The organism is Lactococcus taiwanensis (genome assembly GCF_014905395.1).
Lineage (GTDB): Bacteria > Bacillota > Bacilli > Lactobacillales > Streptococcaceae > Lactococcus > Lactococcus taiwanensis.
In genome coordinates this window covers 403,701-461,371 of sequence record NZ_BNDT01000001.1, presented here as the reverse complement: position 1 = coordinate 461,371, position 57,671 = coordinate 403,701, and the positions used below count along the sequence as shown (strand labels likewise).

Sequence of the window (57,671 nt, the reverse complement as noted above, 5' to 3'; positions counted from 1 at the left end):
GACCATCGTATGCGTTTTTCCAGTTCCCGCACTTGCTCTTACAATTAAATTTCCCACAGCATCAACAATTTCTTTCTGAGTTCCTGTTAATTCCATTCTACCAAATCCTTTAGACAAGCAAAATTATAATCATCGTATACTTTTCGGCAATCTTCATCAGTCAATTTCTCAACAAGCTCAACCATGTGATTATTTTTAGCCGCTTGTAGATAAGTAACCGGATTTTTTCTATCGAGATACTCAACAAGATTTTCATGGAGAACCTCATCTAGGTCATTTTCTAAATCAACTTTTGATAAATAAACATGAGAGTTCTTCCTTATGTCATTTAGTAGTGGAAGATTTTGTTTAAGATTATAAAGCTGCCTTCGATACCCGACAGATTTGTCAATAAATTCTTCCTTAGTGTCAGGAAGAGGAGTAATTGTCCAGTCTATACCAAGCGTTCCATTAACTAGATTATTAACTCTGGAAAATCCAAGGGCATGGTGACCGCTGTTTGCTCGCCATTGGATATCATTATCAGTTTTAATGACACAATGAATCCCCAACATTTTCAACATAGGTCGATAGTTTTTGAACCCTATGCCATTAACTGAAAGGATATACATTCCGTTAACTTCATAATATGGTTTGATTACTGAAAGAACTTTATCAAATAAAAGCTGTTCAGAGGGTCCTTCTACTAACAAAACCCTATTCGCAAAAATTGCTTCCGCAAGTAAGCGGTTAAGCATTTTCTTATTATCTTGAAAGTCAGAAGGTACATTATAAAAAGCACTCTTGCTTGTCACTCTCCTCTCGGCAAAAATTCGCACCAAAGTGACTTTGTTCATTTCATACAAAATATAAGGAGAATGAGTAGAAACAAATAAATACGGATACCCTTCAGAATTACCAAACAGAATCTGAGATAACTCTATCTGTAAAGATTTATGAAGATTATTTTCAGGTTCCTCTACAAGAAATAAATTTATTTTTTTATCTGCTTCTTGCTCCGCTAAAAGTGTAAATAAAGAGTACACAACAAGCTTCTTTCTGCCTTCGCCTGCCGTTGGATAAATGTTATCATCGTCTTTTTTCTTCATGTAAGGGACAATATTAGAATAGAGACCCTTTACTGCAATTTCAGATTTAATTGAAATTGAGATGTTTTCATCATTGAATTTTTGGTAAGCAGGGGTTATCTTCGATTCAAAATCTGAAACTCCAGAAAGGCTTGAAATCTTTTCGTTCAGTTCATCTACAATAGAATTTATAGAGTCATTGATAGCCTTGTCGTCCTCTGTATCACTTTGGATAAACTTCTTGATGTTTCGTTTAAAAAGAACATCCATATCAACATAAGAATCTATATAAAAAACATTAAATACGTCATCAATATCAAAACGGGTTCCTCTAGGTTTGATTTCCTGAAGATTTTCTTTATCTCCACCCCAAAACAATTCAGCAACTCCGACCATTTCAGAATTATCATATTCCGCTAGTAACCGTATGTATATCAAGTCTTGCCCAGATAAAATTGATCCCCTAAGCCTCGCACGCAATTTAGAACTGTCCTCATTATTATCACTGATATCAACGGTAACCAAAATCTCAATTGGGGTTTCCGTTTTCTTCTCAAAATAGTCTGAGTCTATGAAGTCATTCCTACGAGTATCTCTGTCAAAAACAAATCTTAAAGCTGTCAGAAGGTTTGTTTTTCCGACATCGTTGAGTCCGAAAAATACATTTTTATTTGATAGGTCAATGCTTATATCTTCAAAACTTCTGAAGTTTTTAACCTGTAGCGATTTAAATTCCATAATTTTATTTCTTCCTTTTATCTTACTAAAACGTGTTTAAAAAACTCCCCTGCCTTTTAAGAAACAATCCCAAGCTCATGAGTTCATCACTTTATCAATAATCTTTAATACCGAATCAACCACTTCATTAAAAGACAAATCTTTAGCATAGTTATATTCACGCTGATACTTTTCCCATAACGATGCTGAACTTGAGAATTCTTGAGTTGTTCTACTATAGCAAGATAATTATCCAGCTGAAAATACGACTCTCGCTTGGTCATTGTATTATTCAAAGCAGTAGTTAATATAGTGAAATTGATTTCATTCCATCTTAGTTTTGAAATCATATAGACTTCATAGAAATCACGCGTTCTTGTTGAGGTAACACCACGCGCTAATACAGTTTCAGCTTTCAGCCATGATTGTTTCAATCGGATATGGCAACAAAGATAGTTTGTCATCGGTAAAAAGACGATTGATACTGAACTCAATTTCCCTCGGTGTGATAGCTTCTCCGGTCGTTACATCAATCAATACTAGTTCAAGGATTCTCTCAAAATCAGCATATAATTTGAGTTAAAATCCCAGATAATCATCTGTTTCTCGGATTTCACTAACATTATAAAAGGATCGGTGTATCCTTCATCCATCACGTAAATCCCACGCTGAACAGGGAAAAGAATTTTTTCATTCACCATATTAATCAAAACTGCTCTTGGAATTTTTGCTTCTGTAACTTGCTTTGTCAATACAATACCATTATTCTTTTTTGAAATCTCTAAAATTTTCTCTTTATTGGTCATATAATTACCAACTTTCGTGCTAAAACAACACCTATATTTTAGCTCGAAAGTTATATATCAAAATAACTTTGTATTACTGCTATCAATATCGACATTGACAATTAATAGACAATTCTTTAAGAACATGACTCTTATATCACTATGAAGAAATTTTTTCAAAATAAATATATTTTGGCTTGTTGATCCAAAGTTCTTTAAATATAAAGGTCATATTCGTATTTTTATCAGCTACTTTTTCATAGAATTTTAGCTTTCCATACACTGCAAGATTATATTTTCCACTTTGTAAATTTTTCAATTTGTTATAAACTGAAAATTTTTTTGGAGTAATCAGTAAATCAAAAATATATTTATAGTCTCCCTTAATGTTTATATTATTAAGGTTTTTTACTCTAATCTTTAAAATTCCTTTATCCTGGATAATCTCCATAAATATTTTTCCAAAATAATACTTATACTCCTCTTCTGTAAATATATCCAAGGAACCATTACGCCAACCGATTTTCTGCTGTGATATTTTCCTAGTTTTTCCTTGTTTTGTTGATTGAAAAATCGCTACAATTGCTGTTACTACCGTAATTCCTGCAAAAACCATATTTCCAACCGTACTATATCCTAATTTTGTCATTAATCTTTGTTAGCTAGTCTATTAATATAATTATATCACTCTGCTTTCTCATTTACCTTTTTCATCAAATATCACAATTCTAACTTCAAAATAAAAAGTGTTAGTCCTCACTTTTTATTACAGTAAGCTATAGCACTTTTTGATTATTATTCTAACGCTCATTTGGTGAATTTTTAGTTTTAATTTTGATTTATTGGGAACTGTTCCCACCATTATTCTTAGAAAAACTCATCTTCTTTGTAATAACAAAATAACATGGGATTATAATTATTGTTTAACATTTGTGTTATAGAGTATTTTATCGAAATTTATAAGCTAATATTTTTCATAAAAAAGACCATAAGTCGATTATTCATATGCTACATCAAATTTATTATCTTAGCCTCTATTATTCATTTTCGAACTAATTCTATTGATAATTACAAAATATTCTCTCTTAGCAAATATCCTGTAACAGATCCATTTTCTATCAAGAAATTTAGCAGTACAAGAATGCTTGACTTGATTTCAGGAGTTTTCTTTAATTTATCTCGATACTTAAATATAAATTTTTTGCAAAATTCTTCAAGAAGATAAATCGTTCCTTTCTCCAAATTCTCTGATATTAAACAATCACTTTTCAAAATTGAAGAAATCCAATAAACTCCTTCCAACAAATAAACCTGACCTACGCTATTTAAAATACGTAAAAAAGAAAATAAAATAGCAGGTGTTAAATCAAATTCTCGTATTACGTTTTTAAAGAATCCTTTCCCTCTCATGCCAAATCCTGACCAACTACTCGCATCTTTATTCCAAAATATTTCTGCAAAAAGGTAACTATGAACTACTTTAGGAAGGAAATAGTCATTTTTATACTGATTGTTCAAATTCAATATCTTTTCATAAAACATTTCCCAAACATTCCAAAACGTATCTCCTGATTGAAGTCTATCTTCCACATAGATAAAATTTTGTAATAAATCAGCAGTAATTTCATTTGAAGAAATTCGTTTCAAAAAAGGGTCTAGTAAATCTGACAATTTTTCCTCTGGTAACATTAATACCGTTTCTGGATATCTCTGTTTAAAATACAGTTTGTCAAAATAAAAATTAGTTGTCGAATATTCCCCGTTATTATAAAGTTTATCAAGAAAAACTTCTTGAACATCTCTTATAAGCTCATAAATAGGTTGAGATAAAAATTTGGAGTTTATCATTCTATAAATTGTTGATAAATATTCCAGATTATCACTTTCCAACACAAATTTATTTGGTATATCAATCTGATTCACTATCACTTTATCGATAAATTCCTCTTGAGATTCCACAAAACTTTTTAATTGTTCAAATTGATTAATTTGTACACTTTCAAAATCATATAGATTATTTTGGGAAGGCATTTTTTCTGTATTTAATTTAGGTTTTAGTATGATATAGCTTGTAAGAATAGAGTCAGCAGTTTCTTTATCAAGCCTCCATAAGGATTCTCTTATAGCATCTGCTGCTAACCCAGACATACGAACATCATTTCTTATAGCTTTAGAATACAATAGTCCAACTATCAATACCATTTTAGCTTCATTACTAAATTTTTGCACATCCTTTATAATAATTGGAAGTGCTCTAATTGCAACTTCAACACCTTCTCCAAAATAAGCAGTTCTGTTATCATTAAAAGGAATTAATGAGTGCTCTAAAATAACTCTTGCACAGAATTCTCTGTTTTCTTGTGTCAGCTCATTGATATAATTCTCCATAAGCGCAACACTAACATTTGCCGGCATAGATTTAAAGATTAAATGTCGTCCTTCATCCATTTCTTCAATATCCTCAAGAAACTCTTGGATTCTTTGAACTGCTAAATTGGGATTATTATCAAATTCACTAGCTTCTCTATCAGAATATTTACCATCAATTAAGTTTTTAGCCCAATTGCTTAATAGCAAATATTTGTTCACCTGAGCATTAGTTTTTTCTAAATATAAATTATAAGCTTCACTATACTCTTTTAAATCTGGTTCCAACTCAGGGTTGAAATTAATTAGAAATCCCTGATGATGTTGTTCAACTTCTGGAGACATCTTTCTTCGATCCATCCTAGATAAAGACATCCGCCAATCTCTATCATCAATTCCTGGACGGACTGATAGTTCTTCATAAAAGGTATCAAATATGCCAAAAATTTTCTTTTGTCTTCTATCAGCCTCTTCTTCTGACACATTTTCTGCTCTGAAAAATTGATATGTCAATGCTTGAAATTCTAAATCATTTTTTCGATGCTCTAACGCATTGTTAGCTTTTCTGTACTCATCGTGTATCTGACTTGTCACAAATTCCATAGGAAATTCATGATTTGTTAAGTCAAAAATTTTTCTTTCATGATCTAAAAGGAAAAATTCTTTTGTTCGAAACAATATTTCAGCAACATTGAATAACTCAACTGGATGAGCTAAAACTACACTAGTTACTACAGCCGAAATAGCAACAGATTTTGACATTTTTAGAATTTCTATTAGATTGTTTTCAAAAATTTCTAAATTAGTTTCTTCATAAGTGTCCAATAAATATTTTTCCAAGGCCATCAAAATTGATGAAAAAACATATGGTACGTTGGAGTTTCCTCTAAACGCATTCCATAGTGTTGAGCTTGAAATTTGAGTGTACGATTTTCCTCTGATTAGTACCTCTATTTTCTTTTTATCATTAGTATTTGCTATTTCAAAATAAAACTCAGAACTTGTATTTATAAAATCAATTATAAAATGCATGGTATCACTAAAATCATATGCTAATAACCAATAAATTGGTGTTTGATATGCACTTGCTGGAAAATAATTATGTTGTGTTGTTGAATTGATTCCAAACTCATTTTTCTCTGAATCAAATGGCATGAGGAACTCGTCAGAAACTTGCTTAGAATCATCTGACCAAACTATTTTCAAAAATGCTAAAATTTTCTTAGGAACTGCCGCATATACTGGAATAGAATCCATCGGTGTATTTACAATTTTATATATCAAATCATAGTAAGGGGTCTCTGATTTACTCCACTTATTTTTGACAATATCAGCCAAAATATCAGATATTTCTTTTCTTATTTCGACACTACCATCCAAAATTATCTGTGTGAGTTCAGCTTTTATGTCTGAAAGTTTGTAATCGCTCTTCATTGAGATAAATAATTCTTGGTAATTTCGTAACGCAAAACTTGCACATTTCCTTGTTATATCACCCCTTTTATTTTTAGTTGTCCAATCTTTAAGAACAGGAACAATAAGTTTTAAATCCTCTAGCTCAAACTCTTTTTGATGCTTATCAATAAAACTGATAACTGATTTCCACCCATGACCCATGGGTACCGTAAAAAGATACTGTGCTGAAACAGAATTTACTTTCTCTTTAAATCTTTCTGCAGTTTTAAAGTCAATCTCCTTACAGGCAATCCTTATTAAAAATAAAACTCTTTTAAATAAAGAAAAATCATTTTTGCTTAACAGTCTGGCCATAGACTTAAAAAATAAATCTGAAGAATCTGACAACAAAATAGATACTAGAATCTCATCTTTCCAAAACTGAGGTATTTTTTCATCATAAATCGCATCATCTATAAAATTTCCTAAAGAATTTTCTGAATCTATTTCAATTGTCATCCATTTTCTAAAACTTCTTCTCATAGATAATGACTCACCAATATTCACAAAAAATTCTGGATAACTTTTCTTGTTTGAAAATTCATTAGAAATAATTTTTTCAAGTCCCCATTCTTCGTAGATATCATGAGTAATAAAATATTTATCAGCTTCACTTCCAAGAATACCATCATCCAATAGTCCTGTAATGGATTCATCTACATGGTCTATCTTCACAAAAAATTGTCCAGAGTCTGCTCTTTTCTTTGCAATTTCAATAAAAACTTTTTCTCGATTTGGCTTCCCTTTTTTGACAACTTTATCCCATAATCTTGTCTTAAATTTTTTCAAATTAAGCCCATTATCTGAATCATGCAACTTCAAATATTCGTTTAAATAGAATGGATTCCTGATAAGACCCAAAACTTTCTCATCTCTGGGTAAGTTAAAATTATGCATCTCAGATAAGCTTAATAATTCTTGTTTGGTTGAAGTAGGTATATTAATTTGAACAGGATTCACATTGTGTTGTTCAATGAAATGAATGATTAAATCATTTACATAACTACTACGTATTGTAAAAATAATTGTCCAACCATTCTTCTTCATGAGTGAAATAAATTCTTTGAATGGTTCAGGATTCTTTATATCCAACAACTTTTCCGCCGAATCAATTACTACTAATTTCTCACTTTCAATCTCATGAGCCTTTATAAAACCATACATATCATAATCTTTAAAAAGTGAATTAATATTTGGAATTTCAAATTCGGAAGCTTTAAAAATATAAAATGGTTGCTCATCATTAGTTTCTTCATATATCTCTTTAATGATAGCAGTCTTACCGCTTCCACCTTCACCAGAAAGAACTATCATTTTTTGATTATTCACTTCATCAATTAACTTTTCCTTCACTTTATTTCTATCAAATCGAATAATTTGTTCATCAAAAATAATCGATGAAGCAATTTCTTCAAGAATCGACTGCGAATGAAACTCAAGGTCATTAATCAAATCAAATGCACTCTTTTCAAAACTAAAAAAATATTTTGCAATTTCTTGATTATTGATAGCCACTTCTGGTGAATCAAAATAACTTGCTGTACGCCATTCAAGTTGGATACCAAGTTCCTTCGCTTTTTCTTCAATTTCAATCTTTGCTGCAGTATCACTTTTTCCTTTACTAGGGCTTTGCCCCCACTCTTCATTTGTATAAAAGATTAAGTGATTTAATTTGGGATATTTTTCACTACACGTATCTAAGGTGTCTAGCATTTCTCTCTTGTTTGAAGACAAAGTCGTTTCATAAAATTTTGCTTGCCATCCAATAACATTTTGATTTTCTATTATAGGATCCGTTTCAATTCCTGCTTGATTTTTGTATCTAAATATACCTTTTTCTTTTTTATATTCTATACAAAATAATATGTAACAAAGCCATTCAAAATTTTCTCTATAATTTTCAAATTTCGCTTTAAATATATTCCAATCTGATTTAATCATATACTTCCTCAGCTTTCTTTAAATAAATTATACCATTTTTAAGAATTAGAAAATAACTTTATTGAGAATATCAACAATTTGAAAAAACATCTTTTCTACAGTCTTGAAATCTTCCAATAATAAATGATTATTGGAAGATTTTTGCTCGAATCATTAACTTAACAATGGGGCGAGTATACGCAACATACAAAAATTATTGGGATTCTAGGATTACTACAATAGAAATTTATGTTGAAGTGTTAATCTAAAAAGAAAAGACTTTGCCAAATTTTTGGCAAAGTCTTTAAATTAATCTTCTAAAAATTGAGATCCAATCATGATTTTTTTCAGATCCTCTTCTTCATTTTTTCTCATATCCTTAGTCACTTGCTGATAGATTTCAAGTGTCGTTTTAGAATCTTTGTGTCCCACTCGGTCCATGATTTCTTTCAACTGCCAGCCGCGTTCCGCAAGCATTGAGATATGCGTATAGCGAAAAACGTGGGAAGTGATGTGCTTAGTAAACTTTGGATAGCGTTCTTTGATCATATCATCAATGCTTCCTCCCTTACGAGAAGTTTTATTATTGAAAAATCCCGTAAATAAATTAGGTGTAATCGGTGTTCCCATATTATTTTGGAAAAGATAATTCGTAAAGATAAAGCCTCTAAGGGGATACCAGTAACTTGAATCTTTATCAAGCATCATGATTTTAACATATTCTTGTCGCTCTTTATTTTTTTCTATCCGTCTTTTGATAATTTCCATACAGATTGGGTTTAACACAACTGTTCTCTTAGAACTTAAAGTTTTTGTCCCACCTGTCTGAAATTCTTCTTTTTTTAGGCCTTGTGAAATCAAATTTTTTCGAACATAAACACAATTATTTTCAAAATCAACATCATCTACAGTTAAAGCTCCTAATTCACCAATTCTTAACCCTGTATGTAATAGGAAGACTGCAGAGTCAAAATAAAATTCAACTCTTGAATTCTCACGAGTGGTTATCTCATAAAGCACCTCAAGCATCCAGTCAATTTCTTCCCCCTCTAAAAATTTGAATCGCTTTTTTTCATAAGTCATCTCAAGACGCTCTTTAGGCACTTTCAAATTCAGATATTGCATAGGTGAGGCTTCTAAAATTTCATTAATCACTCCAAATCCAAAAATTTGTTTTAAAATATTCCTAACCTTAGAAAGCGTACTTGAGGAGAGTGGCTCCCCAGTCTGAACTGCCTTCTCACCTCTTGTGAATTCATTCCACCTCTCTTGGATATACAAAGGGGAAATTAGGGTAAGTAAGATATCATCTGAAATCATCCGTGGAATAACTGTAGCCATAATGGAACGAACGGTCCTAGTTGACTGAGGCTTGACAGTTAATGACCAGCTATCAAACCATTTTTCTTTCAATTGTCCAAAATTTTGCACCCCACCAGTCTTGATGATGATCTCTTTTTTGATAACTGTATCAACTTTAGACACCAACAATCGTATTGCAGTCTTTTCATTTGAAATTTTGTAGGTTTCCCAATTCACGGAAACTTTTCTTTTTTTCCCAGTAATTGGATCCATAAAATGCGCATATGACTTGTATGGTTTTTTATCCTCACCATACTCATTTGTAAACTTTAAATCTTTAAAATTCACTTCAAATTCCATATATTATCCCTAGCTCTAACTCAATTGAATGTTTTCTATCAAATGGCATTTGCCTGCTTTCCTGTTGGAAATAAAATTGTCATAAAAAATCCTATTTTAATACTGACTCAGCGTTTTATTGTATTTCCAAGTTTTCACAGTATCCTTTCCAGCATTATGAAGGATTTCGGTTGCTGTAACTGTCACATTTTTACCCGCATTACTTCGTGAAACTGTCATTCCCAATTTAACAAAATCTGTTCCTGTTTTTTGTAAACTTGCTAGTAGATTTTTATCGTTAGTTAAAGTTGCTTGTGCTTTTGTCACACTTGTTTGAGCGGTATTCAAATCTTTGGTGTATTCCGCAAGCAACGCATTGTCTTGATCCATTGGAAGATTGTTTTGCTTTTCTTGCGCCAAATAAGTATTTTCTTGATTAACTAAGGTTTGATACTGGGTAACTTGTCCATGAGCAGAATCTAATGCCGCTTGGTCTGCATTGATGGTTTGATTATATTGATTTACCTTTGCTTGCCAAGCTTGACGTGCTTGCCAGTTTTGGTAATCGGCGTTTTTCGCATCTTGTGAAAGTTGTGTGTTCAAATTATAAATCACGTTATTATAGGCTGCATAGGTATTGTTATTTTGATAACCTGTTTGAAAATGTTGGTTGCCGTCCAGATAATCAAACTGTACCTCATTGACATCTTTTTGGGCAGAATAGACACTTACGCTCTGTGTGTAATTGACATTATAGACTGGCGCAGTAGAATACCAGCCAATCCCTTTCGTACCTTCAGATTTCCAACCTGACTTAAGCAAATTATTTCGCTCCGAAACACTTGAGGTAAACAGATGCTTTCCTGTTTTCTTATTGATGAGCCGATAAACTGGGATATTCCCACTCCAGTAGGCGACGATACCATCTTTACGCCAGTGGAATTTCTTGACTGCTTGCGTAATTTCAGAAGTATTCGGTGTATCTACAATATCACCATTCTTAGGATTATAAAGTTCATAAACGGGAGTGTTACTCTTATCAGCCGAAGCAAATCCAATCCCTTCAGTCGTCCACCCTTGAGTTAATAGCTTTTGTTGGTAGCTGGCCGAACCCGTCCAAATATGATTATCCGTTTTACGATTATAGAGGCGATAAACATTCTGGTCTGCTTTTACAAAGCCTGAAGTTGCTAAAACCGCAGTGACAGTTACAGCTGTGGTCGCAAATTTAATAAGCACTAATTTTTTCATTATTTTTATCCTTTCTTAACAATTACAAAAAATATTTTTTTAGCTGCTGAAGCTGTTGTTCAGACATTTCAAGAGAATCTTGCGTTTTTGAGACTTCTGCTTTTTCACTTTTTATCTTATCTCGCGCTTTTTGCCAATTCGCCATATTAACATACTCAAAGGTCACATTGGGAAGAGGCGTGGTCTTTGGAGCTGTTGTAGCTTTAAGCATAGTTTGATAAGCTTTGCTATCTTGATAATCAAAGGAAATTGCGGCCCCATTGGTGGTATCTACACCGATATGATTGCCAGAATAAAGCAGATAAGCCCTTGCCCCATAATTACCTGCTGTATTTGGAATGAACCCTTCCTGTCCCGATTGATCATAGAGGTTCATAACAATTTGATAAGCGGTTTCTTGATCGGATAAATTGCTTCCCGCAATTGGGTTTGAAGATGCTAAGCTATAGCCTGCGACCAAGTACTTACCATTGAATGTAGCTTTTTGATTGGTCGCAATCTTATGCGCAAAGTCTTGTTCTGGAGATGTGGCTTGCCAAGATACTTTGCTAGTTATCCCATTATCTTTTCTTAATTCAGTTAGATAAGACGTGACCCATTGGGCTACTTTGGCATTATCAGCTTTGTAATTAGCTTGAATTGGTAAGACTACTTTTTGAGATTTTACAAAGTGAGTGCTTGGAAATTGTCCCTTTAGGTTACTTGTTTTTGAGTTTTCATAAACGGTCAATGCATTTTGCATGATTGCCAACTCACTTTTTTCTTTCTTCAATTTTGATTCTGTTTGTCTTACCGCATGATAAGCTTTTGTGAGAAGACGTTCATGTATCCCAATAACCCCTACCCCAACAAGTGCAACACTAGCGATGGTGATTAATATTTTATTTCGTGTGTTCATTATGATTCTTCTTTCTTATTTCAATACGTTTTATAATTTTTAACGATTCTTTATCATTTTGAGAAATCAAAAACTTGTTTTGCTTCAACAAATTTTCCATTTCTTATAAAATTTATAAATTTTTGTTCGTCCATTTATCACTTCTTACTTGTATTCTACCCATGTATCAGAGTTTTTCTCTTGTCCTCACACTTTCATCCTGATATTTATTTGTTGTTAATTTTTTCTATCGTATACTCCCATCTTCCACCTCACCTTGTAAATCCAGAATGTGTCATGGTTGCCGATTCCTGCGCCTAGTACTAGTACCATCACAGCACTTGCAATCAAAAATTTGTTTTTCTTGTTTATCAAAATTTTTATCCTTTCGGTTCATTTATAAAGCTATCAGGATGAATAAATAAACATTTTATTACCCCTTTATTATCTAATTTACAAAAAATATTATTTGTAACTTTTAATAACCTTTTGTTTCCCTTGTCATTCACCCCTAATTGGATTATTCCTTTTTTTCCATCATAACTTATGTTTAACGGTGCAAAATATTTCTTCATCTGAGGTGAAATATCAAATAGTGACCAAACATCACCTACGTTAATTTCTGTATTTCTAGGAAGTTGTAACACAATATTTTCTTGCACAATATTTTCTAAAACAATCTTTTCTTTGTTTTCCTCAAGAATCGGCAAATATCCTGATACACCTATCAATTCCATATTTTTAAAATCGTACTCTAATTCTAACGTACCTAATAGCAGGGAAAATGTTGGATTATTATCACTATAAATTTTATTTTCATAGTATAAGCCGTATGTACTAAAATCATAAATCATTTTTTCTTTCATTGATATTCCTCTTTTTTATTTCACTGACTTAAATACAAAATGCCAGACTGTATTAGTTTTAGGATCAATAATGAGTTCGTATATACCTTTGCTACCGTTGAAAGTTCCCGTTACGGTCCAAGATAATGCACCCGTTCCTCTAATATCGGCAACCGGTGCAGAACTATCAATGATCTCATTTATTAATAATTTAGAGTCTTGGTATGGTCTATCTAAATGATTTTGAACTGTTTTAGACCAGTTCAAATTATCTATATCTATTCCATATGAACCTGCAGTACTCTCCGCAACTTCAGTCGCTCCATCTTCTTCCGCCATTTTTTCAATCTCAGATTTGATTGCGTCCTTCGCACCATTTTCTGCTCCAATCGCTACTACATCTAACGCATCAGAGCCACCCGCTGTTTCTGGAGTGAACACGATTGCTGCTACAGTTTGAGCGGCCTGAACACCTGTAATGACACCTGATCCTGTTTCAAGTAAAAATTTTTCTAAACCATGATTAGATTGCTTTTCATTGACTCCAGTGCCACTTAGGTAATACCAACGACCACCGATTTGTACTAAAGAGAACGAACTACCTGAGAAGAAACTTCCCGACTGTAAGCCTTTTGTACCAGCTAATCTCCAAAAATTTCGGGCTGCGGGGACATAAATTGTATGATGTTGCGGAGGTGCTAGGCTATAAGAATGGTTAGAACCACTTCCAGAGTTATTTGACGCGTTGGAAGAGGAATGAGAAGGTGTTGCTTTTGAAGGACTAGATGCCACTGGTACTAACTTCATGACCGTATTGCCCCACTGGTCAATCGTATATCCTCGAATATATTCCTTCCCACCAACAATGATATTTCCACTGCTTGAAAGTAACTGTAGTTGAAGGTTCTCTGCTGTAGTATGGAGTTGTGTAGCTAAACGTTCAAACTGTGCATCTTCTTTTTGAACCGAGCTTAATTTGATACTGTAAGTTTCGCCTGATGGTTTTGTATAAGGATGATGAGCCGTTTCTTCATAAGTCCCGTGTGGGCCAGTGTACTGATAGACCACATCATGACTTTCGTTGTACGCTCCAAAGTAGCCTTGTTGATGGATATTGAATTCTGCGTAATAGGTATATCCATAACCGTCTGTAACATAAGTTGGTAGCGTGTAATTGAAGACTTGCCCATACTTCCCGCTGAGTGACCGTGAGGTAATATAATCTCCTGCACTATCAAAGGTTATAAGTAATGGTTGAGCGTTTGTAATGATAATTCACATCATAGGATTGATGCGCTTGCGTGTATTGTCCTGAAATATGACTGGTTCCACCCACCAACGTTGGTGTTTTAGAGGTCGGCACTTTCATCGAGAACTTGTCGCCAATGAAACCTGTCACAGAAAAGCGAGATTTGATGACTCCATCCACTTTGAGATTAACTGTTAACGTGGATTTGATATGCTTGTAAAGGACAAAAATCGTTTGATTTTGACTATTTAAACGTGTTGCGAAATGTTGATATTTACCGTTCTTTAGCTGAAGCGTACGGAATTTTGGCATTTGGACTGTTTTCGTATCGCCCTCAAGGCCTGTAAAGACTTGATGGTTGACCTGATTCCCACGGTCGTCCACACCATAAACGGTTAATTTGGCTTTCAAGTGGGTGTATTTGACAATGACCGTTTGCTTTTGAGTGCTATATTTACCTGAAAGGATCCGTTGTTTCGGATTAGAGATTTTCAGATATTTCACATACGGTGCCACAACATTATAAGACGAATCCACATCACCAGAAATGGTTTGCGGTTGTGCCACCTGTTTGCCATTTTCATCTTCAAAAATGAAATGTTCTGAACCTTGTGTGTGTTGATATCGAATCGTAAGGGCACTATTCGGTTGCGTGAAATGCAAATTTATATTTTGCACTTGACCTGGCGCTAAATCATAGTCCTTAATCAGTGGGGCTTTATAGAGACTGCTTCTCCCATAAGCACCCGCCAAAGTGAGGGGAAAGCGGAGCGAGTGCCCGGCGATATCTTCAAAATTAACCGTGATTTTCTCTTGATTTGGGAGATAATTGACATTGACCGTTTGGAAAGGCAAAAGCTGAGTAAATAAAGCATCAGAACCCGTCAAATTTTGTGCGGTATAATTTGGAATAAACGGGGCACGAATGATTTGCTTATCGCCAATATTATCTGAGATATTCAAAGTAGGTAAGAGCTGTTGCTGGTTACTTTGATCAATGTAATTGACCGAGACTGCTCCCTGTTCTTTCAGATAAATGATGTCAATGTTTTGGTCGTTCTCTGTGAAAGTTCCTGTGGCTGGTGCGCTTGGAAATTTGTAGGTTTGAATATGAGGTAAAGCTTGAGAATAAGTGTCGCCCACATAGCCTGTCAAGGTCGCTAAGGTTTGGAGCGGTGTTTTATTGCCATGGCTGTCTTCACCAATGGCTTTAAGCGTTACCGTGCTTTTCTTATCATAATAGAGATTAATGCTTTGATTTTCAGCTTGATAAGTGCCTGTCAATGAATCAGAGTTCTTTGTATTGAGGCGATAATCTGAAATTTCTGACGCTGTGACCGTATATGGTTGCCCTTCAAAGCCAGAGAGGGTGCGTGCACTTTGAAGCGGTTGTTTAGTTTGGCTGTCAAGAAAATTGACAGTTACTGAACTTTCCTTGTCATAATAGAGGTTAATGTTCGTATTAGCTGTTTGATATGTCCCAGACAGTTTGCTCTTATCAGTCAAGCTTTCATTGAATTGATAGCCCGGCAAAAGTGGCGCAGAAAAGGCATAAGGTGAGTAAATCATCCCTGTATTAATTTGAGGATTCTGAATGACTTGCTTAGTAAATGCATTGAAAAAGTTTAAAGTTGCCGTAGATTGAGGATAAATTAAAGGCACATTTTTAACAGACCCATAAGAACCAAAAATCCCGTAGCCTACTCCTGAAACATTGGAAGACCCGTCTGATGTTGTATTAAAATTTGACATCATGGTATCGCCATAAAACTCATAAAGCAATCCCCCTAAAGGAAAGTCCGAAAAACCATTCGTTAAAGTACTATCTGAGGCAAACAATCCTGAAGGAGTTTCTGTCAAATTTGGCCCATGCGCTAAAACAGTCCCGTTGAGTGATATTTGTTGGTTACCATCAATATCACCGATTACGGGAAACATGAAAAGCTTAACAGGTTGATGTGTGGTAGAATCTTGAAATTGAAAAGCCATTTGCAAGCTCGCTAAAGCAGTTTCTCCAATATCGAGCGAACCATCTGATGTATTGCCATTAATGGTCAACTCCGACTTTCCAGCCGTTGTGCCAGTGACTTTTTGAAGGCTCACTAATACATCCAAACTTTCCCCTGTTTGTGTTTTCCCTACTTGGGTAACAAGAACAGCCGGCTGAACACTTTCTCCTTCATTCACATCAAATGTTTTGGACTTAGCATTGTCAAGGATTGGCGTCCCTGATTGAACAATAAACTGACTATTCGGGCTAATCTGAAGAGCACCATCTAGAAGTTGTTTTTTCACTTGATCTGGTGTCAGAGAAGCATCAACCAAGAGTTTGGCTTTCAAATTGCCATTGGAAACATCCGCAATGGAGTTAATAGTCCCGCTGACTTGGTATTGAAGACCGTCAGAAAGGGTCGCTTGGTGGTTGACCACCATACTTGCGTAAGCAGAAGGAATACCAAAAAGCGACGATAGCATTACAAAAAATACAAATAAGAATTTTTTATTGCTCATAAAATAAATTTCCTTTAAGTTTTATAGTTTCAATTATTATACTCCCCTCATTACAAAAAGTCTAGTGAAAATTGCAAAAATTTAATTTTAGTCTTTCGTGATTAAAAATAAAGTAAAAATCCAACCAACAGTTGGATTTTCTTTGCACTAAATATTCTGAAACTCATTTACTTTACTTTACTTTTTTTATTATCTCTATGATTAACATGACAGATAAGAAGGCTATTTTATAGATTATATATGATACGTTGTTTTAAGAAAATTTTGGAACAAAAAAGTGTGAGTATCTAAGAATGCTCACACTTTCACGTTTATATCCTTCAAAGTTTATCATCAATAATTTTCACATACAATATCTGCGTCTGTTTTATTTCACAAAAAAAGCCCCTGAACGCTTAGGTGTTCAAGGGCTTCTTCTTTTATTTTTGTTATTTCACAAATTGCTTGATTGTAATCAATAAAATTCTTCAGGTAATAATTTTTCAGCAAGTTTGATATTATCTGTGTAATCTAAAGGTACGTCAATTAATACAGGACCTGTGCTATCAGGAATGGATTTCAGGATTTCAGCCAATTCTTCTTTAGAATGCGCACGATACCCTTTAGCACCCATAGATTCGGCATATTTAACAAAATCAACATAACCGAAATCAACCGCTGCTGAACGTCCATATTTCATTTCTTCTTGGAATTTAACCATATCATAATGGCCATCGTTCCAAATGATATGAACAATTGGAAGATCCAAGCGGACCGCAGTTTCTAATTCTTGTCCTGTAAAAAGGAAACCTCCATCACCTGAGTGTGAGTACACCTTTTTGCCAGGACGTAATAAAGCGGCTGTAATTGCCCAAGGAAGAGCAACTCCGAGTGTTTGCATGCCGTTTGAGAAGAGAAGGTGACGTGGTTCATAAGATTTGAAATAACGCGCCATCCAAATATAGAGTGAACCTACGTCGACAGTTACTGTTTCATCGTCTTTCACAATATCTTGGAATACACTTACAAGATCTAATGGATGCATGCGACCTTCAGCAGTATTTTCAGTATCAAATTCGTGTTGCTCAGCTACTTCATGAAGTCCGTCAAGGTACTCTTTCGTACCTGCAGGGACTTTATACCCTCTTACAGCCGGTAACAGATTATCAAGCGTTGCTGCAATATCACCGATAAGCTCACGTTCTGGTTGGTAGTAAGTATCAATTTCAGCAATGGCATTATCAATAACAATGATTCGGCTATCAATTTCTGCATTCCAGTTACGTGCTTCGTACTCAATAGGGTCATAACCTACTGCAATTACTAAATCTGAACGTTTTAGTAACATATCCCCTGGTTGGTTACGGAAAAGGCCAATACGGCCGTAGAAGGTATGCTCAAGGTCGTGTGAAATAACTCCAGCGCCTTGGAAGGTCTCAACTACGGGAATATTAACGTGTGTCAATAAGTTACGCAATGAGGCAGCTACTTTAGCATCTGAGGCACCAGCACCAACTAGAATCACAGGTAAAACTGCATTTTTAATCGCTTGGGCTAGATAATTAATATCATCGATTGAGGCATTCCCCATTTTCGGATCAGAAAGTGGCTTAATTGCCTTGACTGATACTTCTGAATCTGTAACATCTTGAGGGATTGACAAGAAAGTTGCTCCAGGACGACCTGTTTTCGCAATTCGATAAGCGTTAGCAATACTTTCAGATAGTGTGGTAGGATCTAGTACTTCCGCAGAATATTTAGTTGCTGCTTGCATCATGGCCGCATTATCCATGGATTGATGGGCACGCTTAAGACGATCACTACGTTTAACTTGACCACCAATTGCTAAAATCGCATCACCTTCAGAGGTAGCCGTCAAAAGCGGAGTGGCAAGATTTGATACACCAGGTCCACTTGTTACCACAACCACACCAGGTTCTCCTGTGAGACGTCCTACAGCCTGTGCCATAAATGCTGCACCTTGCTCGTGACGTGTCACCACCATTTGTGGTCCCTCTTCGTTTTCTAATAAATCAAAAATCCGGTCAATCTTTGCACCTGGAATTCCAAAAACATATTTTACTTTATGATTGATTAAGCTATCAACCACCAAATTTGCGCCAAATTTTTTATCTGACATAGTTTAATTACCTCATCTGTTCTAAGCCGTAATCAACGAAATTTTCGGATTACTTCAAAATAATTTTATCAGAACTCAACCTCATTTACAATTATTACGATTTATGATGTTATGAAGTATTTTTCATAAAAAATTTTTGACGTTGGCATGTGATAAGTTAAACTTAATATTTAAAAAACTACTGACAGACCTGTCAGTAGTTTTTTATTCTTCGAGCAGTAAAGCACGCATTGCTTCATCATCAGGCACGAGGACTAAATACTGTTGAATTAAGTCTTTAGCCTTATCTAGTCGACCGATTTCTCGTAAAAAATCAATATAATCTGATAAGAATTCTGGATTTTCCGTCAGTGAACTTTCCATGAGTTCTTCATAGAGTGCCTCAGCTTCAGAATCATTTTCTAAAGCCTTATGTGCTTCAGCAAAAATCCATTTAGCTAAGAGGTGTTCCTCTTCGAGTAAAGGTTGCAAGTTCACGATTGCTTCGTAATCTTCTTCATTGAAATACATGTTGGCTAAGAGAAAGACGGTTTCATCATGTAATTCTGGCAAATTCAGGGCATCCATCAGATAGCGTTCTGCTGCTTGCGTGTCTTTTAACTTATAGCTTATCTTTGAAGCAAAGTGTAAAAGCGATACAGCATTTGGATTCTTTCTTAAACCTTGTTTAGCGATCTCTAGTGCAGCTTCAAATTCCTGATTAGCTTCCAAGGTTTGGGCATAAGCTAATTCATAATTTAAAAAGTCGACATCCATTTTTTCTAAACGTTTGAAACTTGCGATAGCTCTGGTTTCATTATGAATTTCGCTATAAAGTAAAGCAATTTCAAATAAGGTTTCTGCTTTTTTATCAAATTCAAGTGATTTCTCTAAAAAGGAAATAGCATTCTCAAAGTTTCCTAGCTGAGCATAACTATCCCCAATCCGTTGATAAATAGAAACTTTTGTATCATGGAGGATCTTGCGCTCTGATAACTTAGCATATTCTGCTATGGCTTTCGTATAATCACCTTGCTCATAGTAAGATTCAGCCAGTGCAAATGTTATAAGCGGAGAGTCTGATAACTCACGTGCTTCTTCTAACTTTGAAATTGCTGTTTCAAAGTCGCCATCTAACTGGTATAAATCAGCAATTTTTACCAATGCCGCTACATAGTTTTCATCATCTTCAGGGATCTGATAGAGATAGCCCAGAGCTTCCTCCAAATTTCCATTATCCTCTGCAATCTCTGACAGGTTGATCAGATAGTCAGTAGATTCGGGATGTTCTGCCATGATTTTATCATATACCGTCTGGCTCTCATCGATAAAACCCATCATTTGCAAATATTCGGCTAAATCAGCCAGCATTTCTTCATTATCATTTTTTAATGCTTTGGCCAATGAATTTTTCATTCCGATTAAATCGCCTTGGTGTAAAAAATCAATTGTATCTTCTGAATAAGACATTTTTCTCCTTTATTATTTATTCTATTTTTTGTTTACCTTCATCCCGATAAAGTACAGAAATTTCTCTATACCATTCGTAAAAATGTACCACAACGACTTTAACTGTTGCATAGAATGGAATACCAAGTAACACACCCCAGATTCCAAAAATTTGCCCTGCTGTTAATAAAACAAACAAGATTGTGATGGGATGTATGGATAGTTGTTTCCCGAGCACGAGTGGAGAAATAAATCTTCCTTCGAGAGTTTGCTCAATCACAATAACGATCAGAACTTTAACTAACATGAAGGGGCCACCAATTGCAAGCCCTACAATAATCATAGGAATTGCTGCTAAAAATGAGCCGAGGAAAGGAACAAGATTCAGAAAACCAGCAGTAATTGCCAAGGCAGCAGCATAACGCATTCCAATAATTGGTAGACCAATCATAAACATTACAGCAACAGCTATCGCGACTAAAACTTGCCCACGCACATAGTTAGAGAGTTGGCTATTAATCTCATGAAGGACTTTTGAAGTATCCTTACGCCAACTATTTGGTAAGAGTCCCGTCACAAATCCATTCAGGTTTTTACCATCACGCAAAAGGTAAAAGAGTACAAATGGGAAAACAATCAAAGAAATTAAAACACTTGTTGTTTTACTGATTAGATTTGTCAAGCTAGAGACGGCACTGACTGAGAAAGACTTCGACCAACCAATCAGTTGGTCTCCAATAGAATTGGCAAATTGATCCACTTGAGGACGGAACTGCTCAAAATGAGGATTACTCGCAATGGCATTAACTTGATCTTGCGCTACATCAACATAATGTGGCATCGCTGCTGTAAATTTCTCAACTCCACTGATGATATTTGGGATGGCAACAACAAGTCCCCAAACAATGAGCGCAATGATTATAACGAATAAAAAAATAATCGTTGCAATTCGTGGGACACGCCGCTTTTCAAGCATATCGACAATTGGATTGAGCAAATAATAGAAAATAGCTGCCAAAACCACAGGTAATGAGATTACTGTAATAAAATCTCCGACAGGTTTAAAGACAAAGCCTACTTTATTAAGTAAGTAAATATTAAGTAAAAAAAGAAGGATAATGGCTAAGCCAGCAACTATTTTATTGTTGATGAACCACTTGAAAAACCAAGAGGCTTTGAAAGTTCGATGTTGTTCTTGTTCCATATTAATTCCTAGTTCTTATTTTTTTAATTATCAGAATGAACATTATAACTATACTCTAAACGCTTCATTCTTCCTTAGCTTTTGGGGTAATTTCATAATATTGGATTTGAAAGAAAATTTTTTTACGTAGCAACTGCCAGCCTTGTTTTTCAAATTTTTGTCGTAATTCCCTTGAAGTGTAAACTTTTACATCTCCTTCAGTTGAAAAACGATTAAGCCGCCAGTTATATAACCGCGTTATCACTGGGAGATGAATCTCTGCGATGACGAGCTTTCCACCAGAAGCAAGCACACGACGCGCTTCCTCTAAAAAGCGGTCAGGGTCTGGAAAATGATGGAAACTTGCCGAGCAGGTGATGACATCGTAGGAGGCATCTTCAAAAGGAAGGGATTGAGCATTTCCTTGAATGAACTTATGGTCGGGGTGTTTGATCCGAGCTATTTTTACCATATTAGAAGAAATGTCCAAACCAGTACCTTCGAGTGCTTGCTTATGATTGAGCATTTCCAGTAATCTCCCGTTTGCACAACCAACATCAAGTAGGCGACTATTTTGAGGATATTCAAGTTGTTTTAAGATAAATTTTTTAAAAAAACTCGCTAAAAACCCATCAAAACTATCATCAAAGTGGTCCGCAAGGCGATCATAAAAAGCTTCAGATTCTCTTTCATAGTTGTGAGCACGCCTAACCATATTAGCTCTCCTCAACAGGTCGATTATAGGTTGAAATCAATGCTTCGGCACACTTCAGGCCATCAATAGCAGCTGACACGATACCACCAGCAAATCCTGCTCCTTCACCTGAAGGATAGACTCCTTTGGTAGAAATAGATTGGAAACTTTCCTCATCCCTATTAATACGAACCGGAGAAGACGACCGAGATTCCACTCCAGTCATTACAGCATCCGAAAGTGCAAAGCCGTGCAGTTTCTTATCCAAACCAATGATGGCTTCACGCATCGATTGTGTGATGTACTCAGGGAAAAGTTCGTCAAGGTTAGAAGGTGTAACACCTAAGGCATAGCTTGGCGTGACCGTCCCCATTGTCGTTGAAGCTTTGCGGTCAAGAAAATCCCCCACACGTTGAGCAGGAGCCTGATAGTTAGAACCTCCAAGCTCGTATGCTTTACGTTCAAGCATTCTTTGAAATTCGACCCCTGCAAGCGGATGTTCTGTTGGAAAATCCTCTGGAAAAACTTGGACAAGTAGGCCAGAGTTAGCATTCTCTTGATTTCTGGCGTGTTCGGACATTCCATTGGTTACCAAACGTCCCTCCTCAGAGGCAGCAGGTACAACAAGTCCACCAGGGCACATACAAAATGTGTAGACCCCACGCCCTGATGAAGCTTTGTAAGTCAAACGATACTCAGCTGCACCTAACCTAGGGTGACCAGCGAATTCTTTATACTGAGCTTTATCAATTAAACGCTGTGGATGTTCAATACGGACCCCAACTGCAAATGGTTTTGCGGTTATATTGATTCCCTTGTCGTACAGCTCATTAAATGTATCTCGAGCAGAGTGGCCGATGGCCAAAACCGCCTGTGTTGCCTTGAAAATTCGCCCATCTACAAGTTTAACGCCCGTGAGTGCATCCTTCTCAATCATGAATTGGTCAACCTGAGAATCAAAGTAGACCTCACCACCTAGCGCAATAATTTGTTTACGAATATTTTTTACAATATCTCGAAGAAGGTCTGTCCCCACATGAGGATGGGCTTTATATAAAATATCTTCTGGTGCACCAGCTTGCACAAACTCTTCGAGCACTTTGCGCCCTCTTAAGTCCCGTACACGACTAGTGAGTTTACCATCAGAGAAGGTCCCTGCACCACCTTCACCAAATTGGACATTGGATTTAGGATTGAGTTGACCTTTAGACCAAAATTCATCAATTGATTTTACACGTTCATCTACTGCTTGTCCCCGTTCTAATACAATGGGACGATATCCATTTTGAGCAAGGAGTAAGGCGGCAAACATCCCTGCAGGACCGAAGCCAATCACAAGTGGACGATGATTTAAAGGTTTTTGACCAATAGGAGGATTTTTATAATCTAATTTGGGCGCAAGCGCAACATTTTTGAGTTTTTTTCCAAGGATTTTACCTTCGTGTTTGACTGTAGCATCTACAGTATAGATAAAATTGATCTCGCCCCGCTGCCGAGCGTCTATTGATTCTTTATAAATCCGATAGTCTATTAAATCGGATTCTTGGATTTTGAGTTTTTTTAAGAGAAGACTTTTAATTTTATCGACAGGTTCATCAATGGAAAGTTTGAGTTGTGTAATACGAATCATGATGTTCTTTCTAAACAGTAAGGCGAAGTTAATTCCTTATAAAACTTGCGACAAGTTCTATATGGTGGGTTTGTGGGAAAAGATCAACAGGTTGAACCTTATCCAGTGTATAATTTTCAGCTTCAAAGCGAAGGACATCTCGTGCGAAAGTTGCTGGATTACAAGATACATAAACAATAGTTCTAGGATTTGTCGCTGTTGCAGCTTTAATAAATTGCTCATCTAGGCCTTTACGAGGGGGATCGACGAAAATCACATCTGGTTTGATTCCTTTTTGGAGCCATTGAGGCATGATTGCTTCTGCGGTTCCCACTTCATAATGGGCGTTCTCAATATGGTTGAGTTTTGCATTATGTTGTGCATCTTCTACTGCTTGAGGGATTACTTCCATTCCATAGACTTGTGCGACCTGATCTGCCAAGCCTAATCCAATTGTTCCAATCCCTGAATAAGCATCCACAATAATATCCTCTTGAGAAAGGTTGGCAAAATCATAGGCTGTCTGGTAAAGGCGCTCAGCTTGAGCTGTGTTGACTTGATAAAAAGCAGGAGCTGAGATTTGGAAAGTTTTACCTAACATCGTGTCTTGAATATAGTTTTTTCCATAAAGAACTTTGAAGGTTTTACCAAGAATAAAAGAACCTGTGCCCTTATTTATATTGAGTTGAATAGATTTGATGTTTGGGAAGTTTTCTTTCAGCTGTTGAAGTACTGTATCTACGCCTTGGGGAAGCTGTGCACTCGTCGCCACTAACGTTACCATCATTTCACCAGTATGATAACCTCTACGTACTACGATATGACGTAACCAGCCTCGCCTTGTTTGCTCATCATAAGCTTTTACATGAACTGTTCTCAAAGCATTTCGAAGAGAAAGAATGACGGCATCTATTTCTGGATGCTGGATATAAAAATCTTCTACAGAAACGAGTTGATGGGAATGTTTACGGTAAAAACCTGTCGTGAGTTGTCCCTCTACCATTTGCACAGGAACCTGTGCTTTATTGCGATAACGTAATGTTTCAGTAGCTCCGAGGACGGGTAAGACAGGATAATTGGACTTATGGGCTGTTTTATACAAAAGTTCTACGACTTGCTGGTGCTTAAATTTAAGCTGTTCGGGGTAGATCAAATGACCAAAATCCGCAATACCTGTACGGAGATAATCTAAATTGAGCGATGTCACCCGTGAAGGACTCTGCTTTAAAAATTCATCTACTCGTCCAAAACCATAGGATTTACCTACTTTTAAAACCCGCATCTTGATTTGCTCGCCAGGAAGTGCATTATCAACAAAAAAAGGAAACTGATCAATTTTGACCACCCCTTGTCCTTCATGGGTGAGGTCTATCACTTCCGCTTCAAATGTGTCATTTTTCTTGAAATTTGTCATGACCATATTATACCATAAATACTGTCCTAAATAGGATCAGCACTGACTTAAATCACTGACAGCTCTGTCAGTAAATTTTCTAAGCAAAAAAGGAGCTGACCGCTTGGTCAGTCCTCTTATTTATCATGAACGAACACGCCAAGGTAAAAAAGTTCGGATGTCGTCATTATTATAACCGACTAAAAGGCGACGATCATCAAAAGTAATAGGAGAGCGTAATAATTGCTGATTTTGTAAGATAAACTGGATCATCTCATTTGTAGAAATTTGATCCAAATCACAGGCATTGCGCAGTTCAGAATAAAGTTTCGGGGCCTTAGATTCAGAAACAATGATTTCCTCAAAACCTTCATTGGATAATGCCAAAACCCGCATTAAATCTTCTTTAGATAAAGAGGTTTTCGAAATTGTTTGATAGGGAATTTCGCGAGCTTTAAACCAGTCTACAACACGTTCAGCAGACTGATTTGAATTTGATTTTTGGTAAATTTTAATCATTTTCAGACTCCTTTCGCTCTTAAAGTTTATTATAACGTAAAATCAAAACAGAAAACTCAGACTTTCGATGTATTTTTTAGGCTTCGTCACTTACAACACCAGAAAAAGTTTTGCTTGCTCATGGACACTCCTATAAAAAAAGAGTATCCCTAATTTTTGATACTCTTTCTTCTTTACAGTTGGGGGGTATTTTTATGAATTCAAAACTTCAAGATGAAGTCACTCGAAATAATGGCGATAATCTCCATAACCTGCTGCTTCTAATTCTGCTACGGGGATAAAGCGCAAGGCAGCCGAATTGATACAGTATCTTAACCCTCCTTTATCCAAAGGTCCGTCAGTGAAGACGTGTCCAAGGTGACTATCAGCTTGGCTAGAACGTACTTCTGTGCGTTCCATGAGGAAACTACGATCTCGTTTTTCTTTGATAGCTTGGCGTTCGATAGGTTGAGTAAAAGCAGGCCAGCCACAGCCTGATTGGTATTTATCAAGGCTGGTGAATAAAGGTTCGCCGCTGACGACATCGACATATAATCCTGGCTCAAAGAAATCATCAAATTCATTAGTAAAAGGTGCTTCCGTCCCATTTTCTTGTGTTACTTTGTAAGCGATTGGACTTAATTTTTCTTTGAGATTTTCTTTCTCTTTCATATTAACCAACTTTCTATTTTCTTAACGAATCCTGCAATTACTTTCATTATAGAACATGTTCAGTGGATCTCACAACTATTTCGTTTACGAATCCATCAATTTTTATTAAATTAACTGAAAATACCTTTATAATCTTAATTTTGAATAAGTGGTATCTTTTTTTATGGCTTTCTCATTTTTTTGTGTATACTAGAAATAGTTACAAAAAATATAGCATAAGTTAAGCTGATCGCTTACAGTAAAGGAGATAATCGATGAAGGTCATTTTACAAGCTTTTGAGTGGTATTTACCAGCAGACGGAAAACATTGGAAAAGATTAGCTCAAACGATACCTGATTTTAAGAAACTGGGTCTATCAGGAATATGGCTTCCACCAGCTTCTAAAGCTGCTTCAGGTATGGAAGACGTCGGCTATGGAACTTATGATTTGTTCGATTTGGGTGAGTTTGATCAAAAAGGATCTATTGCGACGAAATATGGAACAAAAGAGGATTATCTTGAGCTGATTAAACAACTCCATGAAAATGGTATCGAAGCTTATGCAGATATTGTTTTTAATCACATGATGGGAGCTGATGATACCGAAGTGATTGAAGCGGATGTCAAGGCAGAAGACGATCGCCTCAATGAAGTGGAATCTGACAAAACAGTTGAAGTATGGACCAAGTTTACATTCCCAGGACGAAAAGGAAAGTATGATGATTATATCTGGACCTCTCATAATTTTACAGGCGTAGATTATGATGAACGAACAGAGGAAAATGAAATACTGGAATTTGAAGGTCATGAGTGGGATGATAACGTCGACGATGAGAATAATAACTTTGACTTTTTGATGGGAGCAGACCTTGATTTTAGTGTCCCAGAAACGGTAGCCCAACTTGAAAAATGGGGAAAATGGTTTGTGGATACGACGCAGATTGATGGCTTCCGACTTGATGCGATTAAGCATATTGACTTTGAATATTTCAAAACCTGGCTTGATAAACGCCAAGAACAAATGGAGAAAGAGCCTTTTGTTGTTGGAGAGTATTGGTCAGACGACATCGAAAAGTTAGAATACTATCTTAGCCAATCTGGCGGTCAAATCCAACTTTTTGATGTGCCCCTTCACTTTAATTTGGATCAAGCTGCTTCTACTAACGGCGACTTTGATATGCGAGGGATTTATGCCAATACAATGATTGAGCGTCATCCAGAACTAGCGGTATCTTTTGTAGACAATCATGATACGCAAGAAGGTCAAGCGCTCGAATCATGGATTCAACCTTGGTTTAAGGAACAAGCTTATGGATTAATTTTACTCCGTAAAAGAGGAACTCCTTGTGTATTTTGGGGAGATTTATATGGTATTCCAGAGCAAAATGTTGAACCTGTCGGTATCAACCTGCGCCGTATGCTTGCTTTATGCGGTCATGCAGACTTTGTAAGTGAGTATGATTATTTTGATGACGCGGATCGAATTGGGTGGACAAATGAAATCGAAATTGAGGGTGAAAAAACTGGACTAGCCACACTCTTAACCAACCGCAAAGGCGGAACAAAATACATGATCGTTAATGAATCTCAAGCTGGAAAAGTGTATGTGGATCTCTTGGGCAGACACGCTATCCCTATAACCCTTGACGAAAAAGGTGGCGCAGAATTTCACGTGGATGATGCGAGCATCTCTGTCTGGATAGACCAAGACTTGCTCTCAAAAATTAATCCTCTGGCTGAGCTTGAAGGAGAATAAAAAGTTACTGACAGCTCTGTTGATTCAGGGTATACGGGCGAGCTTAGCCATTCTTCATCAGCGGTTAAATGTCCTGGATTTAAATGCCAACCATAGGTCTTTTTAGGCAAGACAGCCTCTATGGCTTGATACAGTTCTTGACCTTTCATTCCTATTTTGATGCTTTCCAACCAGGTTTTAACCGCCTTAAAGTAAGGAATCGCGATGCGTTCCAGATAATCTTGTTCGCCTTTTGGAAGTTCTTCTTGTCTTGCTACGGCATAGCCTGAACGACTTTGCAGCCCACCTTTATAGCCTGTGGTTAAAGCTAAGCGTTCCCCTAATTGTATTTGTTTATGCGTGGGATAGAGATTTGCTTTCACAAAGCGTTCTCCACTAGCTAAAATGGTCACAACATTATGAGACTGTCCCAAAGCAGATAAGCTTGTAGCCAGCTCCATCTCAGTTTTGCCTATTTCGATTCGGTTCATTGTTTCCAACATACAATTTCCAGCTAAAGCAGCCCCGAACTCATAATGCGCAAATTCATTAGCATTGTTTGTCGTGCGCACACCCTCTTCACCAATAAAAAGTGCTGTGGCATTCGAAAATGTAACGCTTGGAAACATTTTGAATAAAGTCTCTACGATAAAATAGGGAAGATCAAATAAGCTCCTATTATCTTCTGTTTGACTCGTAAAGTTTTTCCAGCCCACTAAGCCAACTTTTCCATGGGAGGGTAAATCACATGCAAGGAAAGCTTCTTTAAGGTTCTTCTCAGGATCCATCGGTTGATTAGGCAAAGAAAAATGCGGGAGATGAACAGCTTTGGCAGGAAGTCGTGCCTTGTCTGCTTTATTTAAATTTTCATTTCCTAAAACAAGATGACTTTCCCCTGAAACTTTGATAACAAGTAATGCCTCTTCAAAACGAGGTAAGAAGCCTGTCAAATATTCAAAATTTGAACCATGCTCTAAATCAGCATAAATAATCAAAGCCTCATAAGAGGACTTCTTCATTTTTGAAAGAAGTTTTGCTTTTCGTTCTTGCATTGTCTCATCACTTAAGTTGATAGGAATAAGGTTTTCTTCAATTCGGGGGATTTTTGATTTTTTTAGTTGAATCATTAATTCTCTCCTTATGAGCACTTTGATTTATTATACCAAACTCTTTCCTTTTTTCTTAAAAAAATCCTCTCGTTCAAAAATAAAAAAGCAGAAGATTAACTCTGCTTTTTGAATATCATTTTTATTTGTTCATCTTAAATTCAAGATAAAGATCGTTATAAACCCCTGTCCAATATGGGGTAAGGTTTTTATAGGCTTCATCATCTTGAATGAGGGTCTGATCGGGATAGAAGGCTTTGTTTTCACGTAAACTCTTTGGGAGCAAGGCCTTGGCTTTTAAGTTTGGTGTCGCATAACCAATCCATTCAGCATTTTGTGCGGCATTGGCTGGTTGTTGCATGAAGTTAATAAAAGCATAAGCAGCCTTCACATTTTTAGCCCCTTTAGGAATGGCGAGATTATCATACCATATGTTGGTTCGTTCAGGAATAACATAATGAAGATTTTTATTTTCTGCCGTCATTTCAGCCGCTTGGCCACTATAGACCACCGCTAGGGGAGTTTCATTATTAATCATATAATTCATAATCTCATCCCCAAGGATTGCTTTGACATTAGGGGTGAGCTCGAGTAAATCATTGTAAGCTGTCTCTAATTCTTCTCGATTAGTGGTGTTGAGAGAGTAACCATGTTTACTCAAAACCATTGCCATGACATCACGCACACTATCTGTCAATAAGATGGAATTTTTATAAGTGGGAGACCAGAGATCTTGCCAAGTTTTGGGAGGATTTTTAACCGTTTTATCGTTGTAAACAATCCCTAAAGTCCCCCAAAAGTAAGGGATAGAGTATTGATTTCCTTTATCAAAAGCAGGATTAAGCAATTTTGGATCATCATCTTCTAAGCCTTTAATTTTAGAATGATCGAGCTTTTGAAGGAGATGTTCTTGGGCCATTTTTTCTATCATATAATCAGAAGGAACAACGATATCATAAGATGTTCCGCCCTGTTTGACTTTAGAGTACATGGCTTCATTTGAGTCAAAAGTCATATAGTTAACTTTATAACCCGTTTCTTTTTCAAATTTTGTGATGAGCTCTGGATCAATGTACTCACCCCAGTTGAAAATAGTCAAGCTATTATTTGCTGTTTTGACACCATCTGCTGCCTTCATTTGATGAGAGAGTAAACCTAAGGAAGCGGTAATTGCTAAGAGTGCCACAAAGAAATAGATTAGTTTTTTCAAATTGCTCCTTTCTTATTTTTAAAAATAAACTTTTTACTACTGAGTCTAGGTTATTAGAGCGAGCTACGTCAAATTGGAAGATTTTCCAACTGTATCGGAATCTTTCATAATATAATAATACCCTAAAACAAGGACGATTGAAAAGAGAAATACAAGCGCCGATAAAGCATTAATTTCTAAAGAAATCCCCGCACGAGCTCGAGAATAGATTTCTACTGAAAGTGTTGTGAAATCATTCCCTGTTACAAAGAAGGTCACTGCAAAATCATCTAAGGAATAGGTGAAGGCCATAAAGAATCCTGCAATAATTCCGGGTGTGAGATAAGGTAAAATGATTTCCCGCATGATCTGTGCTGGAGTGGCTCCTAAATCGTTAGCGGCATCAACCAAAGCTCCATCCATTTCTTGATAAAGGGGCATGACCATAAGCACTACAATTGGTATGGAAAAGGCAATGTGACTTAACAATACGGATAAAAAGCCCAGCTGCATCCCAATCATCGTAAAAAGAATCAAAAACGAAGCTCCAATCACCACGTCGGGAGAGACCATGAGGACATTATTTAATCCCAGTAACGTATCTTTTTTACGCCCTTTGACTTTTACCAGATAAATGGCTCCGACTGTCCCAATAATCGTTGCAACTAAAGAACTTAAAAAAGCGAGAAAGAAAGTTTGAACAACAATCAAAATAAGGCGTTGGTCAGCAAAAAGAGTTTTAAAATTTTCCAAGGTAAATCCAGTGAATTTACTCATATCTCCTCCTGCATTGAAGGAATAAAAGATTAAGTAAAAAATCGGAGCATACAATAGAATGAGGACAACCGCAAGGTAGGCTTTACCTAACTTAGAACTTTTTGTTTGCATTGCTAGTTTCTCCTTTCTTTAGTGAGACGCATGACCACGAGCATGGCAACAACCAAGACAACAGCAATGGTGGAGCCCATTCCCCAGTTTTGGGTAGTGAGGAAATGTTCTTCCACAGCAGTCCCTAATGTAATGACCTTATTTCCTCCAATCAAACGTGTCAGCATGAAGAGCGACAAGCTCGGAATAAAAACAGCTTGAACGCCTGCGCGAACACCGTTTAAAGATAAAGGCCAAATCACTTTACTGAAGGTTTGAAAACGAGAAGCCCCTAAATCACTACTCGCATGTACTAAGTTGGCGTCTAAATCGTTAAGTGCGTTAAAAATTGGCAGAACCATAAAAGGAATCGAAATATAGCTGGCCACTAAGATGAAACTCATATCGGTAAAGAGAATTTGAGTTCGTCCCAAGCCTAAAAAATTGAGAAAATTATTGACAGAGCCATATTTTCCGAAAATCCCAATAAAAGCATAGGCTTTTAATAATAAGTTTACCCAAGTAGGTAAAATAATCAGCATCAGCCAAAACTGTTTCATCTTAAGCTTGGTCAAAACAAAGGCTACGGGGTAAGAAATAAGTAAGGTGACAACCGTAATAATCAATGCATAGAGAACCGAATTCCAAGTCATCATGAGGTAGGTGCCACTTGAAAAATACTGGATATAATTGTCAAGGGTAAAATGACCATTGAGGTCAAATAGCGATTTCCAAAAGAGCATGACCAAGGGGATTACAACAAAAAATAAAATCCAAAGAAAATAGGGAACAGAATAAATACGTTTGGTCACTTTTCTGCCTCACTTTCTAAAAGGGCATCAGCCTCTTGCTTATGAAGAATTTCGTTGACTGTCTCAGCTAATTCGGTCAATTCCATTGTATTTTCAAGGGCTTCTTTGACTGCTTCTTGAATAGCCGCCTCTTCTTCAGCATTTTCTTCTTCTACTGCCTTAGCCAAACCAATGGTTTGTTCTTCTTCTTCAACATATTCTTCAATACGAGCATCAAATTCTTCTTCGGTTTCATTGAGACGCATGATATGAATGGCTTCTGGATCAAAATCAAGACCAACTTTTTCACCTACAATGGCTTTATGTGTTGAATGGATAAGCCATTCGTTTTTAAATTCATCATAGGCTACAATTTCATAATGCACACCACGGAAAAGTTGTGTGTCTACAATAACATTGAATTTTCCTTCGTCAGGCATGGTGAACCAAATGTCTTCGGGACGAATGACGACTTCAATGGGTTCATTTTTGCGCATCCCCCCATCTACCGCCTCAAATTGTTGACCGTTAAATTCTACGAGGTAGTCTTGAATCATTCGACCATTCAAAATGTTTGATTCCCCAATAAAATCGGCGACAAAGTGGTTGATAGGTTCATCGTAAATGTCTGTTGGGGTACCTGATTGGACAATTTCCCCCTCATTCATAATAAATATCCAATCAGACATCGCTAATGCTTCTTCTTGATCATGTGTGACAAAAATGAAAGTAATTCCTAAACGTTGTTGAAGTTCACGCAGTTCATACTGCATGTCTTTACGCAATTTCATATCCAAAGCCGATAGCGATTCATCAAGCAATAAGACTTTTGGCCGATCAATAATGGCACGAGCAATGGCGACCCGCTGCTTTTGTCCACCCGAAAGTTTTGCAATAGAACGTTTTTCATAGCCAGCAAGTTGAACCATCTTCAAGCTCTCTGAAACGCGTTTTTCAATCTCTTTCTTATCAACCCCTTTGATTTTGAGGGCAAATGCGACATTGTCAAAAACATTCATATTTGGAAAAAGCGCATAAGATTGGAAGATGGTGTGAACATCTCGCTTATTGGCTGGTAAGTCATTGATTCTTTTATTATCCAGAATTACGTCTCCAGTAGTGGCATCCAAAAGTCCAGCGATAATATTTAAGATTGTTGATTTACCAGAACCTGAAGCTCCTAAGAGCGTATAGAACTTTCCTTCTTCTAACTCAAATGAAATGTCTTTAAGTACAGTGGTATCAGTATCTGCGTATGTTTTGCTGACATTTTTGAATTCAATAATCGTTTTTGCCATTTCTTTGTCATCCTTTTCTAGCATGTTATAGATGATGGGCATAACATGATATTTCTCTTTTACGATACAAAAAACCAAGCAAACGCTTGGTCTCATCATCAATCTTAGCCTCTGTTTCAAATAGTAGCAAACAGAAAAATCTAGTGCAGAGTCTATACAGCAGAAGAACTTTTAATACTCTTATTGATGCGCCAAAGCGTGTTTTTCTTGGGTGGGGTGGTTCAAAAAAGAATCCCCATAACTCATCATTGACGAGCTAATCAATAAGGCAACGAAAGTCGCCAATTTCGGCTTTTGACCCGGCTGTCCGTCTGGCCTTGGCTCGATAATACCGTTAGTAAATAGCTAAACGTTACTGACAGATTGGTCAGTAACTTATCGAGCGGTCAAATCTTCTGCGTACAACAGAACTTTATTAATTATAGCTTAAATTGTTGGGATTTTCAAGCTGAAAATTTAAAAAAGACAGGATAAGCCTGTCTTTATTTTTCACCAATAATACGGACTTCGGGCTCTAAAGTGAGTCCAGCATTTTCTTTGACACGTTGGATTACATGGGCGATGAGGGCTTCATAATCCGTGGCTGTCCCATGATCAACATTGACCATGAAACCAGCGTGTTTTTTACTGACTTCCACACCACCAATTCGTGTGCCTTGTAATTGTGCTTCTTGGATAAGTTGTCCTGCAAAATGTCCTTCAGGTCGTTTAAAAACGGAGCCACAACTTGGATATTCAAGTGGTTGTTTGCTCTCCCGGAGAAAATTGAGACGGTTCATTTCATTTTGAATTTGCTCAGGATCTCCAGGCGTAAGTTCAAATTTTGCGGAGATGACAACAAGATTTTCATCACGAATCACTGAATGTCTATAGCCAAATCTCATTTCGTCCGCTGTGAGAACGAAAAGTTCCCCACTTTCATTCATCACTTTACAGCTCACTAAAACTTGTGAAATCTCGCCACCATAAGCGCCTGCGTTCATGAAAACAGCCCCTCCAATAGAGCCAGGAATACCACAGGCAAACTCAAACCCCGTCAATGCATGTTCTTGTGCGATTTGGGTTACTGCTTTGAGTTTTGCACCTGCTTGAGCTTCAATGGTATAGCCTGCAACATTTACCTGATCGAGTTTTTCAAGTAAAATCACAAGACCGCGGATCCCTCCGTCTCGGACAATAAGATTTGAGGCATTGCCGAGCACCGTGACAGGTGTGTTTGTTGCTTGTGCAAGTACTGACAGCTCTGTCAGTGCTTCTGTTGTTTCAGGAAAGGCTAAAATATCTGCAGGGCCACCAACTTTAGTATAAGTATAATGAGAAAGTGGCTCATTATACTTAACAATCAGATGAGAAATATTTTCAAGTTCATTTTGTTTTAACATAGGTTAATTATACCACACTCTATCAATTGGATTCAATCTGATCTGAATGCTGGGTAGCAGGTATGCAAATTAGCCACATCTTTACTTCATTGATTGCTCTAAGAAGTTTAAAATAGTATTAATTAAAAGTAAGAAAAAATGTAGTTATACAAAAAGAGAATTACCTAGTTTTTATCCATTTTATGAACAAATAAGCTATTTTTGTATTATAAAGAGCACATTTTTTGAAATAAAAAACTTATTATGTTAGATTATTATTAAACATATTGGTTAAATCACTCATAAATATCAAACGGACTAAAATCATAAGGGGACTGTTTTTTTATAAAGGTAGCATTGACAGATAATGGCTTTCTTCTCATTCTTATCTGTCCTTTTATTAACTAGTATTGTTCACTAATGGTTAGGGAAAATGAAAATTATTTAAGAAATAATTAAAATTTTTATAAACAGATCAATTCATTTTTATAATTTTGAAACCTAAAAACTCAAAAGGAGCATCATGATTAAACTTTTTATTACTTCTTCTTGTGCCTCTTGTAGAAAAGCTCGGCGTTGGTTACAAGAAAACGGACTACCATTTAATGAAATAAACATAAAAACTAGCCTTACCAAACAAGATTTAATTGATATCCTTACCCATACAGATAAAGGCACTGAGGATATCATTTCAACCCACTGTGAGCTTTATAAGCAGCTCAATCTTGATTTCACGACCATGAAGTTTAGTGAATTTATAAAAACAATTGAAACTTACCCCCTCTTGATAAAGCGGCCCATAATTATGGATGAAAGTAACATTCAGATAGGCTTTAATGAAGAAGACATAAGAGTCTTCCTTCCTCAAGAGCTAAGAACAATCCAGCGTCTGGAAATACTGGAAGAACGATGGTTTAAAGAAGTGTCCAATAGTCTCTGAGTCGTCCTAATGCAGACTAAGATGCCTTTTACTAGTGAGATTTATTTATCAGCTAACATCTGCTTAACAAAATCAGGCATTTCGCCTCTGACAGCTCCGTCAGTAGATTTTTTTATTGATTGAGCGACTTGATTTTCATATTCAGAAGTCGTTTTTTCATGACCATCTAATCTTTTTTCTCCCACCAAATTTTGAATGGCTGTAATATCCTGCGAAACTTCTAAACAGCCCAGATATTCTCCTGTTTCTTCATCACGCATTGCAAAATATCGAATATAAATTTTCTTATTAAAACGATGTAAATCAATCCAAAAATCAGCTTGATCGCGTGATCCAGATTTAAAATCTTCTAGTATTTTTTCTACTACCGCCATTGATTTTGGCGGGTGGCAATCAATAACACGTCGACCAATTACAGACTTAGCTCGTGGAAAAATTCGTTCTCCTCCCGAGAAAAAGCGAACGATATCTTCTTTATCAACAAAACTTAGATCAACTGGTAAAATATTGAACAAAGCTGTCAACTCATTGAGGTGCAACATGCCAGTCGGCAAAACAACTACTCCCTCACTTGTAACTTTTTCCCAATCATATTGCCGCTTAACGCTTTTAGGTTTACTTGGTTCTAAACCTGATTCTTTGCCAATAGCCTCAGTCATTGCTTTAGCAGATTCGATCGCCGCCAATCTTTGAGGTTCACGCTCTTTTTCCTTTTCAATTGCCGTTTTAGAAGCTTTCCACTTTAAAGGTTCAGCAATAAATGCATAGCCAATCTCTTTAGAATCCTCCTCTATTTGTTCCCAATCTTTTAAAGAAAAGATATCTAAGCACATTGGAATCATAATTGCTTCTTCTTTAAAAATCATTTCTTCAATTTCTGTCAGTAAATTTTCTAGCATTTCACGCATGGGATTTAAAGCTGCTTTATCTGTTTTTAAATAAACAATCATTTCTTTAATCATCTCACGAACACTATCATCTACACCCCACATAACTTTTGGTGGCGCTGTGATTCCATATTTTTCCATAAAAGAAAAAATTAAAGTTTCTTTTCTAGCATAATGTTTGTCAATATTATACAAATCAATAACCGCTACAAGTAAACGTTCTTTATAAGACCACTCTCCTTTTTCAATCTTTGAAAAAACCCACCGAATTTCATCATTTAATAGCGATGTAATCACTTGATTTTCAAGTTTCATTGTATGAATAGGATGTCCTGGAGTATTTTCTTCTAAAGAGGATTTATGAATATCTGTAATAGCCCCTTTAAAGACAGCTGCATGAACGTTGCATAATTTTTGAATTTCAGAGGGATTGAGCCCCCCTTGGATCAATGCCTTTTCAGCACCAGTTATTTCTGAAACATCTACACCGTCAAATTCTTCATTAAAAATTTTTTTGGCGTTCTCAAACGTCCCTCCTTCGTGTAAGAGTGTCAATATTTCAACAATTCTTTTTTGGCGCTCAATCGTGGTTGATTTTTTCATATCCATCACTATTTATCCCCCTCATGTTTTGAAAAAGCGAATCCAGCCTCAGCAAAAGTGCTCACGATTTCATCCCAGTCGATATGTTTCATTTTTGCCCCCATGGGGATGGTTGCCATTTTTCCAGCAGTTTGTAGCATTCCTGGTATTTTTATCTCATGAAAACCTAAGGTGTCCATTAATTCAATAATTTCAGGGTGCTCTGTTGCTAAATCATAAAGTTTAGCATTTATATCCAGTTGTATCATTCTAATCTCCTTTTTCAGATGCCAGCACTGTAAAAGACCTTTTACATCCAGTACTATTTTATCAAAATCTAATTCTCATTAAAAGTTTAATTATACGACACTCAAATGATAGGAGTTTACTTCAGTTGATGCAAAAAAAGGACTTACAATAAAGTCCTTTTTTCCCATCTAGTATTTCCAACTGACCAGACGATCAGTTCGTTTTTACTTTGATTTTATCTTTACTCAAAAAAGTTTTTGCACGTTCAAAAATTTCAATATTAAATGCTTTACTTAAAACTTTACAAAGACCTAGTGAGAGGTTGAAGTCAATCATACTGTGAACCAGTCCACCAAAACCAATCAATAAGAGAAGATTAAGGAGGGCAGCTTGGTCCATTGTCGCAAAGCCAAAGGCATAAAAAACATAGACGATGAGTGCTTCCAAGCCAGCATGGAATATCCCTAGAACAAGGTTAAAAATTTGAATTTTAACTTTTTGGTGCACGATTTCAGGATGTTTTTTCAAGAAATAAGCACCTGCGGTCATGACAAAAAGATGCATCAAGGCCCGGAGCCAAATCGTAGGAACGGGGGTACTAATCATGAAGCCAAGTGTCGTCCCAATAGCGACAAAAGCTGTCATTACGGGGCTAAAAAACATTGCTGCCATTACAGGAACATGTGAGGCGAGCGTAAATGAGGCAGGACCAATGATGATTTTAGCCGGCATTATAGCCGGAATCAAGATCCCAAGTGCAGTGAGCATTGCAGCAATAATCAGGTTTCTGACTTTTGCATTTTTGGTTTGAGTCATTTGCGTTTCCTTTTTAGAACTCTTGCTTTTAAAAAGCGGACAATAAGGGCGACAAAGTTTCCATTGGTTCATTTTTTCGACGAAAAAATAAGCAATAGAATCTTTAGGAAAAGGTTATTCATCGATCAACTTTTTCCTTGTGATGATTATAACAATTTTTTGTTAAATAATCAAAAAAATCTGTATGTTATAACAGACTTTTTTCGACTTGTAACCCTTTACTATCGATTTCGAGTTCATAAAAGCGACCTTGCCAATTTTTTTCCGACAAATGTTGCAAAAGTAAAGTAATTTTTTCTTCAGGAGCTAGCATCATGAGCGTTGGACCTGCTCCACTAAGATAAGTGCCATAAGCACCATAGGTTTGACCAATTTCACGAAATGCTGCTAATTCGGGCACTAAAGCTGAGCGGTATTTTTCATGAAAAAGATCTTCTTTCATCATCTGACCTGCTGTAACCAAGTCTCCTGAAAGCAAGCTTGCCACCAGAACATTTGCCACGGCACTTGCTGCAACAGCTTGAGCATAGGAGAGGGTTTCTGGTAAGACTTGGCGACTTGCTACGGTCTTAAGCTCTTTGTCTGGAACAAAAGCTAAAAGTTTGCATTGGGGCAGTTTAGCTTTGATTGCCCGTACTTCTTCGGTTGCACTACTTGCAATGACTAAATTACCATAGAGTGCTGGCGCTACATTATCAGGATGCCCCTCAATCTGACAAGCCAAAGCTAATTTTTCTTCATCACTTAGGCCTAATTGGGCAAGTTGGTTGGCTAACTCAATGCCTGCAATAATCACCGAGCTTGAAGAACCCAATCCTCGTGCCAAGGGGATATCAGAGCTCATTTTCAAATGGTATTTTGCTGACAAGTGCTGCTTTTTCTGAGCTAAGACTGCTGACAGCGTCGTCAGTAATAAATTCTTTTCGTCAGTTGGAATATTGACACCTAAATCATGATCAATCCGCCATGCCTCTGCTTTTTCAAGCACTTCTATTGTTAAATAGAGGTTAACAGCAAGCCCAATCGAGTCAAACCCCGCTCCTAAGTTGGCTGATGTTGCGGGCACAATAATTTTCATTTTAATTTTCCTCCACGACCTTGAAATAATTGAGTAAGTTAAAATCATCTTCTTTTGCTAACTTCGTCTCAAGAGATGCGAGTTGAGTTTGACTTATTTTATGGCAGATGATGCCTACAACAGCACGTTGCCCATCGCCTTTTTGTTGTAAGACTTGTTCAAAAGAAACATTCACGGCTGTAAAAAGCTGCACTAAACGCAAAAACTGTCCAGTGGAATCAGGTGTTTCAACTGAAAAATAGTATTTATTCAGAACTTCTGAGCTCTCTGCCAAACGGGTAGCTCGCTTGTATTCATTAAAAGATTTACCAAGGGTTTGCTCTTTAAACCGTTTAACAATCCGTACGATGTCTGCTAAAACACTTGTAGCGGTAGGGTTTTGTCCGGCACCAGCCCCATAAAACATTGAAGCACCCATACCAATCGAATCAAGATAGACTGCATTCATCACGCCCTTAACGCTTGCTAACGGGTGAGAAGCTGGAAGAAATGTCGGACTGACTTCAGCAAAAATTCCAGAAGAAACTTCAACGATTTCTCCGACAAGTTTGATCACATACCCCAACTGATTAGCGATTTCCACGTCTGCTTGCTGAATGGTTGGGATGCCTTGATGCTTGATTTGAGAAGGCGAAATTGTCATGCCAAAAGCAAATTCACTAAGCAAAGCTAATTTATAAACCGCATCAATCCCCTCTACGTCATTTGTCGGGTCAGACTCTGCATAACCAAGTAATTGTGCGGTTTCAAGCGCTTTTTTATATGTCCAACCTTCTTCCATCATCTTGGTCAGCATGAAATTGCTTGTCCCATTAATGATTCCCAAGAGGCGTGTGACTTTATCTGAAGCAAACGAATTCGCTAACGTGCGTAGAATAGGTATCCCACCAGCTACAGCAGCCTCATAATAAAGGGCAACTTTATTTTTTTGGGCTAACTTTTGTAGTTCAGCGCCATGGAGTGCGAGCAAATCTTTATTCGCCGTCACAACACTCTTTCCAGCAGCAAGAGCTTGTGAAATATAAGTTTTTGCAGGCTCAATGCGCCCCATTAGCTCAACAACAATTGAAATAGTATCATCATTTAAAATAGCCTCGATTGAAGTTACAAAATCCCAAGGATGACCTACTTGCCGTAATTGTGCTGCTTTTTCTTCACTACGAACGAGAACTTTTGAAATACTTATCGTTTCATCTAATAGTGCTGCTAATTTTTCCTGATTATCTGCGATCAAGGCGGGCAGTCCAGAACCTACGGTTCCAAAGCCTAAAAGTGCAATTTTCATCTTTTCCCCAAACTCTAAAATTTTTATTATTGCTTAACATTATAACATGATAAGTAAAATTCTTTACTGACCAGCCTGTCAGTAACTTTTTTTGCTAAAAAAGAACCAGTCAGCTTTGACCAATTCCCTTTTTACTTTAATAAATCTAATGCCTTCAATTCTTGATCGATTTGTGATAAGACCATTTCTAAATCTTCAGGGTTATTAACAAAGTCAATCTTATCTCCATCTATACGTAGTTTAGGCGAAATATCATAAGCGTCGTACCAAGAAGGATATTCTCCATGAACCTGATGGTAATAAGCTTTTAGCCCCTCTTGTGCATCAATCTGCTCGAAAGAACGGCCTCTTTGTTCAATACGAGCCAGCATCGTTTCAAAAGAAACATCGATATACACGAGCAAATCTGGTCGCTTTTTAGGCATCCCTTCTAGCTCTTCCAGCATATTTGCTAGCAATTCTTTATAGATATCCAGCTCTGTCTTTGTTACATTCCCATTTTTATAATTTAAAGTTAAAAAGAGCTCATCTTCAAAAATTGACCGATCCAAAACATTGTTGTCCTGCTGATAAGCTAATTTAATCGATTCAAATCGTTTATTTAAAAAATAAATTTGCAATAAAAAAGCATATTTTTTCGGATCCTGATAGTAAAGATCAAGCACGGGATTATTATCCACTGCTTCATAAAACACCTCTGTATTCAGATGTGCACCTAATGCCTTTGCTAAACTTGACTTTCCCGCACCAATGGTACCTGCTAATACGATCAAAATTCTATTTTCCTCCCAATCGACACCCTAGAAATCATGAGTTCCGAAATTTTCAACTTCTTTTATTATAGACTAAAAATATAAAATTACAAATTTTCGACTATCTTTTTAACTTTCATCCTCTAAATTCAATACGTAATCACGCACTTGAGCAGAAAAATAAAGTGAACCGGTAATGACCAACACCTCATCAGCTTTTAAACCTTGGCGTAATCCATCCAATGCTACTTCCCAATCGGGAGCCAATGTCACACCTTTTTCCTCTAAGTCTGTAAAATTATTTAAAGCTAAAGCTTTAGGATAATTAAAAGTTGTCAAAATTAATTCTGCGTGATCAACTGTTTGCAACATTTCAATCATCTGACGAATATCTTTAGTCGTGATTGCTGAGAATAAGATTTTAAACTTTTTCTTAGGAAATTCAACTTTTAAATTTTCCAGTAAGCGGGTCATCGCATGGACATTATGTGCCCCATCCAAAATAATGAGGGGGTGATCACTTAATTTTTCCATACGAGCCGGCCAGTAAGCTTTCTTAATCCCCAAACGGATTGCTTGTTCACTGAGTGGCAAACCAATCTTATGAGCATAAACTAAAGCCAGCTCGATAGCCATAGCTGCATTTTCAATTTGATGAAGTCCTTTTAAAGATTTCTCTAAATGCTCAAGTTCCCCTGCTTCTGTTTTGAAACTAAACTTTTCATCAGCTTCAATTTCAATACGGTAGTCATAACGGTACTGGTAAACACGTGCTGTTTTTTGTTTTGCTGTTTCCCAGATAACACGTAAAGCGTCAAGGCCAATATTACCTGTGACAACAGGTATTCCTGGTTTAATAATTCCCGCCTTTTGTGCGGCAATTTCCTCAATTGTGGAACCTAAAATATCAATATGATCCAATCCAATCGTAGTAATTCCAGAAACAACTGGTGTAATAACATTTGTACTATCTAAAAGTCCTCCAAGCCCGACTTCAATAACAGCGATATCTACTGCTTCATCAGCAAAATATTTAAAAGCCATCGCTGTGATAATTTCAAACTCTGTAATTCCAGATAATTCTTCTTGAGCATCAAGTTTCTCAACTAACGGCTGAAGTAATTGCACATATTGAATCAACTTTTCATCAGCAATGGGCTGTGCATTAATACTCATGCGCTCCCCAAAAGTTTCAATAAAAGGACTTGTAAAAGAGGCTACTTTCAAGCCAGCTTCCATAAATATTGAGCGCGTAAAGGCGACGGTAGAACCTTTACCATTAGTACCCGCCACATGAATCATTGATAATTTTTCCTCAGGATGACCCAAAAGATCTAATAGCGCTTCTACCCGACTAAGACCCGGACGAATATTAAATTTTAAACGAGAATGTATCCATTCTAATGCTTCTTCAATTGTCATGTTAACCCTTTTCTAATTCATAATATCCTTGAAATTCGACAGGCGCATCTTCCTTTTTTAATAATGACACGGGCAATTCAGCACGAGCAGGTTTCTTATCTGTTTTAAACAAGCGGTAACGAAAATCAAGATGTTGATGAGCAGGTTCATTTTGCACCCAATTCTCAGGAATGTTGATGAGATTGACATCTATCAGATCCCCTGTTTCTTTTGCAGAGAAGCCAGTTTCTTCATGAAATTCTCGAACAGCGGCTTGTAGAGGTGTTTCATTTAACTCTACATGTCCTGCTGGTAGGAGCAGTTCTTTTTGATAAGGATGCAAGATAAAAAACAGACGTTTGTTTTCAAAAACAAGAGCACTTGCAGAAAGCTGAAGTTTCGGATTTTGCTTTCCCCTTAGTTCTTCATCTGTCGCCTTCAAAAGCATGCAAAGCTGATTAATTTTTTGCTGATCCACTTTTCCAGCTAGTGATTGGATCTGCCTAATGAGTTGATCATGTGCCATCATATCTCCTTGTAACGTTTTACCGCATCAATTAATACTTTGGTCTCTTTCACATCATGCACACGCAAGATCCGACCACCATCCAGAATCATCTGAGCTTCAAGCATCAATGTTGAAAATAAGCGATCTTTAGAAACAACATTAAAGATACTTTCCATAAAGGACTTGCGCGAAATCGCAACCATGACAGGAAGGCCTAGATGCGTTAAGCGTTCTGTTGCTTTCAAGCGCTGAACGCTATCTAATCCAGAATCACCCTTAAAAAAACCTACCCCAGGATCAATACAAATTTGCTCATTCTTCAAGCCTATAGCTCGTAATTCTTTTGCTTTTTCTTCGAAAAACAGTGGCAATTCATCAAAAACATTCTCTGCAAAGTTAAATCCTGCTCGTCCATTATTCATAGCAACCACAGCCGGACGATAGTTTTGAATAACCTCAAGTTTTTCATGAGTATCAAAGCCGTCAATATCGTTGATAATATCGGCGCCTAAATCTAATGTACGCTCCATTACTAGCGCCTCATCCGTATCAATAGCCACTATTGCCTGAGGAAAATGTTGTTTAATTGCTTTTAATGGTTTTTCAAGCCTTAACCATTCCTCTTCAGGACTGATGTCTGCATAACCTGGTCGAGAAGATTTGCCACCCAACTCAATCACCGCTGCTCCATTTTCCAAGTCTGATTCAACACGTTTTAAAATATAATCCACTTGAAGATGATCTACCGACCCATCATAGAAAGAGTCTGGCGTTACATTGACAATCGAATAGACAATCGCAGAGGAGGTTAAATCAAAGCGAAAACGCTCTGAGGACCAGATTAATTGATGCCGTTGGATAATCAGCTCCAATTGTCTTCGTTGCTCTTCGACTTTAAAAAAGGGGAGTAGATTTCTAAGTTCATCAATATCAAGGAATACTAAGAGTGATTTGGTATCAAGAAAAACCTTACTACTCACACGTTTTAAAACTCGGGAAAGAAAAATATGTTCATCTTGGTTGAGCTGCTCAAACTTAATTGTGATGTTTTTTAAAGAAAATTGTTCCTGATTTAATTCTATAATTTTCATAGCAGACTTTCTAAAAATTCCATTCGTTTTACGAAGTCTTTCTCATAGGCTCCTGAGAAGTAAGAAGTTTTTGTTTTTGAGTTAAGTTTTTTAACTCCTCGCATCTCCACGCACATATGCCGCGCTTCCACCACAACGGCCACTCCTTTAGGTTGCAAAATTTCATCAAGCGTCTCTGCAATTTCACTCGTAATATTTTCCTGAACAGAAAGCTTATGTGAAACGTAATCAACAAGCCTTGGGATTTTCGAAAGGCCAATGATATTTCCCTGATCAGGGATATAGGCTACATGCACCTTTCCAAAAAACGGGAGCATATGGTGTTCACACATCGAATAAAAGGGGATATCTTTGATAAGGACGGGAGAATCAACTTCTGTGGGTTCAATTTTAAAAAGTTTATACGCTTCAAATTTTAAAGAGCGCTGCGATGACAAGATTTCTTCATACATTTTAGCCACACGTTGGGGCGTTTCAAGAAGTCCTTCACGGTGTGGATCTTCCCCGAGTGCAAATAAAATTTCCTCGACCGCAGAAGCAATCCTGCCTCTGGGAGTAGGATCCTCTGCAACTACTTGCACATGTTGTTCACTTTGATTCAGTTTAGTTACCGCTTCTTGGATAAGTTGATAATATTTGAAAGGGGGTTCTATCAGTTCCAACAATGGAAGCATAACAAAGAGTCGATTAAGAAGCTCTCGGTGCGGTATCACTAGATTTTGCTCAAAAATTTCCTCTTCCCCATAGAATAAAACATCAATATCGATCGTGCGTGGGCCCCAGTGAATTTTACGTTCGCGGTTGAGCTTTAACTCTACTTCATGGATGAAATCCAATAAGGCTTGGGGAGCTAATAAGCTAGAAATTTTGAGAGCAATATTAATAAAATCGTCTTGTTTAACACCGCCTACCGGAGAAGTTTCATAAAATTGCGATTGTTGTTCAACGATAATCTTCGGATGTTCTCCTAAGAGACGGATGGCTTCATGGATATAGTACTGGCGATCGCCAATATTACTCCCCAAACTTAAATAAATCGTTTGCATAGTTCCTCCACATGCATTATTCCTAAAAATGACTTGTAACTTTAGAGTTACTGCTTAGCCTCGCATTTCAATTTCTGCTGAATCAAAGATTCCCTCAATGGGGACTGCAAGTTTTCTAAGATGAACCTCGACAGTTTCAATACGCTGAGTTGTTTTTTTAACCCTTTGAATAATATCATAGGCAACCTTTTCAATTAAATCAGCCTTGGAGTTTTCTACTACTTCTCGGGTTGCCTCATAAAAATCAACATAAGAAAGGGTATCTTCGAGTTCATCCAAACCAGAATAAGTAAAATTGGTCTCAACGATAAGATCAATTTCTAAATTTTGACCAAGTATCTTTTCTTCAGGAAGTACTCCAATATGTGCTCTAAACTTCATATTATTTAGCTTTATTTTATACATAATGCCTCGTTTTAGGTGTAGAAAAGGCTATGAATCTCTTCATAGCTCTATTTTCAGAGATATTTTATGATTGCTTGCCAAGCTTCTTCAAAACCAGTTTTGTCTGCAGATGAAAAGATAATGAAATCATCTGTACTATCAAATTTCACAGCCTTTTTGATGATTGACTCATGTTTATTCCACTTACCACGAGGGACTTTATCTGCTTTAGTGGCGACAAGAATCACCGGAATATGATAATATTTCAAAAATTCATACATCATGATATCATCTTCGGAGGGTTCGTGACGAATGTCAACCAAACTGACCACGGCCCGCAGATTTTCACGAGTAGTGAGGTACTCTTCAATCATTTTCCCCCACTTTTCACGTTCTTTTTTGGAAACCCGAGCATAGCCATAACCAGGGACATCAACGAAATGAACTTGGTCATCGATATTATAAAAATTTAAAAGTTGGGTTTTCCCTGGTTGACCAGATGTCCGAGCAAAGTTTTTTCTATTTAACAATGTATTGATAAAGCTTGATTTTCCGACATTGGAACGTCCAGCAAGTGCAATTTCTGGCCAGTCATTTTCTGGATACTGTTTTTTTGAAGCAGCTGAAATGGTTAGCTTCAGGTTGTTCGTATTAATTGTCATTTTTTCTCAACCTCGCGTACCAATTTGGGTTCTTCTTTTCCTTCGACAACCGCCTCAGTAATCTCAACTTTTTTAATTGTTTTATCACTAGGAACCTCAAACATGATATCCATCATGACTTCTTCGATAATTGAGCGCAAGCCTCGAGCCCCTGTTTTGCGGGCGATGGCTTTACTGGCTATAGCATGTAAAGCCCCTTTATCAAAGTCAAGTTCTACGTCATCAAAAGAGAGTAATTGCTTGTATTGTTTGATTAGAGCATTCTTTGGTTCTGTCAAAATGCGAATCAAGTCTTCTTCTGTCAAGCGCTCTAGTGCAGCAACGATCGGAAGGCGCCCGATAAATTCTGGAATTAATCCAAATTGTTGAATGTCTTCTGCTATAATTTCTTGCATATAAGAATCATTCTCACTGATTGCTTTATTATTCGCCCCAAAACCAATTACTTTTTCGCCCAAACGTTGTTTGACAATTTCCTCAATCCCATCAAAAGCACCACCAACAATAAATAAGATATTTTTTGTATCTATTTGAATCATTTCTTGATTAGGATGTTTTCGACCACCTTGAGGGGGGACACTTGCTACTGTTCCTTCAATAATTTTCAAAAGAGCTTGTTGGACACCCTCTCCTGAAACATCCCGTGTAATTGAGACATTTTCGGATTTTTTAGCTATTTTATCGATTTCATCGATATAAATGATCCCACGTTGTGCTCTTTCGATATTAAAGTCACTTGCCTGTAAGAGTTTGAGTAAGATATTTTCTACGTCTTCACCTACATATCCTGCCTCAGTTAAACTTGTCGCATCTGCGATTGCAAAAGGCACGTTAAGTGATTTAGCCAAAGTTTGAGCAAGAAAAGTCTTACCAGAACCAGTAGGTCCAATGAGTAAGATATTGGATTTTTGAAGTTCAATCTCTTCTTTATTTGCACTACCTGAAAAATTAATGCGTTTATAATGGTTATAGACGGCGACTGCTAGAGCACGTTTTGCTTTATCTTGCCCAATTACATAAGCATTGAGTAATTCAAGCATTTCGCGCGGTGTTTTAACTTCAAGCATTTCTGAGGCTTTTTCTTCTCTGAGTTCTTCTTCTAAAATTCGTGTTGAAAGCTCAATGCACTCATTACAGATAAACACATCTGAACCAGCGATCATTTTTTTCACATCATCTTGACTTTTGCCGCAAAATGAGCAATGAATATTTTGATTTTGTGTATTTGACATAATAATTTGTTCCTAAATACTTCTAAGATTTCTAGGATTTCCTTCATTGAAATCCACAAAAAACCTTAAAGGGTTGATTGCTTTATGTAAGGTTCTTTTTAAAAAAGAAGCCCATGGAAAGCATGAATAGAATTGACAATATTCGTAAAGGCATTGAGGAGAAAAAGCATTCCTAGTCCCCAACGCTTTTTGCGAAAACACTGGATGGCAATAATAATGCAAATCCAGCAAAGTATTGCTGTAAACAGCCCGAAAATTGATTTTGTCATGGTTATTTCACTTTTTTATATTTTTTTATCGTAAAGTCGTAAGGATTTTTTTCATCTTTACGATGGAAGTTTTCTGAAACTTCCTCAAAATTCTTAAAATCAAAAGAGGCTGGGAAATAAGCATCTCCAGAAAACTTACCATGTACAACAGTACGGTAGAGTATCTCAAGTTCTTTTTCAAAAAGTGCTAAAATTTCAGCACCGCCCGTAATGAATAAATCTTTTTCCTGATTGCGATACCACTTTAAGACGTCCTCTAGACTGTGCATGATAAGCACATGTTCATCTGTAGAACGGTAATTTTGGTCTCGTGTTAGAACAATACTGATCCGACCAGGAAGCACACGTTTTTGCATGCCGTCAAAAGTTTTACGCCCCATAAGGATGGCTTGACCCATAGTGGTTTTCTTAAAATGTTGTTGTTCAGCGGGTAAATGCCAAGGCATTTTTTCGTTTTGTCCAATCAGGCCTTGCTCATCTTCTGCCCATATTCCAATAATCATCATGCCCCCTTATTGAATTTTGCTTTTACTATTATAGCAAAAATTTGCTATTTTCGCTCTGTCTAGTACAGAGCAGCGGTTATTTTTCAACTTTTGTAGGGATTAATAAAAAAACGTTGATTTTTTATTAAAAATATCATTATTTTTCTTTACAAATTTAAAAATAAGTGTTATCATAATAATTACATTAATTTGTTTCAATCTTTCCTGTTATGATTAAAGCAAATTAGTCCCCCAACTAGACTTCTTGCTGAGATTGACTCCGAGGGGTCTAGTTTTTTTGTTTTTTACCCTAAAAACTTAATGATGGCTCTGTAAGCTGTGTTCAAACTGCTGATGGAGCTGTCATTAATTATTTTGAGAAGAAAGTGTGAAACATGAATCATATTGCCCTTTTTGAACCTCGCATCCATTTTAATACTGGAAATATTGCCCGTACTTGTGCTGCAACCAACACCGTTTTGCATCTGATCGAACCTTTTGGATTTGAAATTACTGATAAGCACCTCAAGCGTGCTGGCTTAGACTACTGGGATAAAGTTAATATTGTTTATCATAAAAATTTGGAGGACTTCGTAACCTCTATTCCAGCGGATGGCCAGCTCTATTTGGTGAGTAAATTTGCTGAGCATGTCTATTCAGACGTAGATTACTCAGATAATGAGCAAGAGCATTATTTCTTATTTGGCCGCGAAGACACGGGATTGCCCGAAACATTCATGCATGAGCATCGTGATGAATGTATCCGCATCCCTATGAATGATGAGCACGTACGTTCTTTGAACTTATCAAATTGCGCTTGTATGATTGTATATGAAGCTCTGAGACAACAACATTTTGCTGGTTTGGAGCGTGTCCATACTTATGAAAAAGATAAATTGAAATAATTTTTACTGACCATTCTGTCAGTAAAAAATAAAACTCTATCAAACGATAGAGTTTTTTTATTTTACTGGTTCAGCCTGAGTTGCTTCTGAATGTTCCGCAACGCTTGTCTTTTTATGATTGAAAATAAGATTCAAGGCAATCGCTGATACGGTACTCATCACGATCCCATTTGAAACGAAAGGTTGGATAAAAGTAGGAAGTGCTGTAAATAAGTTGCTGGAATTAAAACCAACTCCCATCGCTACAGATACGGCTGCAATAAGTAAGTTTTGGTTCCCCTCAAACTCAACACTACCAAGCATGCGAACCCCTTGGGTTGCTACCATTCCAAACATGACAAGCATTGCCCCACCCAAGACAGGGTTAGGTATCAATTGAGCAACAGCCGCAAATTTAGGAATCAACCCAAGAATTAGCAAGAAACCTGCAGTAAAGTAGAGAGGTTTGCGTGTTTTAATCCCTGATAATTGGACTAAACCAACATTTTGTGAGAAACCAGTGTAGGGGAAGGTATTAAAGATTCCCCCAAGAAATACTGCAAAGCCTTCTGCGCGATACCCATTACGCAAGCGTTTTTCATCGAGCTCTTCACCAGTGATATCAGCCAGCGCCAGATAAACTCCGGTAGATTCAACCAAGGAAACAATAGCAATAATAATCATCATCAGACAGTCCATAAAGTAGAATTTAGGAGCTGCAAAATAAAAAGGTTGAGGTAAATGTGCCCAAGGAGCTTGACTAACGACGTTGAAATCAACTAAGCCCATACTTGCAGCGAGGACTGTTCCTGCTACAAGCCCAATCAAAATAGCAATAGAGCGAATAAAGCCTTTAGAAAAAATATTAATAAGTAAAATAATTAAGATGGTTGAGAGGGCTAAAATAACACTTTGAAGTGTTGGTTTTGCCGCATTATCTCCCATATTCCCGATGGCAACAGGAATCAAGCTTAGACCAATAGTTGTAATCACAGAACCTGTCACAATAGGTGGAAATAATTTTCTAATCTTTGAAAAAATTCCTGAAATTAAAATCACGAACACACCCGAGACCATCAGGGAGCCAAACATAGCTCCTGAACCATGACTTTGTCCAATAATAATCAATGGAGCTACAGACTGAAAAGCTACTCCTAATACTACTGGAAGACCTATCCCAAAATGCTTGCGTAGCTGAAGTTGTAAAAACGTCGCTAATCCACACATAAATATATCTGCTGAGATAAGATAGGTCAGTTGCGCTGCCGAATAATTTAAAGCTCCTGCGATCATAATGGGAACTAAGATAGAACCGGAGTACATTGCTAAAAGGTGTTGAAGCCCCAGAATGGCTGACTTCGAGTTGCTTTGTTCATTTTTGTGAAACATGTTCTGATTTTCCTTAATTTCTTCTTTTTAGTGATACTTCTTAATTTTTATCAAATGCTGAATCATCAGCTGGGGCGAAAATAACTTTACCATTTTCAAATTTCTCAATGCGGGCAAGGCTTGTGAGATTCATTCCTTCATTAAGGAGTTTTTGACGACCGTCTTGGAAAGATTTTTCAATTACTATTCCTAGACCAACCACTTCTGCTTTAGCTTGCTTCATTAAATCCAGCAAGCCAAGTGCTGCTTGTCCATTGGCTAAAAAATCATCAATAATGAGTACTTTTTCGCCAGCTTCAAGCAACTTACTTGAAATTTGAACGGTTGATGTCAATTTTTTAGTAAAAGAATAAACTTCTGTAACCAACAAATCATCATTCATGGTGACATTTTTTGCTTTTTTGGCAAAAATCAAGGGCACATTGAGTGACTCGGCAGCATACAAAGCGGGTGCAATCCCACTTGCCTCAATGGTTACGACTTTTGTAACGCCTGCATTGGCATAAACCTCAGCAAAGCGTTTCCCGATTTCCTTCATCAACTGATAGTCGACTTGGTGAGTTAAAAAACGGTCTACTTTTAGAATGTCTTGACCCAATACTTGACCGTCTTTATGAATGCGGTCTTCTAATAATTTCATAGTTTCTCCTTAGTTATAATTTTTTCTCTCAGAAAAATTACTGAGAGGCAACTGCTTTTAATCACAAGGATTAAAAGGTGAGCGAATCTCGCTCACTTTCATTACAAATTGATGAAACAGTTTTTAGTTCAGCTGTTGCCCACAGATGAAAAACGCCCTGTTATTAAACTAACAGGACGTTTCTAATACGCAAAAAAAGAAATTAAATTTAGTGAAAAATCGAATTTCCTTATTGTCTCGCATTTACGGTACGAGGTAGAAACGCCCAGCCATATTCTAGGTATAAATAAGATGATCCAGAATAAGTTTAGGATCTCTCCTGAACTTTTCTAGAATTATATTCTATCATAAAAATGTTAAAGAAGCCATACTCAAAAAATGACCTATTTTTAAATCGCATCACCGTTCCAAATTGAATTTTTAACCACAACATAATCAACTTTTGTCAGCGCAGACAAATCACGACCGCCAGCATAAGAAATTGAACTTTGGAGATCTTCTTCCATTTCTTTCAATGTATCTTTAAGTGAGCCTTTGTGAGGAAGGAGAATTTTCTTTCCTTCGACATTTTTGTGTTCACCTTTTTGATATTCTGAAGCCGAACCAAAATATTCTTTGAAAAGTTGTCCGTCACGTTCAACAGTTTGTCCTGGTGATTCTTCATGTGCAGCAAAAAGTGAACCGACCATGACCATTGTTGCTCCCATACGGATTGATTTCGCAATATCGCCATGGGTACGAATTCCGCCGTCAGCAATAACTGGTTTACTTGCTGCTTTAGCACACCATTTTACCGCTGCAAGTTGCCAACCACCTGTACCAAATCCAGTTTTAACTTTTGTGATACATACTTTCCCTGGGCCAATGCCGACTTTAGTCGCATCTGCTCCAGCGTTTTCCAATTCACGGACAGCTTCTGGCGTTCCAACATTTCCAGCAATAACAAAAGTTTGTGGCATCAAACGTTTAATCAATTGAATCGTTTTAATAACAGAATCTGCATGTCCATGAGCAATATCAATTGTAATAAATTCGGGAATGAGTGCGTCTGCTGAAATTTCACGAATAAAGGCATGTTCATCTGCTTTAACACCAACAGAAATTGAGGCAATCAGACCTTGTTGGTGCATTTTTTTAATAAATGCCGCTCTATTTTCTGCTTCAAAACGGTGCATGATATAGAAATAACCTTCTTTTGCAAGCATTTCAGCGATATCTTCATCAATGATGGTTTGCATATTAGCAGGAACAACGGGCAATTTGAAAGTATAATTGCCTAATGTCACATGCGTATCTGCTTCTGAGCGACTGTTGATGATACATTTGTTAGGAATCAGTTGGATGTCTTCGTAGTCAAATACAGAGTTGAGGTTGTTCATGAAATTTCTCCTTATGATGTGTCGCACTGTCAGTCTTAATTTAGACAGGATTCGCGCACACTCAATTCATTTTTGATTTACAGAAGACCGACCAAACCGCTTGAGGTTTCACTAGTTAGGCGATTTAAAAAATCTCTGTCTGCCCAACCTTCCTTAATCATTTTACAATAAACAAACGGTTTTACAGAGAAATAGCTGGTTTTTTCAAAAAAATACGCACGCATTGTTCGTAAATACAGAACTTTCACTAAAAAATACTGACCAGACGGTCAGTATTTTCTTTTCATAAATAATGTTCCTCGATGATACATCATGAAGAAGATAAGTTCATAAACCAGAAGAAAAACTAAAAATGTATGCATGAAAAATTGTTCTGGTAAAACATTAATGATCGGATCTGTCGTAGGATCAAAAAGCCAAGCATCATTTCTAAAAAGCAATTCATGAAAAGCGACAAAGAAACGATCAAAACCAATCAACCAAGCAACGCCCCCGATTGCCAAAGGAAAAAGCATTACCACGCGTAAACCATTATGAAAAACCAATAAAAGATGCTCTTTTAAAAAATACACAAAGGCCGGTATCAAAATAAGACTCAAGCCAAAGGCAATCATGAACAAGCGCTTGACTTCTGTAAAATGTTGCAAGCCAGAAGGAGAGGAGGGAAAGTCTGGCATATGGAGATGTCCCACAAAAGGGTTAATGAGATAATTCATCAATGCCAAATAATTTTCCCAGAGTTTAGCGGCACTCATTTTAGCGACATCTGCTAAAGCATACCATGACATTTCCGCACCAAACAAGGGTATCGCTATAAAAATTGTAAGGCTCACAGAGAGAGCAATCACCCACAAGATGGTCAATCCAAAAATCAGTCTATCGCGCAATATTGACTCCTTGTTCTTATTTATTCGGCAGAATTTACTGACGACGCTGTCAGTAAACTTAAAGAAGACTCATTTGTTATGATATTTTAAACGTCCCATTCATCCAGGCTTGCAACCACATAAGTTGGTGCAATTGGTAAATGAGGTACTTCTTCGGCTTTTGTAAATCCAGTAGTAACCAATAAACTATCAATCCCATTATCAATCCCAGTATGGATATCCGTCAGATAATTATCCCCGACCATCACCAAGTCCGATTTGGGTAACCCTAATTTTTCGACTGCCTTATCGGCAATAATGGACGCAGGTTTTCCTATAATGGTGGCTTCAACCCGCGTCGCAGCTTCGAGCATCTTGATTAAAGAGCCTGCCCCAGGCGTTAACCCTCGCTCGTTTGGTAAATTCAAGTCAGGATTTGTTCCGATGAACTTCGCCCCTTTTTGGATGGCTAAAGTCGCTAAAACAAGCATTTCGTAAGTCAGATCTGTATCCAAAGCGACAACAACATAAGCCGGATTTTCACGCTCTTTTTTGTAGCCTGCTTCATAAATCGCTTCTTTTAAGCCGTCTTCCCCAATAATATAGACAGTTTTTTCAAGCCCCAAGTCATTCATATAATCTACAGTCGCTAAACTTGCCGTGTAAATTGTTTCTAAAGGAGTTTCGATATCGAATTGCCGACGCAATCTTTTTTGAACAACTTCAGGTGTTTTTGTCGTGTTATTTGTTAATAGAAGATAGGGAATTTCTTGTTCTTGCAGCCGATGAATGAACCGTTCACCCGCAGGAATTCGTTGATTTCCAAGGTAAATCGTACCATCCAAATCAATCAAGTAACCTTTATATTTTTTATTTGTCATTTTGTTTTCTCTCTAAACTACTCATTGAGCTTACTGATCAGTCTGTCAGTAAGCTTTACAGCTCAAACTTTTACTGACAGAACCGTCATTAAAACGGATGAGAAGCAGTATGCTCTGTCCAATGAATTTCGATTTGAGTCGACCCCTCATTGAAATTATGATGACTCACATCCCCCTCCCAACTCATTGCAGCATGAATCTCTTCACCATACAGCACTTCATGGTTATATTTGATAAAAATGCGGGACGGCACGTGACTTTTTCTAAATTCAAAATCGACCATATCCGCTGCCCAATCATAATATTTTGCATTGTTGACGTGCCCATTCATGTCCAAAGCTGAAAAACGGACAGGGTAAGTCATAAGGGTAGGGTTCTCAAACGCTTCTCTTTTTTTAAACTTGTGTGGGCGCAATATTTTTGATATTTTCTCCGATGCATAAGGATCGACAATATCATCAAGAACACGCTCAATCTTACGTGTCTCTTTATCCATCAAAACCCAGGTGGAAGCAATCTCTAACATTACTTCACCTTGGGAGTCAAGAAAAGCAAAACGACGATAACAAAAGAATTTATTATAACTTGTTGCTTCAGTCTCAATTGTAATTTCTTCGTTAAACATTGGAAAACGAGTGATTTTTACATCATACTCAATCACTGCCCAAAACAAGCCATAGTGTTCTGATACCCAGACATCTGAGCGCCCAAGCTCCGTAGACTGCTCACCCGAAATTTGTAGCGCGACTGCAAGAATGCTCGAAAGTCTCATTTTTTGAAAGGCATCACTTTCATAGAAAGGTACCCGGTATTTTTGTTGATATTTTAAACCCATTTTATTAACCTCGCCCTCTATTTTAGCAAAAAAAAGAGTGATTTTCATAACTCACTCTTTTTGAAAGAACAGATTTCATAAAAGTCCAGTTCTTATATTTGTTGGCAGGCAATCCCCAATGTGCTAATCAGCAACTCCTCATATGGATCTTTTGCATGATATTCATCAATGTACTTAATTTCTTTAACACCAGCCGCAACCACTAATTTTAAGCAAGCAAGACAAGGAAAAAGTGTCGTATAAAGGATAGCACCCTCAGGAGAAACTCCATGTTTTGCCGCTTGTGCGATTGCATTTTGCTCTGCATGGACCGTCGCTACACAGTGCCCATATTTATCTTCTGTACAGCCTACATCTGTACAATGGGGCATGCCGGAAACCGCACCGTTATACCCCGTTGAGAGGAGCTGTCCATTAGGACTTACTAATAAGGCTCCTACTTGAGCATGGGTACAAGTTGAACGCTTTGCAACCACTTGCACAATTTCTTTAAAATATTCATCTTTCGTTGGGCGGGTATATTGATCTAACATTCTTTCTCCTTCTTTACACTTTTGCTTTATTATAGCAAAAATTTTTCATCAAGCCTATAAGAAAAAAACACCTTTCCTTTCGAAAGAGAAGTGTTTTTTTACTTATCTTTAAACAGCTTGTCGTAGTTTTCTTGATTAAGCACCATATTCAAATCCAGATTTCCATCAAAACCTGGTAGGCTTCCCTGATCAGTATACTGTTGCATCCCATAGCTTAAGCTAGTCTCTGGCGAGGCGTCCCAAACCCCTGTATTACGACCGTAGGCCGCAATCCAAATGGCTTCAAACTTATCGACATTAATCTGATGTTCTTTAATAAACCAATCTTGAGCATAAATCCCAATATTTTCTGCCCCTTGCTTTTCTAATTCTGAACGAAAAGCTTCAATCCCACCGTTCATATTTTTCATATTGGTCACTTCTACATCCAACCAATAATAAGTAGGATGAAAAGGACTGGCACGTTTGTAAAAATCTCTTGCTTGTTTACGCATTTCTGCTTCTGTTTCCCCAGTTACAAAAGCATAAACGGCAACTGGAATCCCCCGTTCTTGGAAAGATTTAATATGGGTTTTGTAAGCTGTGTCTTCCCCATCTTTATTGGCCGAATTATCTGCATGACCGTATGAGCCATTTACCCGAATGACCGCGCCAATAACTTGTTGACTAAGCGTATTATAGTCAATGTCTTTCGGCGGCTGCCAACCCGACAAATCAACTACTGGTTTATTCAAGTCTAACACTTTTTGGTCTAAGACATGATTGACCACAATCTTTGGTTCTGACGACTCTTTAAGCTCCACAGGCCGAATTCGGACCAACCCAAGCAAAGCAATCATTGAAAGCATGATTGCCAAAAATACAAGCGCACCTAACTTCTTTAGTTTACGTCTCATTTTAGGTTTCATTAACTATATTGTAACAAAAATTTTAAGTTTACGCATCATCTTTGCTGGCATTAATCCACTTGTCCCTCATCTAAAAGAAATGCTTCAAAAACATTGTTTCCTAATTCAAACCCTTTATCCGTCATATGAATGCAAGACTTATCATCAAATAGCAAGCCTTGGTTGATTAGATCAGAAACTTTTTGTCCATAAAGTTTGTTAAAAGAAAGACCAAATTTTGATTCGAATTTTTCGACGAGGACACCAGATTTTTTACGGAGACCAAGAAACATTTCTTCTTCAATTTGCGATTTTTTACTCAACACTTCTTCATGGATTCTTTTTTTTGTAGGAGCTTGCTTGAGATAATGATGGACGGGACCATGATTTTTATATCTGATCCCTTCTAAATAACCAGAAGCCCCAGCTCCCACACCATAATACTCTGCATTGTTCCAGTAAGTTAAATTATGTTTACTTTCATAGCCTGGTTTCCCAAAATTTGAAACCTCATAATGGTTAAAACCATGCTCAGATAAAACTGCCATGATATATTCATACATATCCGCATTCTTGTCTTCATTTGGTAGACGTAAAAGTCCTCGTCGCTGCCGGTTCATAAACACGGTATGATCCTCTAAAATTAAACTATAGAGCGCGACATGGGGTAAATTCAAACTTAAGAATTTCTCAACATCACTTCGGACCATCTCCATTGTCTGGCCTGGCAAGGCATAAATCAGATCAATCGTGATATTTTCAAAACCAGCTTTTTTTAACTTTTCAATAGAGTCGTAAACTTGGGCTTCAGTATGCGTCCGTCCAATTTTCTTTAAAAGTTTATTGTCAAAAGTTTGCACACCTAAAGAGATTCGATTGACCGCTGAACACGCTAAAACTTCTACAACTTCATCGGATAAATCTCCTGGGTTAGCTTCGACGGTAAATTCCTCTAATTCTTCGAGATCTATTTCAGCTGCTAAGGCACTTAGGAGGCGCTCAAGCTGGGGCGCACTTAAAACAGTTGGTGTCCCTCCACCGATATAAAGAGTTTTTAACCTTTTAATCTGGTAGCCTCGAAATTCTTCAATCAAAGCCTCAA

The 57,671-nt window shown here is 37.0% G+C and carries 52 protein-coding genes and 1 riboswitch (2 of these 53 cut by a window edge); of the genes, 3 read left to right on the top strand and 49 right to left on the bottom strand.

Translation table 11 applies throughout. The annotated features are described in order from the left end of the window. The 20 genes from JKP71_RS02180 to msrB all read right to left on the bottom strand — a co-directional run. Positions 1 to 96, bottom strand: partial view of a UvrD-helicase domain-containing protein gene (locus tag JKP71_RS02180; RefSeq protein ID WP_200406865.1) — the 5' portion only. It extends 1,413 nt beyond the left edge of the window; only the first 96 of its 1,509 coding nucleotides appear in the window; it begins with the start codon at positions 94 to 96; the stop codon falls past the left edge of the window. Then, positions 87 to 1,805, bottom strand: coding sequence for an ATP-dependent nuclease (locus JKP71_RS02175; protein ID WP_200406864.1), 1,719 nt, complete (start codon positions 1,803 to 1,805; stop codon positions 87 to 89). The genes JKP71_RS02180 and JKP71_RS02175 overlap by 10 nt, the downstream gene beginning before the upstream one ends. 104 nt (positions 1,806 to 1,909) lie before the next feature. Further along, on the bottom strand, positions 1,910 to 2,218 hold the full coding sequence (locus tag JKP71_RS02170; RefSeq protein ID WP_200406863.1) for a nucleotidyl transferase AbiEii/AbiGii toxin family protein: 309 nt from the start codon (positions 2,216 to 2,218) through the stop codon (positions 1,910 to 1,912). Positions 2,219 to 2,323: 105 nt separating this feature from the next. Continuing rightward, on the bottom strand, positions 2,324 to 2,590 hold the full coding sequence (locus JKP71_RS02165; RefSeq protein ID WP_200406862.1) for a type IV toxin-antitoxin system AbiEi family antitoxin domain-containing protein: 267 nt from the start codon (positions 2,588 to 2,590) through the stop codon (positions 2,324 to 2,326). 139 nt (positions 2,591 to 2,729) lie between these two features. Next, positions 2,730 to 3,218 carry a hypothetical protein gene (locus JKP71_RS02160; protein WP_200406861.1) on the bottom strand — a complete coding sequence of 163 codons (489 nt, stop codon included), beginning with the start codon at positions 3,216 to 3,218 and terminating at the stop codon, positions 2,730 to 2,732. 419 nt (positions 3,219 to 3,637) lie between these two features. Continuing rightward, positions 3,638 to 8,332 (bottom strand): AVAST type 4 anti-phage nuclease Avs4, encoded by a 4,695-nt coding sequence (gene avs4 / locus JKP71_RS02155; RefSeq protein WP_200406860.1) that lies wholly within the window; start codon positions 8,330 to 8,332, stop codon positions 3,638 to 3,640. A 288-nt stretch (positions 8,333 to 8,620) separates the two neighbouring features. Next, positions 8,621 to 9,973 (bottom strand): tyrosine-type recombinase/integrase, encoded by a 1,353-nt coding sequence (locus tag JKP71_RS02150; RefSeq protein ID WP_200406859.1) that lies wholly within the window; start codon positions 9,971 to 9,973, stop codon positions 8,621 to 8,623. Positions 9,974 to 10,069: 96 nt separating this feature from the next. Beyond that, positions 10,070 to 11,203, bottom strand: a complete 1,134-nt coding sequence (locus JKP71_RS02145) for a hypothetical protein (RefSeq protein WP_200406858.1) — start codon at positions 11,201 to 11,203, stop codon at positions 10,070 to 10,072. Between the two features lie 22 nt (positions 11,204 to 11,225). Next, positions 11,226 to 12,101 (bottom strand): hypothetical protein, encoded by an 876-nt coding sequence (locus tag JKP71_RS02140; protein WP_200406857.1) that lies wholly within the window; start codon positions 12,099 to 12,101, stop codon positions 11,226 to 11,228. 359 nt (positions 12,102 to 12,460) lie between these two features. Beyond that, positions 12,461 to 12,946 carry a hypothetical protein gene (locus JKP71_RS02135; RefSeq protein ID WP_200406856.1) on the bottom strand — a complete coding sequence of 162 codons (486 nt, stop codon included), beginning with the start codon at positions 12,944 to 12,946 and terminating at the stop codon, positions 12,461 to 12,463. Between the two features lie 15 nt (positions 12,947 to 12,961). Beyond that, positions 12,962 to 13,993, bottom strand: coding sequence for a hypothetical protein (locus JKP71_RS02130; RefSeq protein ID WP_200406855.1), 1,032 nt, complete (start codon positions 13,991 to 13,993; stop codon positions 12,962 to 12,964). Between the two features lie 166 nt (positions 13,994 to 14,159). Next, the gene (locus JKP71_RS02125) at positions 14,160 to 16,685 is read right to left on the bottom strand and encodes a MucBP domain-containing protein (RefSeq protein ID WP_200406854.1); all 2,526 of its coding nucleotides are present in this window, start codon (positions 16,683 to 16,685) and stop codon (positions 14,160 to 14,162) included. A gap of 454 nt (positions 16,686 to 17,139) precedes the next feature. After that, the gene (gene alsS, locus JKP71_RS02120; protein ID WP_200406853.1) at positions 17,140 to 18,804 is read right to left on the bottom strand and encodes an acetolactate synthase AlsS; all 1,665 of its coding nucleotides are present in this window, start codon (positions 18,802 to 18,804) and stop codon (positions 17,140 to 17,142) included. Positions 18,805 to 19,008: 204 nt separating this feature from the next. Beyond that, the gene (locus JKP71_RS02115) at positions 19,009 to 20,253 is read right to left on the bottom strand and encodes a tetratricopeptide repeat protein (RefSeq protein ID WP_075525822.1); all 1,245 of its coding nucleotides are present in this window, start codon (positions 20,251 to 20,253) and stop codon (positions 19,009 to 19,011) included. Positions 20,254 to 20,269: 16 nt separating this feature from the next. Further along, positions 20,270 to 21,436, bottom strand: a complete 1,167-nt coding sequence (locus JKP71_RS02110) for an AI-2E family transporter (RefSeq protein WP_075525821.1) — start codon at positions 21,434 to 21,436, stop codon at positions 20,270 to 20,272. A gap of 64 nt (positions 21,437 to 21,500) precedes the next feature. After that, positions 21,501 to 22,130 (bottom strand): class I SAM-dependent methyltransferase, encoded by a 630-nt coding sequence (locus JKP71_RS02105; protein ID WP_200406852.1) that lies wholly within the window; start codon positions 22,128 to 22,130, stop codon positions 21,501 to 21,503. 1 nt (position 22,131) lies between these two features. Continuing rightward, positions 22,132 to 23,739, bottom strand: a complete 1,608-nt coding sequence (locus tag JKP71_RS02100) for an NAD(P)/FAD-dependent oxidoreductase (protein ID WP_200406851.1) — start codon at positions 23,737 to 23,739, stop codon at positions 22,132 to 22,134. Positions 23,740 to 23,767: 28 nt separating this feature from the next. Then, positions 23,768 to 25,138 carry a 23S rRNA (uracil(1939)-C(5))-methyltransferase RlmD gene (gene rlmD, locus JKP71_RS02095; RefSeq protein ID WP_200406850.1) on the bottom strand — a complete coding sequence of 457 codons (1,371 nt, stop codon included), beginning with the start codon at positions 25,136 to 25,138 and terminating at the stop codon, positions 23,768 to 23,770. 117 nt (positions 25,139 to 25,255) lie between these two features. Beyond that, a complete protein-coding gene (locus JKP71_RS02090) occupies positions 25,256 to 25,630 on the bottom strand; it encodes an ArsC/Spx/MgsR family protein (protein ID WP_075525817.1) in 375 nt (124 codons plus the stop codon). A 219-nt stretch (positions 25,631 to 25,849) separates the two neighbouring features. Then, on the bottom strand, positions 25,850 to 26,281 hold the full coding sequence (gene msrB, locus JKP71_RS02085) for a peptide-methionine (R)-S-oxide reductase MsrB (RefSeq protein WP_075525816.1): 432 nt from the start codon (positions 26,279 to 26,281) through the stop codon (positions 25,850 to 25,852). Between the two features lie 254 nt (positions 26,282 to 26,535). On the opposite strand from msrB, the gene JKP71_RS02080 reads away from it, so the two are divergent. After that, positions 26,536 to 28,017: an alpha-amylase gene (locus tag JKP71_RS02080; RefSeq protein ID WP_200406849.1), complete on the top strand. Its 1,482-nt coding sequence runs from the start codon at positions 26,536 to 26,538 to the stop codon at positions 28,015 to 28,017. Here the strand turns inward: JKP71_RS02080 and JKP71_RS02075 are convergent. The 6 genes from JKP71_RS02075 to murB all read right to left on the bottom strand — a co-directional run bounded on the left by JKP71_RS02075 (position 27,930) and on the right by murB (position 34,629). Beyond that, positions 27,930 to 29,123, bottom strand: coding sequence for a M24 family metallopeptidase (locus JKP71_RS02075; protein WP_200406848.1), 1,194 nt, complete (start codon positions 29,121 to 29,123; stop codon positions 27,930 to 27,932). The genes JKP71_RS02080 and JKP71_RS02075 overlap by 88 nt on opposite strands. A 121-nt stretch (positions 29,124 to 29,244) precedes the next feature. Next, a complete protein-coding gene (locus tag JKP71_RS02070) occupies positions 29,245 to 30,312 on the bottom strand; it encodes an ABC transporter substrate-binding protein (RefSeq protein WP_200406847.1) in 1,068 nt (355 codons plus the stop codon). Positions 30,313 to 30,375: 63 nt separating this feature from the next. Beyond that, positions 30,376 to 31,179, bottom strand: coding sequence for an ABC transporter permease (locus JKP71_RS02065; protein ID WP_200406846.1), 804 nt, complete (start codon positions 31,177 to 31,179; stop codon positions 30,376 to 30,378). A 2-nt stretch (positions 31,180 to 31,181) separates the two neighbouring features. Next, a complete protein-coding gene (locus JKP71_RS02060; protein WP_200406845.1) occupies positions 31,182 to 31,970 on the bottom strand; it encodes an ABC transporter permease in 789 nt (262 codons plus the stop codon). Next, positions 31,967 to 33,247 carry an ABC transporter ATP-binding protein gene (locus JKP71_RS02055; protein ID WP_200406891.1) on the bottom strand — a complete coding sequence of 427 codons (1,281 nt, stop codon included), beginning with the start codon at positions 33,245 to 33,247 and terminating at the stop codon, positions 31,967 to 31,969. The genes JKP71_RS02060 and JKP71_RS02055 overlap by 4 nt, the downstream gene beginning before the upstream one ends. 482 nt (positions 33,248 to 33,729) lie before the next feature. Further along, positions 33,730 to 34,629, bottom strand: coding sequence for a UDP-N-acetylmuramate dehydrogenase (gene murB, locus JKP71_RS02050; RefSeq protein ID WP_200406844.1), 900 nt, complete (start codon positions 34,627 to 34,629; stop codon positions 33,730 to 33,732). Positions 34,630 to 35,131: 502 nt separating this feature from the next. Here murB and JKP71_RS02045 point away from each other — a divergent pair. Beyond that, entirely contained in the window at positions 35,132 to 35,548 is a 417-nt protein-coding gene (locus JKP71_RS02045; protein ID WP_075525809.1) for a Spx/MgsR family RNA polymerase-binding regulatory protein, read from the top strand. Positions 35,549 to 35,589: 41 nt separating this feature from the next. Here the strand turns inward: JKP71_RS02045 and JKP71_RS02040 are convergent, their stop codons facing one another. The 14 genes from JKP71_RS02040 to JKP71_RS01975 form a co-directional block, all read right to left on the bottom strand. Beyond that, a complete protein-coding gene (locus JKP71_RS02040; RefSeq protein ID WP_200406843.1) occupies positions 35,590 to 37,047 on the bottom strand; it encodes a DUF438 domain-containing protein in 1,458 nt (485 codons plus the stop codon). Next, complete coding sequence (locus JKP71_RS02035; protein WP_200406842.1) at positions 37,047 to 37,286, bottom strand: DUF1858 domain-containing protein; 240 nt, start codon at positions 37,284 to 37,286, stop codon at positions 37,047 to 37,049. The genes JKP71_RS02040 and JKP71_RS02035 overlap by 1 nt, the downstream gene beginning before the upstream one ends. A 193-nt stretch (positions 37,287 to 37,479) precedes the next feature. After that, positions 37,480 to 38,082 (bottom strand): hypothetical protein, encoded by a 603-nt coding sequence (locus JKP71_RS02030; protein ID WP_234446094.1) that lies wholly within the window; start codon positions 38,080 to 38,082, stop codon positions 37,480 to 37,482. A 187-nt stretch (positions 38,083 to 38,269) separates the two neighbouring features. Next, positions 38,270 to 39,160, bottom strand: coding sequence for a homoserine kinase (thrB, locus tag JKP71_RS02025; RefSeq protein ID WP_200406840.1), 891 nt, complete (start codon positions 39,158 to 39,160; stop codon positions 38,270 to 38,272). A 1-nt stretch (position 39,161) separates the two neighbouring features. After that, positions 39,162 to 40,445 (bottom strand): homoserine dehydrogenase, encoded by a 1,284-nt coding sequence (locus JKP71_RS02020; protein WP_200406839.1) that lies wholly within the window; start codon positions 40,443 to 40,445, stop codon positions 39,162 to 39,164. Between the two features lie 131 nt (positions 40,446 to 40,576). Next, a complete protein-coding gene (locus tag JKP71_RS02015) occupies positions 40,577 to 41,221 on the bottom strand; it encodes a deoxynucleoside kinase (protein WP_234446096.1) in 645 nt (214 codons plus the stop codon). A 105-nt stretch (positions 41,222 to 41,326) separates the two neighbouring features. Continuing rightward, positions 41,327 to 42,619: a bifunctional folylpolyglutamate synthase/dihydrofolate synthase gene (locus tag JKP71_RS02010; protein WP_200406837.1), complete on the bottom strand. Its 1,293-nt coding sequence runs from the start codon at positions 42,617 to 42,619 to the stop codon at positions 41,327 to 41,329. A gap of 1 nt (position 42,620) precedes the next feature. After that, on the bottom strand, positions 42,621 to 43,124 hold the full coding sequence (locus JKP71_RS02005) for an NUDIX domain-containing protein (protein ID WP_200406836.1): 504 nt from the start codon (positions 43,122 to 43,124) through the stop codon (positions 42,621 to 42,623). Next, positions 43,124 to 44,197, bottom strand: coding sequence for a dihydropteroate synthase (folP, locus tag JKP71_RS02000; protein WP_200406835.1), 1,074 nt, complete (start codon positions 44,195 to 44,197; stop codon positions 43,124 to 43,126). The genes JKP71_RS02005 and folP overlap by 1 nt, the downstream gene beginning before the upstream one ends. Next, entirely contained in the window at positions 44,194 to 45,243 is a 1,050-nt protein-coding gene (gene folE, locus JKP71_RS01995; protein ID WP_200406834.1) for a GTP cyclohydrolase I FolE, read from the bottom strand. Before folE ends, folP begins: the two co-directional genes overlap by 4 nt. A 54-nt stretch (positions 45,244 to 45,297) precedes the next feature. After that, complete coding sequence (folB, locus tag JKP71_RS01990) at positions 45,298 to 45,648, bottom strand: dihydroneopterin aldolase (protein ID WP_200406833.1); 351 nt, start codon at positions 45,646 to 45,648, stop codon at positions 45,298 to 45,300. A gap of 53 nt (positions 45,649 to 45,701) precedes the next feature. Next, positions 45,702 to 46,289 (bottom strand): ribosome biogenesis GTP-binding protein YihA/YsxC, encoded by a 588-nt coding sequence (gene yihA / locus JKP71_RS01985; protein WP_075525798.1) that lies wholly within the window; start codon positions 46,287 to 46,289, stop codon positions 45,702 to 45,704. Further along, the gene (clpX, locus tag JKP71_RS01980; protein ID WP_200406832.1) at positions 46,286 to 47,521 is read right to left on the bottom strand and encodes an ATP-dependent Clp protease ATP-binding subunit ClpX; all 1,236 of its coding nucleotides are present in this window, start codon (positions 47,519 to 47,521) and stop codon (positions 46,286 to 46,288) included. The genes yihA and clpX overlap by 4 nt, the downstream gene beginning before the upstream one ends. Before the next feature lie 271 nt (positions 47,522 to 47,792). Next, positions 47,793 to 48,293, bottom strand: a complete 501-nt coding sequence (locus tag JKP71_RS01975) for a dihydrofolate reductase (protein ID WP_075525795.1) — start codon at positions 48,291 to 48,293, stop codon at positions 47,793 to 47,795. A 377-nt stretch (positions 48,294 to 48,670) separates the two neighbouring features. Between JKP71_RS01975 and JKP71_RS01970 the strand changes: the two genes are divergently transcribed. After that, positions 48,671 to 49,180, top strand: coding sequence for a tRNA (cytidine(34)-2'-O)-methyltransferase (locus JKP71_RS01970; protein WP_200406831.1), 510 nt, complete (start codon positions 48,671 to 48,673; stop codon positions 49,178 to 49,180). Between the two features lie 57 nt (positions 49,181 to 49,237). Here the strand turns inward: JKP71_RS01970 and JKP71_RS01965 are convergent, their stop codons facing one another. The 9 genes from JKP71_RS01965 to hemW form a co-directional block, all read right to left on the bottom strand. Beyond that, entirely contained in the window at positions 49,238 to 50,548 is a 1,311-nt protein-coding gene (locus tag JKP71_RS01965) for a nucleobase:cation symporter-2 family protein (RefSeq protein WP_200406830.1), read from the bottom strand. Between the two features lie 40 nt (positions 50,549 to 50,588). Further along, a complete protein-coding gene (locus JKP71_RS01960; RefSeq protein ID WP_200406829.1) occupies positions 50,589 to 51,188 on the bottom strand; it encodes a xanthine phosphoribosyltransferase in 600 nt (199 codons plus the stop codon). A 212-nt stretch (positions 51,189 to 51,400) separates the two neighbouring features. Beyond that, a riboswitch (purine riboswitch) is annotated at positions 51,401 to 51,498 on the bottom strand. Positions 51,499 to 51,577: 79 nt separating this feature from the next. Next, positions 51,578 to 52,567: a GMP reductase gene (guaC, locus tag JKP71_RS01955; protein ID WP_200406828.1), complete on the bottom strand. Its 990-nt coding sequence runs from the start codon at positions 52,565 to 52,567 to the stop codon at positions 51,578 to 51,580. Between the two features lie 269 nt (positions 52,568 to 52,836). Then, positions 52,837 to 53,454: a TIGR01906 family membrane protein gene (locus tag JKP71_RS01950; RefSeq protein ID WP_200406827.1), complete on the bottom strand. Its 618-nt coding sequence runs from the start codon at positions 53,452 to 53,454 to the stop codon at positions 52,837 to 52,839. A gap of 86 nt (positions 53,455 to 53,540) precedes the next feature. After that, positions 53,541 to 54,314 carry a TIGR01457 family HAD-type hydrolase gene (locus tag JKP71_RS01945; RefSeq protein WP_075525789.1) on the bottom strand — a complete coding sequence of 258 codons (774 nt, stop codon included), beginning with the start codon at positions 54,312 to 54,314 and terminating at the stop codon, positions 53,541 to 53,543. Between the two features lie 88 nt (positions 54,315 to 54,402). Next, positions 54,403 to 55,149, bottom strand: coding sequence for an acyl-ACP thioesterase domain-containing protein (locus JKP71_RS01940; RefSeq protein ID WP_200406890.1), 747 nt, complete (start codon positions 55,147 to 55,149; stop codon positions 54,403 to 54,405). Positions 55,150 to 55,241: 92 nt separating this feature from the next. Then, the gene (locus JKP71_RS01935) at positions 55,242 to 55,682 is read right to left on the bottom strand and encodes a deoxycytidylate deaminase (protein ID WP_075525788.1); all 441 of its coding nucleotides are present in this window, start codon (positions 55,680 to 55,682) and stop codon (positions 55,242 to 55,244) included. Between the two features lie 98 nt (positions 55,683 to 55,780). Further along, the gene (locus tag JKP71_RS01930) at positions 55,781 to 56,578 is read right to left on the bottom strand and encodes a glycoside hydrolase family 25 protein (RefSeq protein WP_308430916.1); all 798 of its coding nucleotides are present in this window, start codon (positions 56,576 to 56,578) and stop codon (positions 55,781 to 55,783) included. A gap of 62 nt (positions 56,579 to 56,640) precedes the next feature. Further along, positions 56,641 to 57,671, bottom strand: the 3' portion of a protein-coding gene (hemW, locus tag JKP71_RS01925) for a radical SAM family heme chaperone HemW (RefSeq protein ID WP_200406825.1). 112 nt of this gene lie beyond the right edge of the window; the window shows 1,031 of its 1,143 coding nt (coding positions 113-1,143); the start codon falls outside the window, past its right edge — the gene reads right to left on this strand; it ends in the stop codon at positions 56,641 to 56,643.

Bases quoted from the DNA above. Each gene is read 5' to 3' on its own strand.
- rlmD (WP_200406850.1), bottom strand. From the start codon at position 25,138: ATGGTCATGACAAATTTCAAGAAAAATGACACATTTGAAGCGGAAGTG.
- JKP71_RS02080 (WP_200406849.1), top strand. From the start codon at position 26,536: ATGAAGGTCATTTTACAAGCTTTTGAGTGGTATTTACCAGCAGACGGA.
- JKP71_RS01940 (WP_200406890.1), bottom strand. From the start codon at position 55,149: ATGGGTTTAAAATATCAACAAAAATACCGGGTACCTTTCTATGAAAGT.
- msrB (WP_075525816.1), bottom strand. From the start codon at position 26,281: ATGAAAGAGAAAGAAAATCTCAAAGAAAAATTAAGTCCAATCGCTTAC.
- JKP71_RS01975 (WP_075525795.1), bottom strand. From the start codon at position 48,293: ATGATTATTGGAATATGGGCAGAAGATGAGCAAGGCCTGATTGGACAA.
- JKP71_RS02135 (WP_200406856.1), bottom strand. From the start codon at position 12,946: ATGAAAGAAAAAATGATTTATGATTTTAGTACATACGGCTTATACTAT.
- JKP71_RS02150 (WP_200406859.1), bottom strand. From the start codon at position 9,973: ATGGAATTTGAAGTGAATTTTAAAGATTTAAAGTTTACAAATGAGTAT.
- folP (WP_200406835.1), bottom strand. From the start codon at position 44,197: ATGAAAATTATAGAATTAAATCAGGAACAATTTTCTTTAAAAAACATC.
- JKP71_RS02065 (WP_200406846.1), bottom strand. From the start codon at position 31,179: ATGCAAACAAAAAGTTCTAAGTTAGGTAAAGCCTACCTTGCGGTTGTC.
- JKP71_RS01970 (WP_200406831.1), top strand. From the start codon at position 48,671: ATGAATCATATTGCCCTTTTTGAACCTCGCATCCATTTTAATACTGGA.
- JKP71_RS02075 (WP_200406848.1), bottom strand. From the start codon at position 29,123: ATGATTCAACTAAAAAAATCAAAAATCCCCCGAATTGAAGAAAACCTT.
- JKP71_RS02145 (WP_200406858.1), bottom strand. From the start codon at position 11,203: ATGAAAAAATTAGTGCTTATTAAATTTGCGACCACAGCTGTAACTGTC.
- alsS (WP_200406853.1), bottom strand. From the start codon at position 18,804: ATGTCAGATAAAAAATTTGGCGCAAATTTGGTGGTTGATAGCTTAATC.
- JKP71_RS01930 (WP_308430916.1), bottom strand. From the start codon at position 56,578: ATGAGACGTAAACTAAAGAAGTTAGGTGCGCTTGTATTTTTGGCAATC.
- JKP71_RS01935 (WP_075525788.1), bottom strand. From the start codon at position 55,682: ATGTTAGATCAATATACCCGCCCAACGAAAGATGAATATTTTAAAGAA.
- JKP71_RS02030 (WP_234446094.1), bottom strand. From the start codon at position 38,082: ATGACTCAAACCAAAAATGCAAAAGTCAGAAACCTGATTATTGCTGCA.
- JKP71_RS01960 (WP_200406829.1), bottom strand. From the start codon at position 51,188: ATGAAATTATTAGAAGACCGCATTCATAAAGACGGTCAAGTATTGGGT.
- JKP71_RS02010 (WP_200406837.1), bottom strand. From the start codon at position 42,619: ATGACAATTGAAGAAGCATTAGAATGGATACATTCTCGTTTAAAATTT.
- avs4 (WP_200406860.1), bottom strand. From the start codon at position 8,332: ATGATTAAATCAGATTGGAATATATTTAAAGCGAAATTTGAAAATTAT.
- JKP71_RS02100 (WP_200406851.1), bottom strand. From the start codon at position 23,739: ATGATTCGTATTACACAACTCAAACTTTCCATTGATGAACCTGTCGAT.
- JKP71_RS02105 (WP_200406852.1), bottom strand. From the start codon at position 22,130: ATGGTTAGGCGTGCTCACAACTATGAAAGAGAATCTGAAGCTTTTTAT.
- guaC (WP_200406828.1), bottom strand. From the start codon at position 52,567: ATGAACAACCTCAACTCTGTATTTGACTACGAAGACATCCAACTGATT.
- folE (WP_200406834.1), bottom strand. From the start codon at position 45,243: ATGCAAACGATTTATTTAAGTTTGGGGAGTAATATTGGCGATCGCCAG.
- JKP71_RS02115 (WP_075525822.1), bottom strand. From the start codon at position 20,253: ATGTCTTATTCAGAAGATACAATTGATTTTTTACACCAAGGCGATTTA.
- JKP71_RS02125 (WP_200406854.1), bottom strand. From the start codon at position 16,685: ATGAGCAATAAAAAATTCTTATTTGTATTTTTTGTAATGCTATCGTCG.
- thrB (WP_200406840.1), bottom strand. From the start codon at position 39,160: ATGAAAATTATTGTGCCCGCAACATCAGCCAACTTAGGAGCGGGGTTT.
- JKP71_RS02175 (WP_200406864.1), bottom strand. From the start codon at position 1,805: ATGGAATTTAAATCGCTACAGGTTAAAAACTTCAGAAGTTTTGAAGAT.
- JKP71_RS02020 (WP_200406839.1), bottom strand. From the start codon at position 40,445: ATGAAAATTGCACTTTTAGGCTTTGGAACCGTAGGTTCTGGACTGCCC.
- JKP71_RS01945 (WP_075525789.1), bottom strand. From the start codon at position 54,314: ATGACAAATAAAAAATATAAAGGTTACTTGATTGATTTGGATGGTACG.
- JKP71_RS02055 (WP_200406891.1), bottom strand. From the start codon at position 33,247: ATGGCAAAAACGATTATTGAATTCAAAAATGTCAGCAAAACATACGCA.
- JKP71_RS02090 (WP_075525817.1), bottom strand. From the start codon at position 25,630: ATGATTAAAATTTACCAAAAATCAAATTCAAATCAGTCTGCTGAACGT.
- yihA (WP_075525798.1), bottom strand. From the start codon at position 46,289: ATGACAATTAATACGAACAACCTGAAGCTAACCATTTCAGCTGCTTCA.
- JKP71_RS02005 (WP_200406836.1), bottom strand. From the start codon at position 43,124: ATGGCACATGATCAACTCATTAGGCAGATCCAATCACTAGCTGGAAAA.
- JKP71_RS02165 (WP_200406862.1), bottom strand. From the start codon at position 2,590: ATGACCAATAAAGAGAAAATTTTAGAGATTTCAAAAAAGAATAATGGT.
- murB (WP_200406844.1), bottom strand. From the start codon at position 34,629: ATGTTAAAACAAAATGAACTTGAAAATATTTCTCATCTGATTGTTAAG.
- clpX (WP_200406832.1), bottom strand. From the start codon at position 47,521: ATGTCAAATACACAAAATCAAAATATTCATTGCTCATTTTGCGGCAAA.
- JKP71_RS02045 (WP_075525809.1), top strand. From the start codon at position 35,132: ATGATTAAACTTTTTATTACTTCTTCTTGTGCCTCTTGTAGAAAAGCT.
- JKP71_RS02035 (WP_200406842.1), bottom strand. From the start codon at position 37,286: ATGATACAACTGGATATAAATGCTAAACTTTATGATTTAGCAACAGAG.
- JKP71_RS02140 (WP_200406857.1), bottom strand. From the start codon at position 12,101: ATGAACACACGAAATAAAATATTAATCACCATCGCTAGTGTTGCACTT.
- JKP71_RS02160 (WP_200406861.1), bottom strand. From the start codon at position 3,218: ATGACAAAATTAGGATATAGTACGGTTGGAAATATGGTTTTTGCAGGA.
- JKP71_RS02110 (WP_075525821.1), bottom strand. From the start codon at position 21,436: ATGGAACAAGAACAACATCGAACTTTCAAAGCCTCTTGGTTTTTCAAG.
- folB (WP_200406833.1), bottom strand. From the start codon at position 45,648: ATGTATAAAATAAAGCTAAATAATATGAAGTTTAGAGCACATATTGGA.
- JKP71_RS01965 (WP_200406830.1), bottom strand. From the start codon at position 50,548: ATGTTTCACAAAAATGAACAAAGCAACTCGAAGTCAGCCATTCTGGGG.